Origin of the sequence: Nocardioides sp. J9 (genome assembly GCF_007829375.1) — a bacterium.
Lineage (GTDB): Bacteria > Actinomycetota > Actinomycetes > Propionibacteriales > Nocardioidaceae > Nocardioides.
Genome location: NZ_VLJQ01000070.1, coordinates 1 through 52,229, shown reverse-complemented (window position 1 = coordinate 52,229; position 52,229 = coordinate 1). Strand labels below are relative to the sequence as shown.

The window sequence follows — 52,229 nt, the reverse complement described above, 5'->3', positions numbered from 1 at the left end:
AAGGGGGGCCCGGAACGTGACCCCACTTGCTGGGTGAGCGGGAAGGGCCGCAGAGACCAGGGGAAAGCGACTGTTTACTAAAAACACAGGTCCGTGCGAAGTTGCAAGACGATGTATACGGACTGACTCCTGCCCGGTGCTGGAAGGKTAAGAGGACGGGTTAGACGCAAGTCGAAGCTCAGAATTTAAGCCCCAGTAAACGGCGGTGGTAACTATAACCATCCTAAGGTAGCGAAATTCCTTGTCGGGTAAGTTCCGACCTGCACGAATGGAGTAACGACTTTCCTACTGTCTCAACCATGGACTCGGCGAAATTGCACTACGAGTAAAGATGCTCGTTACGCGCGGCAGGACGGAAAGACCCCGGGACCTTTACTATAGTTTGGCATTGGTGTTTGGTTCGGCTTGTGTAGGATAGGTGGGAGACTGTGAAGCCTCGACGCCAGTTGGGGTGGAGTCATCGTTGAAATACCACTCTGGTCGTACTAGATGTCTAACCTAGGGCCATGATCTGGTTCAGGGACAGTGCCTGATGGGTAGTTTAACTGGGGCGGTTGCCTCCCAAAATGTAACGGAGGCGCTCAAAGGTTCCCTCAGCCTGGTTGGCAATCAGGTTTCGAGTGTAAGTGCACAAGGGAGCTTGACTGTGAGACAGACATGTCGAGCAGGGACGAAAGTCGGAACTAGTGATCCGGCGACTCCGAGTGGAAGGGTCGTCGCTCAACGGATAAAAGGTACCCCGGGGATAACAGGCTGATCTTCCCCAAGAGTCCATATCGACGGGATGGTTTGGCACCTCGATGTCGGCTCGTCGCATCCTGGGGCTGGAGTAGGTCCCAAGGGTTGGGCTGTTCGCCCATTAAAGCGGCACGCGAGCTGGGTTTAGAACGTCGTGAGACAGTTCGGTCCCTATCCGCCGCGCGCGTAGGAAACTTGAGAAAGGCTGTCCCTAGTACGAGAGGACCGGGATGGACGAACCTCTGGTGTGCCAGTTGTACCGCCAGGTGCAGGGCTGGTTGGCTACGTTCGGAAGTGATAACCGCTGAACGCATCTAAGCGGGAAGCACGTTTCAAGATGAGGTTTCCCACCCCTTGTGGGTTAAGGCCCCCAGCAGAACACTGGGTTGATAGGCCGGAGGTGTACAGCAGCAATGCCCAGCCGACCGGTACTAATAGGCCGAAGACTTGCCACAACAAACCCCCAACACACTCCAACAACACGTGCCTGACACGTGGATTCCAAACAGGGGCAACACACCGCACGCGTCCACTAACAAGATCCAACCCCCACCAGGGACGGACCACCCACCACCAGCCCGAGCAATCGGAACCTGGATGGCACCGGTCCGACGGCCCGAACAGGGGTTCATAGAGTTACGGCGGCCATAGCGGCAGGGAAACACCCGGTCCCATCCCGAACCCGGAAGTTAAGCCTGCCAGCGCCGATGGTACTGCAACCGAGAGGATGTGGGAGAGTAGGACGCCGCCGGACAAACATTCGCCGAAGGGCCAGCACATCGTGCTGGCCCTTCGGTGGTTTTGGGGTATTTCTGGCCGGCATCGGCGTCCCGGGCGCACCGATTTTGTCCGCCCACCCTCCACAGGAGCCGTCCCGCGGCTCGTCGTCCACAGCGTCCCCGTCGGCCGGCCGGTGGTGTCGGCGCTGCGTCGGAGCCTGTTCTCACCCGAACGAGTGGAGGAGACAGATGGAGACGAAGGTGGAGGAGGCGACCGACGTGAACTCGGTGCGCCTGGTCGGCAGGATCTCGGCAGTCCCGGAGCAGCGGACGCTGCCGAGCGGGGACGAGCTGTGCGTCTGCCGGATCTCGGTGGCGCGCGACAAGGTGCGGGTGCTGCCGTCGGGCCGGCGGTCGTCCTCGGTGGACCTGGTGGACCTCGCCGCGTGGTCCGCGCGGACCCGCCGCACGATGGCCCGCTGGCGCCCCGGTGACGAGGTGGAGGTGGAGGGAGCGCTGCGCCGCCGGTTCTACCGGGCGGGCGAGCGCACGATGTCGCGGGTCGAGGTGGAGGTCAGCTCGTGCCGTACGGTTCGTCGCGCAGCGACCTGATCAGCACGCCCAGGCTCGGCTTGGGCTGGAAGGACGTCGCCTTCTCCGGCAGCAGGCGGTCCGCCGCTGCGACCTCGAGCACGACGTCCACCGACGGAGCGGGCATCAGCACGGCCACGGCGTCGGGGCGTGCCGACGCCAGCGCCTCGTCGACGCTGTGGTGGTAGGCCAGTGAGCTCGGTCCGTGTGGGAGCGCCGGCACGATCCGCCGGTGCAGGGTCTCGACCGCGGCCTGGTGCGGGTCGGCCCCGAGGTCGACGACCGCCCAGCGCTCGCCGTCGGTGGCCGCCAGCCGGGTCGCGCAGAGCGCGGCCACCGCCTCGCCCTGCGGGTGCTCCTCGTAGCCGAGGCCGACACTCTGCACGGCGTCGCGGAGGTCCTCCAGCGAGGTGCCGACCAGCGTGCGGTGGATCGGTCCGAGGAAGAGGGGCGTCGAGTCCTGGTCGACGAGCATCGCGAGCCCGTAGTCGGTGGCAGCCGGCTGGGCGCCCTCGCCAGCGCGCCGGCGCTGCAGGCGGAGGTAGGCGGCGTAGCGGTGGTGGCCGTCGGCGATGAGGGCCTGGCTGTCGGCGAGCTCCTCGGCCACGACAGCGAGGCTCGCGGCGTCACGGATCGCCCAGATCCGGTGCTGCTGCTCACCGCGGTCGGTGAACTCGCGAAAGGTCCCGCCCCGGGTCACCTCGCTCAGCAGGTCGCGGAGCCGCTCCGTCGCGCGGTGCACGAGCAGGATGGGTGCCGGGTTCAGCTCCATCTCGGCCATCCGGTCGGCCAGGTCGTCGGCCTGGGCCGGGTGGATGCCCTCGTGGGGGAGCACGGCGCGGTCCTCGGGGCGGGTCGCACGGCGGGAGACGTCGAGCGCGCCGACCAGCCCCCGCACCGTGATCCCGGCGGAGGTGTACTCGTGCAGGTAGAGCGCCGGCTCCTCGTCACGCTCGACGAAGCCGCGGGCCTGCCAGCGCACCAGGCGGTTCGAGACGTCCTTGTAGGGCCGGGCGAAGGCGCGCCCCGTGGTCGGGTTGCCGACCCGACCCGGGCTGAGCATGAGCCCGCGGAAGGGCAGGAGGCGCAGCGGACCCGCGACGTACGGGGGAGTCACCAGTGCTGCTGCGTCCACCCGGAGATCCTACGGAGCGGTGCGAGGCAGGGGCTGGCAAGGTGGAGCCGTGTTGCTCACTTCGTCGCAGTCCCTGACCGCCGCCTACGACCTCGCCATGCTCGACCTCGACGGCGTCGTCTACATCGGCAGCGAAGCCGTGCCGGGCGCGGCGGCGGCGATCGCCGTGGCGCGGCAGGCCGGGATGCGGGTCGCCTTCATCACCAACAACGCGTCCCGATCGCCCCGGGTGGTCGCGGACCACCTCGTCGAGCTGGGGGTCGAGGCGGACGCCGGTGACGTCGTCACCAGCGCCCAGGCCGCCTCCCGGCTGGCGCGGGAGCAGTGGGGTGAGGGCGCGCGGGTCGTCGGCCTGGGCGCCGAGGGCCTGCGCAGCTCGCTGGTCGAGGCCGGGCTGGAGCCGGTCGGTGCCTACGACGACGCCGTCGGTGTGGTCACCGGCTACGGCCCCGACGTCGCGTGGAAGGAGGTGATGCGGGTCGCCGTGCGGGTGCGCGACGGCCTCCCGTGGATCGCGAGCAACACCGACCAGACCATCCCCACTGCCTTCGGCACCGCGCCGGGGCACGGCGTCCTGGTCGACATGCTGTCCCGGTTCACGGGGGTGACGCCGGTGGTGGCCGGCAAGCCGGCGCGGCCGCTGCTGGACGAGACGGTGCGCCGGGTCGGCGGCGAGCGTCCGCTGATGGTGGGCGACCGGCTGGACACCGACATCGAGGGCGCCCGCAACGCCGGGCTCGACTCGCTGCTCGTGCTCACCGGGGTGACCGGGCTCGCCGAGCTGGTCGCCGCGCCGCCGGCGCTGCGCCCGAGCTACCTCGCGGGCGACCTGGCCGGCCTCGACCGGGCGCACCCGGCACCGGAGCCCGACGGGCGGGACTGGGGCCTCGGGGGCTGGCGCGCCCGGGTCGTGGACGGCCGGCTCGAGGTCGAGGCGCTCGACGGTGGCAGTGCCGAGCAGGACCCGGACGACGCGTGGCGGGTGGCCGCCGCGGCCGCCTGGCAGCACCTCGACGACACCGGCGCGGTGGTCGACATCACCGCGGCAGGGCTCCCCGCGCCGACGTCGGCGGCGCGGTAGCCTCGCGGCATGACCGAGGTACCCGTTCCGGCGCCCACACCGACCGGCATCGAGGCCGTCGACCGTGTGCTCGACCTGGTCGCGGGGCTGGACGACCGGCCCCTCGAGGAGCACGCAGCGGTCTTCGAGGAGGCCCACGCCGGCCTCCGGCACACCCTCGACAACCCGCCGTCCCCCGGCGTCGCCTCCCCGGCCTAGTGCCCCCGCGCCGACTGCGGCTGGACGCCGAGCTGGTGCGGCGCGGGCTCGCGCCGTCCCGCGAGAAGGCCGCCCAGCTGATCGCCGACCGCCGGGTCAAGGTGTCCGGCGTCGTGGCGACCAAGCCGGCCACCGGTGTCACCACCGACGTCGCCATCGTGGTGCTCGAAGGTGAGCACGGCCCGGACTACGTGTCCCGGGGAGCGCACAAGCTCCTCGGTGCGCTCGCGGCCTTCGGCCCGCAAGGGCTCGTCGTCGAGGGTCGACGCTGCCTCGACGCCGGTGCGTCCACCGGCGGCTTCACCGACGTGCTGCTGCGCGCCGGCGCGGGCGAGGTGGTCGCGGTCGACGTCGGCTACGGCCAGCTGGACTGGTCCCTGCAGCAGCACGAACGGGTGCAGGTCCACGACCGCACGAACGTGCGCACGCTGACCGCCGAGCAGGTCGGGGGCCCCGTGGACCTCGTCGTCGGCGACCTCTCCTTCATCTCGCTCACCCTCGTCCTGGACGCCCTGCTCGGCGTCACCCGCGAGGACGGCGATCTCGCCCTGATGGTCAAGCCGCAGTTCGAGGTCGGCAAGGACCGGCTCGGCAAGGGCGGCGTGGTCCGCGACCCCGAGCTGTGGGTGGAGACGGTGCTGACCGTGGCGCACGCGGCCGCCGAGCGCGGCTGGGGAGCCCGGGCGGTCACGGTGAGCCCCCTGCCCGGACCGTCCGGCAACGTGGAGTTCTTCCTGTGGCTGCGCCACGGCCCCCCGGCTGTGGACGACGAGGCCGTCGCCGCGGTCGTCCGGCGGGGCACGTCGGGACCGGATGAGAAGGTGGGCCCATGACGATCCCCGCGACCACGGACACGCCGCGCCGCGTCCTGGTGCTCGCCCACACCCGGCGGCCCGAGGCCCGCGAGGTCGCCCGGGCGTTCGTCAAGGAGCTCACCGGCCACGGCATCGCCGTGCGGCTGATGCGCTCCGAGGCCGAGGACCTCGAGCTCGACCCGCAGGCGTTCGACCCTGCCGTCGAGCTCACCGACTCCGAGACCGACGCGAGCCGTGGCTGCGAGCTGACCGTCGTCATCGGCGGCGACGGCAGCATCCTGCGCGCCGCCGAGGTCACCCACACCCGGTTGACCCCGGTGCTCGGCGTCAACCTCGGCCACGTCGGCTTCCTCGCCGAGGCCGAGCATGAGGACGTCGCGGCGACCATCGACGCGATCGTGCACCAGCGCTACACCACCGAGGACCGGCTCACCCTGGACGTGCGGGCCTTCGTCGGCGGCGAGCTCGTCTACAGCACCTTCGCCGTCAACGAGGCCAGCGTCGAGAAGGCGTCGCGCGAGCGGATGCTCGAGGTGGTCGTCGAGGTCGACAGCCGCCCGCTGTCGCGCTGGGGGTGCGACGGCGTCGTCTGCGCCACCCCGACCGGGTCCACGGCCTACAACTTCAGCGCCGGCGGTCCCATCGTGTGGCCGCAGGTCGAGGCGCTGTGCATCGTGCCGCTCAGCGCCCACGCACTCTTCGCCCGGCCGATGGTCGTGGCGCCGTCCTCGGTCATCGCGATCGAGGTGCTGCAGGGAGCCGAGAGCTCGGGGGTGCTGTGGTGCGACGGGCGCCGCAGCGTCGACCTGCCGCCCGGCGCCCGGATCGAGGTCAGCCGCGGGCTGCGCCCGGTCCGCCTGGTCCGGCTGCACGAGGCGCCGTTCACCGACCGGCTGGTGGCGAAGTTCGGACTGTCCGTCGAGGGGTGGCGCGGTGCGGCGGAGCTGCGCCGGCAGGCGCGCGCCCAGGGGGAGCTGCCGTGATCGAGGAGCTGCGGATCAGCCAGCTGGGCGTCATCGACGCCTCGGTGCTCGAGCTGGGTCCGGGACTGACCGTCATCACCGGTGAGACCGGTGCCGGCAAGACCATGGTCGTGACCGCGCTCGGCCTGCTGCTGGGCGGGCGGGCCGACAGCGGCGCCGTGCGCGCCGGTGCCCGCCAGGCCCGGGTCGAGGGCCTCATCAGCGCCTCCGCTGCGCCAGGCCTCGCGGCCGCGGTCGAGGAGGCGGGCGGTGAGGTCGAGGACGACGCGATCGTGCTCGCCCGCAACGTCAGCGCCGAGGGGCGCTCACGGGCCTTCGCCGGGGGAGCGGCGGTCCCGGTGTCGACCCTGGCGTCGATCGCCGAGCCGCTCGTCGCCGTGCACGGCCAGTCCGACCAGCACCGGCTGCTCAAGCCCCAGACCCAGCGCCTCGCCCTCGACCGCTTCGGCGCCCTCGAGGAGCTGCACCGGGCGTACCTCGCCGTCCACGACGAGCTGGTCGCCACCGAGCAGGAGCTCGCCGACGTCACGGCGAGTGCACGGGAGCGCGCCCGGGAGGCCGACGTCCTGCGCTTCGGCGTGGACGAGGTCGAGGCGGTGAACCCGCAGCCCGGTGAGGACGCCGAGCTCGCCGCCGAGGAGGCCCGCCTGGGCCACGCCGACACGCTGCGCAGCGCTGCCGAGCAGGCCCGGGAGGCGCTCTCCAGCGAGCACGGGTCGCCCGACGCGCTCGGGGCCGTCGCGGCCGCCCGCGGGCTGCTGGAGGGCGTTCGCGACCACGACCCCGAGGCCGGGGCGCTCGCGGACCGGGTCGCCGAGGTGAGCTACCTCCTCACCGACGTCGCGGCCGACGTGGCGTCGTACGCCTCCGGCGTCGACACCGACCCGGCCCGCCTCGCCGCCGTGTCCGAGCGGCGCGCGGCGCTCATCGCGCTCACCCGGAAGTACGGCGAGACCGTCGACGAGGTGCTCGCCTGGGCCGAGACCGCGTCCAAGCGGCTGCTCGACCTCGACTCGACCGACGAGCGGATCCAGGAGCTGACCGACCGCTCGGCCCGGCTGCGGACGGAGCTCGCCACCGCCGGTGCCGCGCTCAGCAAGGCGCGGGTCGCCGCCGCGGAGCAGCTCTCCGCCGCGGTCACCGAGGAGCTCACCCTGCTCGCGATGCCGCACGCCGCCGTCACCGTCCGGGTCACCCCGCGCGCGGTCGACGCCCCCGCGGACCCCACCCGGCCTCCCGCCGACGTGGTGCAGGTGGGGGACCGGTGGATCCGGTTCGGCCGCAGCGGCCTCGACGACGTCGAGTTCCTGCTCGCCGCCAACACCGGCTCCGAGCCACGCCCGCTGCACAAGGGCGCCTCGGGCGGTGAGCTGTCCCGGGTGATGCTCGCCGTGGAGGTCTGCCTCGCCGGCACCAGCCCCGTCCCGACCTTCGTCTTCGACGAGGTCGACTCGGGGGTCGGCGGCGCGGCGGCGGTCGAGAYCGGCCGCCGGCTGGCGAAGCTGGCCGAGGACGCCCAGGTGCTGGTCGTCACGCACCTGCCGCAGGTCGCGGCCTTCGCGGACCGGCACGTCCTGGTCGAGAAGGCCAGCGACGGCACCGTCACCACGTCCGGCCTGGTCACGCTCGACGACGCGGGCCGCGAGCGGGAGCTGTCGCGGATGCTGGCCGGGCTCTCGGAGTCCGACACCGCCCTCGCGCACGCACGTGAGCTTCTCGACGTGGCGCGCCGGCGTGCAGGCTGAGCAATCACCACGTAGGATGGAATCCCGTGAACATGGCGCCCGGTAAGCAGGCAAAACACCTCTTCGTCACCGGGGGCGTCGCCTCCTCTCTCGGCAAGGGCCTGACGGCCTCGAGCCTCGGCCGGCTGCTGCGCTCGCGCGGCCTCCGGGTCACGATGCAGAAGCTCGACCCGTACCTGAACGTCGACCCGGGCACGATGAACCCGTTCCAGCACGGCGAGGTCTTCGTCACCAACGACGGCGCCGAGACCGACCTCGACATCGGGCACTACGAGCGCTTCCTCGACACCGACCTCAACCAGATCGCCAACGTGACGACCGGGCAGGTCTACTCGTCGGTCATCGCCAAGGAGCGCAAGGGCGAGTACCTCGGTGACACCGTCCAGGTGATCCCGCACATCACCGACGAGATCAAGGACCGGATCCTGGCCATGGGCCGCGGCACCGGTGCCGACGCGGTCGACATCGTGATCACCGAGATCGGCGGCACGGTCGGCGACATCGAGTCGCTGCCCTTCCTCGAGGCCGCCCGCCAGGTGCGCCACGACATCGGCCGCGACAACTGCTTCTTCCTGCACGTCTCGCTGGTGCCCTACATCGGGCCGTCCGGCGAGCTGAAGACCAAGCCCACCCAGCACTCCGTCGCCGCGCTGCGCCAGGTCGGCATCCAGCCCGACGCGATCGTGTGCCGCGCCGACCGCGAGCTGCCCGAGGGCATCAAGCGCAAGATCGCGCTGATGTGCGACGTGGACCAGGAGGCCGTGGTCACCGCGGCCGACGCGCCCTCGATCTACGACATCCCGAAGGTGCTGCACCGCGAGGGCCTCGACGCCTACGTCGTGCGCCGGCTCAACCTGCCCTTCCGCGACGTCGACTGGAGCATCTGGGACGACCTGCTCCGCCGGGTGCACCACCCGAAGGAGGAGGTGACCATCGCGCTGGTCGGCAAGTACATCGACCTGCACGACGCCTACCTCTCCGTCGCCGAGGCGCTGCGCGCCGGCGGCTTCGCCCACGAGGCCAAGGTCAACCTGCGCTGGGTCGCCTCCGACGACTGCGAGACCCCGGCCGGCGCCGCGAAGCAGCTCGCCGACGTCGACGCCGTGTGCGTGCCCGGCGGCTTCGGCATCCGCGGCCTCGAGGGCAAGCTCGGCGCGCTGACCTACACCCGCACCCACGGCATCCCGACGCTCGGCCTGTGCCTGGGCCTGCAGTGCATGGTCATCGAGTACGCCCGCACCGAGCTCGGGCTCGCCCGCGCCGGGTCCACCGAGTTCGACGTGAACACCCCCGAGCCCGTCATCGCCACGATGGAGGAGCAGAAGGACATCGTCGAGGGCGAGGGCGACCTGGGCGGCACGATGCGCCTGGGCCTCTACCCGGCCAAGCTCGCCGACGGCTCGATCGCGGCCGAGGTGTACGGCGCCGACCTCATCGAGGAGCGGCACCGGCACCGCTACGAGGTCAACAACTCCTACCGCGACCGCCTCGAGAAGGCGGGCCTGGTCTTCTCCGGCATCAACCCCGACCTCGACCTCGTCGAGTTCGTGGAGCTCCCGCGCGAGGTGCACCCCTACTACATCGGCACCCAGGCGCACCCCGAGCTGCGCTCGCGGCCGACGCGCCCGCACCCGCTCTTCGCCGGGCTGGTCGGTGCCGCCATCGCGCGGCAGCGGGAGACCCGCCTCGAGATCGACGAGTCGGGCCTGCACCCCGAGTTCGTCGACGAGTGAGGCGCCCGCGGTGAGCGGCGTCGCGGACGTCCCCGAGTCCTGGCCGGTCGAGTCCTCGGCCGACCTCCACCGGGACGGCTGGGTGCTCGCCCTCCGCTCCGACCAGGTACGACGACCGGGGGACCACGACGAGGAGGCGTTCCGCCGCCTCGTGGTCGAGCACCCCGGTGCCGCGGTCGTGCTGGCCGTCGACGACCAGGACCGCGTGCTGTGCCTCAAGCAGTACCGCCACCCGGCGCAGGCGCGCCTGGTCGAGCTGCCCGCCGGCGTGATCGACGAGCCCGGGGAGGACCCGGAGGCGGTCGCGCGCCGCGAGCTGCGTGAGGAGGCCGCGCTCCAGGCCGAGCGCTGGACCCACCTGCTCTCGACGTTCAGCTCGCCCGGCTACTCCGCCGAGCGGATCCACTACTACCTCGCCGAGGTCCTCTCGCCGGCCGACCGGGGTGACTTCGTGCTCCGCCACGAAGAGGCCGACCTCGAGGAGGTCTGGGTGCCCTTCGAGGAGCTCGTCGACGCGGTGCTCGACGGCCGGGTGGCCGACGGCCCGGTCGTGCAGGCCGTGCTCGCCTGCCGTGTGCGCCGGGACCGCGACGCCGGCTGACGCCCCGACCGCGCTGCACGAGCAGGGCGCCGAAAATTCGCCCGCGCCCCTAGCGGGGCGTCCACAGGATCTTCGACAATGCACCATGCGTGTCGGAGTCCCCAGGGAAGTGAAGAACCACGAGTACCGGGTGGCGATCACGCCGATCGGCGTGCACGAGCTGGTGGCCCACGGCCACGAGGTCGTCGTCGAGGCCGGTGCCGGCGTCGGGTCGTCCATCACCGACGACGACTACGTCGAGGCGGGTGCCCGGATCCTCGGCTCGGCCGACGAGGTCTGGGAGTGCGCGGAGATGGTGCTCAAGGTCAAGGAGCCCGTCGCCGAGGAGTACCACCGGATGCGGGAGGGCCAGACCCTCTTCACCTACCTCCACCTGGCCGCCGACAAGGCGCTGACCGAGGAGCTGCTGCAGCGCAAGGTGACCGCGATCGCCTACGAGACCGTCCAGCTGCCCTCCGGAGCGCTGCCGCTGCTCTACCCGATGTCGGAGGTCGCCGGTTGCCTCGCCCCGCAGGTCGGCGCGCACGCGCTGACGAAGGCCCAGGGTGGCCGCGGCGTGCTGATGGGCGGCGTCGGCGGCGTCGCCAACGCCAAGGTCGTCATCATCGGCGCCGGGGTCGCCGGCCAGAACGCCGCCAACATCGCGCTCGGCATGGGCGCTGACGTGACCCTGCTCGACACCGACCTCGACAAGCTGCGGATGTCGTTCTGGCGCTACAACAACCGGGTGCACGGCCTGGCCAGCTCGAGGCTCGCGATCCAGCAGCAGGTCACCGAGGCCGACCTGGTCATCGGCGCGGTGCTGATCCCCGGTGCGGCGGCACCCAAGCTGGTGACCAACGACCTGGTGGCGCAGATGAAGCCCGGGTCCGTGCTCGTCGACATCGCCGTCGACCAGGGCGGCTGCTTCGAGGACACCCGGCCCACGACGCACGCGGACCCGACCTTCCAGGTGCACGGCTCGACGTTCTACTGCGTCGCGAACATGCCCGGCGCGGTGCCGAACACCTCGACGTACGCGCTCACCAACGCCACCCTGCCCTACGTCACGGCGCTCGCCGACCGCGGCTGGCTCGAGGCCTGTCGCGCCGACACCAGCCTGGCCCTCGGCCTCAACACCCACGCGGGCAGCCTCACCAACGCACCGGTGGGCGAGGCGGTCGGCATCGACGCCGTCGCCCTCGACGAGGTGCTCGCCTGACGCCAGCCGAGGCCGCGTCGGGCCCGGGGGATAGCCTGACGGCGTGAGTGGTGCAGGTGCGGTGGACCGCGCGGTCCGGACCTACCTGGACCACCTGACGGTCGAGAAGGGCCTGGCGGCCAACACGCTGAGCTCCTACCGGCGCGACCTGCGCCGCTACCGCGAGCACCTCGCGCAGGCCGGCATCGACGACCTCGACCGGGTCACCGAGGCGACGGTCACCGACTTCCTCGTCCGGCTGCGTGAGGGCGACGCGGACCACCCGCCGCTCAGCGCGTCCTCGGCCGCGCGCACCGTCGTCGCGGTCCGCGGCTTCCACAAGTTCGCCGTCGCCGACGGCCTCGCCCGCCTCGACCCGGCCGCCGCGGTCAAGCCGCCCACCCCGGCCAAGCGGCTGCCCAAGGCGCTGCCGCTCTCCGAGGTCGAGGCGATCCTCGACGCCGCCGGCGCCGCCGGCACCCCGCTGGCGCTGCGCGACCGCGCCCTGCTCGAGGTCCTCTACGGCACCGGCGCCCGCATCTCCGAGGCCGTCGGCCTCGACGTCGACGACGTGTCCGGCCTCGACGACGACCACACCGTGCTGCTGCGCGGCAAGGGCGGCAAGGAGCGGCTGGTCCCGGTCGGCTCGTTCGCCCGCGAGGCGCTGTCGGCGTACCTCGTCCGCGGCCGCCCTGCGCTGGTCGCGAGGGCCACGCCGGCGCTGTTCCTCAACTCCCGCGGCGGGCGGCTCTCGCGCCAGTCCGCGTGGGCGGTCCTCGTCAAGGCCGCCGAGCGGGCCGGGGTCACCCGTGACGTCTCCCCGCACACCCTGCGCCACTCGTTCGCGACCCACCTGCTCGACGGCGGCGCCGACGTCCGCGTCGTGCAGGAGCTGCTCGGCCACGCGTCGGTGACGACGACGCAGGTCTACACCCTCGTCACCGTCGACAACCTGCGCGAGGTCTTCGCGACCGCACACCCCAGGGCCCGCGATGCCTGACGCCCAGGACGAGGCGTACGACCGGATCCTCGCGTACGCCGAGGAGCGCGGCCTGACGCTCTACGACCACCAGGAGGAGGCGATCCTCTCCCTGCTGGCCGGCGACAACGTCGTGCTCGCCACGCCGACCGGGTCCGGCAAGTCGCTGGTCGCGATGGCGGCGGCGATGGCGGCGCTCGCCGACGACCGGGTCACCTTCTACACAGCGCCCATCAAGGCGCTGGTGAGCGAGAAGTTCTTCGACCTCGTCGACGTCTTCGGCGCCGCCGACGTCGGCATGCTGACCGGTGACGTCGCGGTCAACGCCGACGCCCCGATCATCTGCTGCACCGCCGAGGTGCTCGCCAACATCGCGCTGCGCGAGGGTGCGAGCGCCGACGTCGGCATGGTCGTGATGGACGAGTTCCACTTCTACGGCGAGCCCGGGCGCGGCTGGGCGTGGCAGGTGCCGCTGATCGAGCTGCCGCAGGCGCAATTCCTGCTGATGTCGGCCACCCTGGGCGACGTCACCGACCTCGCCGCCGACCTGACCCGCCGCAACGGACGCGACACCACGGTCGTCGACCAGGCCGAGCGGCCGGTGCCGCTCGACTTCACGTGGTCGCTGGACCCGCTGCAGGAGAAGCTCGAGGAGCTCGTCACCACCGGCCAGGGGCCGGTCTACGTCGTGCACTTCACCCAGGCCGCCGCCGTCGAGCACGCCGTGTCGCTGCTCAGCGGCCCGAACCGGCTCGACGTCAAGGCCGGGCKGCCGAAGGAGCGCAAGGAGCAGATCGCCGAGCGGGTCGCGGGTGTCCGCTTCGCTGCCGGCTTCGGCAAGACCCTCAGCAAGCTGCTGCGGCAGGGGATCGGCGTCCACCACGCCGGGATGCTGCCGCGCTACCGCCGCCTGGTGGAGCAGCTCGCCCAGGCCGGGCTGCTCACCGTCATCTGCGGCACCGACACCCTCGGCGTCGGCATCAACGTCCCGATCCGGACCGTGCTCTTCACCGGGCTGGCCAAGTACGACGGCAGCCGGCAGCGCGTGCTGCGCACCCGCGAGTTCCTCCAGATCGCCGGACGGGCCGGCCGGGCGGGCTTCGACACCGCCGGCTACGTCGTCGTCCAGGCGCCCGAGCACGTCATCGAGAACGAGAAGGCCAAGGCCAAGGCCGCCGCGAAGAACGCTGCGATGTCCGAGGAGAAGCGGGCGAAGCGCGGGTCGAAGGCGCAGCTGAAGAAGCCGCCCGCCGGCACCGTCGTGTGGACCGAGCAGACCTTCACCAAGCTCGTCGAGGGCCGTCCCGAGGCGCTGAAGTCGCAGATGAAGGTCGACAACGCGATGCTCGTCAACGTGCTCTCCCGCGAGGAGGACGCGTTCCCGGTGCTGCGCCGGCTGCTGACGGACAACCACGAGGATCGCCGCTCGCAGCTGCGCCTGGCCAAGCGTGCGGTGCGCCTGGCGCGCAGCCTGGTCGCCTCCGAGGTGGTCACCCGGCTCGACGAGCCGGACGCCTTCGGCCGCCGCTACGTGCTCACCGAGGCGTTGCCGGAGGACTTCGCGCTCAACCAGCCGTTGTCCCACTTCGCGCTCGCGGTCCTCGACGTGCTCGACCCCGACAGCCCCGACTTCGTGCTCGACGTGGTCTCGGTCGTCGAGGCCACCCTCGAGGCGCCCCGGCCGGTCCTGCTCGCCCAGCGGCACGCCGCCCGCGGCGAGGCGATCGCGGCGCTCAAGGCCGACGGCGTGGAGTACGACGAGCGGATGGCCCTCGTCGAGGACATCACCTGGCCCGAGCCGCTCGCCGACCTGCTCGAGCCGCTCTTCGAGACCTACCGCGAGCGGCACCCGTGGCTCGCTCCCGACGCACTCGCGCCGAAGTCGGTGGTGCGGGAGATGTGGGAGCAGGGGATGGGGTTCACCGACCTGGTCTCCCGCTACCAGGTCGCCCGGTCGGAGGGCCTCGTGCTGCGCTACCTCACCGACGCCTACCGGGCGCTGCGGCAGACCGTGCCGGCGTCGTACCGCACCGACGAGCTGGAGCTGCTCGTCGAGTGGCTGGGGGAGACGGTGCGCCAGGTCGACTCCTCGCTGCTCGACGAGTGGGAGGCGCTCGCCGACCCCACGCACGCGCCGAGCACCGTCAGCCACCACGAGCCGCCGCCCCCGCCGCGCCCGCTCAGCCAGCAGGGCCGGGTCTTCGACGTCATGGTGCGCAACGCGATGTGGCGCCGGGTCGAGCTCATCGCCCGCGACGACGTGCCCGCCCTCGCGGGCCTCGAGCCCGAGGGCTCGGAGATGACCGAGCAGGCGTGGGACGCCGCGCTCGAGGACTACTACGACGAGCACGAGCGGCTGCTCACCGACGCCGACGCCCGGGGACCCTCGCTCCTCGCCGTCGACAAGGCCCACGCCGCGGGCCGGTGGCGGGTCGCGCAGACCCTCCACGACCCCGAGGGGCACCACGACTGGGTCGTCGAGGCCGTGGTCGACCTGGCCGCGTCCGACGAGGCCGGCGAGGCCGTCGTGCGGACCGAGGCGATGCGCCGCCTCGGGGGCTGAGCCGGGGGAGATCCAGCGCCCGTCGGCGCGCCTCCCGAATGTCGCCGTGTCGACATTGTTGGATGGAGGAGTCCCGGGCTCTGGGGAAGGAGCCCGCAACTTTCCACGACAAGGTGAGGGCGATGGTCGGTACCTACGCAAGCTCCAGTGCACCCGACATGCCGCCGCGCGCGCCCGTCCCGGCGCCGCCGCAGCAGCAGGCGGACGTCGAGGTGCCGCTCGGCACGGAGGACGCCATGACGCTGCAGTTCCCCACTCCCGAGGTCCGCGTCCCCGAGACGCCCTCGACCGAGATCGGCCCGACCGGACGGCCGATGCCGTTCCTGCCGGAGCCGCGGCCGGTGGCCACGCACGGGAACGCCCGCGTGATCTCGATGTGCAACCAGAAGGGTGGCGTCGGCAAGACCACCACCACCATCAACCTGGGCGCCGCGCTGGCCGAGTACGGCCGCAAGGTGCTGCTCGTCGACTTCGACCCGCAGGGCTCGCTGTCCGTCGGCCTGGGCCTCAACCCGCACGACATGGACATGACGGTCTACAACCTGCTGATGGACCCGGAGACCACGCTCGACGAGGTCGTCGTGCCCTCCGGCGTGCCCGGCATGGACCTGCTGCCGTCCAACATCGACCTGTCCGCCGCCGAGGTGCAGCTGGTGCACGAGGTCGCTCGAGAGCAGACGCTGCAGCGCGTGCTCGCCCCGGCGATCGCCGAGTACGACGTCATCCTCATCGACTGCCAGCCCTCGCTCGGCCTGCTGACGGTGAACGCGCTGACCGCCTCGCACGGCGTGATCGTGCCGCTGGAGTGCGAGTACTTCGCGCTGCGCGGCGTCGCGCTGCTCAAGGCGACCATCGACAAGGTCAAGCAGCGCCTCAACCCCGGCCTGGAGGTCGACGGCGTCCTCGGCACCATGTTCGACGGCCGCACCCTGCACGGCCGCGAGGTGCTCGAGCGGCTGGTGCAGGCCTGGGGCGACAAGGTCTTCCACACGGTCATCCGCCGCACCGTGAAGTTCTCCGACTCGACGGTGGCCGGCGAGCCGATCACGTCGTACGCCTCCGGCTCCAGCGGCGCCGAGGCCTACCGCCAGCTCGCGAAGGAGGTGGCGGTCCGTTGTCTCGACGTGTGAGCCTGCCCGCCGCCGACGACCTCTTCCGCCCCACCGCCCCCGAGCCCGCCGTCCGGGCCGTCCCGGACCCGCCGAACGACCCCCCGAAGCAGCAGCCGAAGGGGCCCAGCGGCCGGGTCCGGCACGACGAGAAGATCACGGTCTACATCACCTCCCAGGAGCTGATGGAGCTCGAGCAGGCCCGCCTGACCCTGCGCGGCGAGTACGGCCTCGCCGTCGACCGGGGCCGCCTGGTCCGCGAGGCGCTGCACCTGGTGCTGGCCGAGCTGGAGGCGGAAGGGGAGGACTCGGCCCTCGTCAGGCGCCTGCGTGAGTCGTGAGTGAGGATGCCGGGACCCTCCCCGACGAGGAGGCCGGTGGGTCGAAGGGCTTCGCGGTCCGCCTCGAGAACTTCGAGGGCCCCTTCGACCTGCTGCTGAGCCTGATCTCGAAGCACAAGCTCGACGTCACCGAGATCGCCCTGGCGAAGGTCACCGACGAGTTCATCGCCTACGTCAAGGACCTGCCCCGCACCGGGCAGGCCTCCGACGACCTCGAGGAGACGACGAGCTTCCTGCTCGTCGCCGCGACCCTGCTCGACCTCAAGGCCGCGCGGCTGCTGCCGCAGGGTGACGTGGAGGACGAGGAGGACCTCGCGCTGCTCGAGGCGCGCGACCTGCTCTTCGCCCGGCTGCTGCAGTACAAGGCCTACAAGCAGGTCGCGGCCGAGCTGGACCGGCGGCTGCAGGCCGAGTCGCGCCGCTACCCGCGCGCCGTCGGCCTGGAGGAGCGCTTCGCCGGGCTGCTCCCGGAGGTGCTGATCGGGATCGGGCTCGACCAGTTCGCGGCCCTCGCCGCGCGGGCGATGCAGCCCAAACCGGAGCTCGAGCTGACCCTGCACCACATCCACGCCCCGACCGTCAGCGTGCGCGAGCAGGCGGCGGTCGTGGTGGACCGGCTGCGCCGGAGTGGGACGATGACCTTCCGGGCCCTGTGCGGCGACTCGCCCGACACCCTGACCACGGTCGCCCGCTTCCTGTCCCTGCTGGAGCTGTTCCGGGAGGGGGCGGTGGCGTTCGACCAGGTCACCCCGCTCGGTGAGCTCACCGTGCGGTGGACCGGCGACGAGGCGGTCGACGTGGACGACCTGATCACCGACGAGTTCGACGGGGCGCCGGCCGAGGCGCCCGCTGAGGAGAAGACCGATGAGTGAGCAGACCGCCCCGCCGGGGGAGTCGCCGACCGAGGAGGCACTGCCCGTCCCGGTCGCCGAGCTGCGCCCGTCGCTCGAGGCGGTGCTGATGGTCGCCGACCAGCCGCTCGACGAGATCGCGCTGGCCACGGCTGTCGGCTACCCCGCCCCGGAGGTCCGCGACGCGCTGGCCGCGCTCGCCGCCGAGTACGACGAGCAGGGGCGCGGCTTCGAGCTGCGCAACGTCGCCGGCGGCTGGCGCTACTACACCCGCGACGAGTACGCCTCGGTCGTCGAGGGCTTCGTGCTCGAGGGCCAGCAGGCCCGGCTCACCCAGGCCGCGCTCGAGACCCTCGCCGTCGTCGCCTACCAGCAGCCGGTGTCGCGGGCCCGGGTGTCCGCGGTGCGTGGCGTCAACGTCGACGGCGTGATGCGCACCCTCATCAACCGCGGCCTGGTCGAGGAGGCCGGCCAGGACGGCGAGCACGGCGCGACGCTCTACCGCACGACGTCGTACTTCCTCGAGCGGATCGGCATCGTCTCCCTCGACGAGCTGCCGGACCTCGCGCCCCACCTGCCCGAGCTCGCCGAGGTCGAGGAGGAGCTCGCGCCCCCGGCGCCGCCCGAGCCCACCGCCAGCACCGGGCCCACCGCCAGCACCGAGACCGGGGAGCCCGCCGATGGCGCGTGAGATCGCCGTCGACGACGACGGCCTGATCCGGCTGCAGAAGCTGCTCGCCCAGTCCGGCGTCGCCTCGCGGCGCCGCTGCGAGGAGCTGATGCTCGAGGGCGAGGTCGAGGTGGACGGCGAGGTCGTCACCCGCCTCGGCACCAAGGTCGACCCGCGCACCGCCGTGATCAAGGTGTCCGGCAAGCGGCTGCCGCCGGTGTCCGAGCACGTCTACCTGGTGCTCAACAAGCCCCGCGGCGTGGTCTCGACCATGTCCGACCCGCAGGGCCGGCGCACCCTCACCGACCTCGTGGGCGCCCGACCCGAGCGGCTCTTCCACGTGGGTCGGCTCGACACCGACACCTCCGGCCTGCTGCTGCTGACCAACGACGGCGACTTCGCCCACCGGATGGCGCACCCGTCGTTCGAGGTGGAGAAGACCTACGTCGCCGAGGTCGCCGGCCGGATCGCGAAGGGCACCGTCGCCGACCTGCTCGCCGGGGTGACCCTCGAGGACGGCCCGGTCGAGGTGCGCCGCGCCCGGGTGATCGACACCGCTGCGGAGAAGTCGATCATCGAGCTGGTCATCCACGAGGGCCGCAACCGCATCGTGCGCCGGCTGCTCGACCAGGTCGGCCACCCGGTGCGCCGGCTCAGCCGCACGAGGTTCGGTCCCGTCGAGCTCGGCACCCTCGGCAGCGGCAGGCTCCGCGAGCTCAGCGACGACGAGCTCGGCCAGCTGCTGGAGCTGGTCGGCCTCTAGACCTACCGTGGGTCGGGTGATCCCGGTCCCGCCGGTCCCGCCGGCGCTGCGACGCCACGTCGCGGCGCGGGTCCCCTACGACGTCGTGTTCGGCGCGCCCGGCGTGCACCGCGGGCTGCCCTCGACCACCCTCACCCTCGTGCTGCCGCTCGACGAGCCGCTGCGGGTCGCGTGGGCCGGGCAGCCGGACAGCCTCCACGGCGCGGCCTCGTCCCTGTCCGGGTTGCACGCCCGGCCGGCGCTGGTGCACCACGGCGGCAGCCAGCGCGGTGTCCAGCTGGCCCTCACCGTCGAGGGCGCCCGCGTCCTGCTCGGCCGCCCCGCGGCCGACCTGGCCGGGGCGCTGACCGACCTCGACGAGGCGGCCGTCCCCGCACCGCTGCGGGCCCTGCCGGAGCGGCTGCACGCCGTACCCGACTGGCGCACGCGGGTCGCGCTGGTCGACCGCTGCCTCGCCGACCTCGCTGCCGGCGGGGGAGACGCCGCGCCCCGCGCGGAGGTCGCCCACGCCCTGGCCCGGCTCACCGCGGGCCGGCGGGTGGCGGAGGTGGCCGACGAGGTCGGCTACAGCCGGCGCCGCCTCGGCACGCTGGTGCGCGCCGAGACCGGGCTGGCGCCGAAGGACTTCCAGCGGGTGGCCCGGCTGCAGCACACCCGGGGCCTGCTGGGCCACCGACCGCTGGCTGAGGTCGCCGCCACCTGCGGGTACGCCGACCAGGCGCACCTCGCCCGGGAGTGGCGAGCCCTGACGGGGTGCACGCCGACCACCTGGCTGCGCGAGGAGTTCCCGTTCGTCCAAGACCGCGGGGAGGCCGGCGCGGCAGGCTCGGGGCATGAGCACATCGAGCACCCCTGACACCAGCACTGACACCAGCACCCTCGCCGCTGCGGTCCGGATGTGGCCGGCTGTGCAGTACCGCGACGTCGCCGCGATGCTCGACTGGCTGTGCGCCGTCGGGTTCGTCGAGCACGCGACCCACCGCGACGAGACCGGCGCGGTCGTGCACGCGGAGTGGCTGTGGCCCGGCGGGGGCGGGCTGATGTTCGGATCGGTCCGTGACGACAGCCCGCTGCAGCCGCCGGGCTCGAGCGCGGTCTACGTGGTCACCGACGACCCCGACGCGGTCGTGGACGCCGCCGTCGCGGCGGGGGCCACCGTGGAGCGGCCCGTGGTCGACCAGGACTACGGCGGCCGGGGCGGCAGCGTGCGGGACCCGGAGGGCAACCACTGGTCGTTCGGCTCCTACCAGCCGGGCGCGGGGGCCGGATCGTGATCGCCTAACCTTGCCCGCGTGGATGGGTCGAGCGTGCTGACGGGTCCGGTCGAGATCGTCGGCACCGGCCTCATCGGTACGTCGATCGCGCTGGCCTGCCGCCGCGCGGGACTCGAGGTGCTGCTGACCGACACCGCGCCCGACCACCTGCGCACCGCCACCGGGCTCGGCGCCGGCCGCGCCCGCACGCCGGACGACGTGCCGCAGCTGGTCGTGGTCGCCGTACCGCCCGACGCGCTGGGCCCCGCGATCGCCGCCGCGCTCGACTCCGCCGGCCCCGACACCGTCGTCACCGACGTCGGCAGCGTGAAGGCGCCCCCGCTCGACGCCGTGGCCGCCCACCCGGCGGTGAGCACCGAGTACTCCGGCCCGCTGACCGCCAGCGCCGCGCTCTTCGACGGGCGCCCGTGGGCGGTCACGCCCGGCCCCGGTGCCTCCCCACGGGCGACCCGGGTCGTGGACGCGCTCGTGCGCCTCTGCGGCGCGGTCCCGGTGCAGCTCAACCCGGTCGAGCACGACCGCGCGGTGGCGCGCACGTCCCACGTCCCGCACCTGATGGCCTCGCTCGTCGCCGGCACGCTCGCCGCCGCACCGCCGGAGCACCTCGCGCTCTCCGGCACCGGCGTGCGCGACGTCACCCGGGTGGCGGGCGGCGACCCGCGCCTCTACAGCCAGATCATCGGCGGCAACGCCCGCGAGGTCGCGGCCCTGCTCACCGAGGTCCGCGCCCGGCTGGACCTGGTCCTCGAGGCCGTCGCAGCCGGTGACCGGGTCGGCCTCGAGTCCCTGCTCGGCTACGGCCAGGCCGGCACCCGTGCCATCCCCGGCAAGCACGGTGCGGCACCGGAGCCGATGGAGGCCGTGCGGGTCTCCGTGCCGGACCACCCGGGCGAGCTCGCCCGCCTGTTCGCCGACGCCGGCGCCAGCGGCGTCAACATCGAGGACGTGCGCATCGACCACGACCCGGGCCGTCCGGTCGGCCTCGTCGAGCTCGACGTGGTCGCCGACCACGCCGAGCAGCTGCGGGCGGCGCTCGAGTCGAGGGGCTGGGAGACCCACCGGTAGTCTTCGGCCGTGACCGAGCGCAGCGATGTCCCGATGAACGTGGTGGTGGCCGTCGACGGGACCTCCGGCTCCGGCAAGTCGAGCACCTGCCGCGGCGTCGCCCAGCGGCTCGGCCTGCGCTACCTCGACACCGGCGCGCAGTACCGCGCGATGACGTGGTGGATGCTGCGCAACGGCGTCGACGTCCACGACGCGACCGCCGTCGCCGCGCACGCCCAGGCCCCGGTCATCGAGTCCGGCACCGACCCGGCCGGCCCGACTATCGCCGTCGACGGCACCGACGTGTCGGTCGAGATCCGCAGTGACGAGGTCAACGGCGCGGTCTCGCCGGTCAGTGCCGTGCCGGAGGTCCGCACCCGGCTGGTCGAGCTGCAGCGCGAGATCGTCGGCGCCGGCGGCATCGTGGTCGAGGGCCGCGACATCGGATCGGTGGTCTGCCCCGACGCCGAGGTCAAGGTCTACCTGACCGCCGACCCGGCCGCCCGCGCCGCCCGCCGTGCGCTCGAGAACGGTGGCGCCGACGTCGCGGCCACCGAGGCCTCGCTGCTCGCCCGCGACCAGATCGACTCCGGCCGCGCCGTGGCGCCGCTGACCATGGTCGAGGGAGCCGTGCACGTCGACTCCACCGACCTGACCCTCGAGGAGGTCATCGACACGGTGGTGGGCCTGGTGATGGAGCGCGTGTGAGCGCGCACCTGCTGGCGCCGCGCTCGGACCGGGTCGCGGCACCGTCCCACCGCCTGCTCGAGCGTGGTCGCCCGCCGGCCCGCTGGCTCATCCGGCGGTGGTACGACGTGCGGGTGCACCACCCCGAACGGTTCCCGGCCGAGGGGCCGGTCGTCGTGGCCGGCAACCACGTCGGCTTCGTCGACGGCCCGCTGATGGCGATCTTCGCCCCGCGACCGGTGCACGCGCTGACCAAGCTCGAGATGTTCGACGGCGCCCTCGGCTGGTTCCTGCGCCGCTCCGGGCAGATCCCGCTCGACCGGACCAACGCCGACCCGGCGGCGGTGCGCACCGCGGTGCGGGTGCTCCGGGAGGGCCGCGCGGTCGGCGTGTTCCCCGAGGGCACCCGCGGCCCGGGGGACCTGACGACCATCCGCAGCGGCGCGGCCTACCTGGCGCTGGTGACCGGCGCGCCCGTCGTACCGCTGACGTTCCTCGGCACCCGCGAACCGGGCGGCACGAGCAGCTCGCTGCCGCCGCGCGGCGCCCGCCTCGACGTCGTGGTGGGGCGCCCGATGCCCGTCGATGCGGTGTCGTGGCCCCGGACGAGGGATCATGTACGCCTGACGTCGGCTGCCCTGCGCGCACACATGCGCAGCGGGCTCGCCGACGCGCTCGAGGAGACGGGGCGGAGCCTGCCGGGCCCGCTCCCGCAAGGAGATCGTGATGAGTGAAGCTGCCCCGACCGGGGTGGTCCCGGTCCTGGCCGTCGTCGGCCGGCCGAACGTCGGCAAGTCGACCCTGGTCAACCGCATCCTCGGCCGCCGCGAGGCGGTCGTCGAGGACGTCCCCGGCGTGACCCGTGACCGGGTGTCGTACGACGCGGAGTGGAACGGTCGCGCGTTCACCGTCGTCGACACCGGCGGCTGGGACCCCGACGCCCGCGGCATGGCCGCGATGATCAAGGCGCAGGCCGAGATCGCCGTCGGCCTGGCCGACGCCGTGCTGTTCGTCGTCGACGCCGCCGTCGGCATCACCGACGCCGACGAGGCGGTCGTGCGGGTGCTGCGCAAGTCCGGCAAGCCGGTCGTGCTGGCCGCCAACAAGGTCGACGACGAGCGCGCCGAGGCCGAGGCCTTCGGCCTGTGGAACCTCGGCCTCGGCGAGCCGTTCCCGGTCTCCGCCCTGCACGGGCGCGGCTCCGGCGACCTGCTCGACGCCGTGCTCGCCGTGCTGCCCGAGGCGCCGGAGCTGGCCGAGGAGGAGATCGGCGGTCCCCGACGGATCGCCATCGTCGGACGCCCGAACGTCGGCAAGTCCTCGCTGCTCAACCAGCTCGCCGGCGAGGACCGGGTCGTCGTCGACAACGTCGCCGGCACCACCGTCGACCCGGTCGACGAGCTCGTCGAGCTCGGCGGCGAGACCTGGCGCTTCATCGACACCGCCGGCATCCGCAAGCGGGTCAAGGAGGCCTCGGGCCACGAGTACTACGCCTGGCTGCGCACCTCCACCGCCATCGAGCGGGCCGAGGTGTGCGTGCTGGTGCTCGCCGGCAACGAGTCCATCGCCGAGCAGGACCTGCGGATCCTGCAGGAGGTGCGCGAGGCCGGCAAGGCGCTCGTCATCGCCTTCAACAAGTGGGACCTCGTCGACGCCGAGCGCCGCTACTACCTCGACCGCGAGATCGAGCGCGACCTCGTGCAGGTCCAGTGGGCGCCGCGGATCAACATCACTGCGCGCACCGGCTGGCACATCGACCGGATCGTCCCGGCGCTGCACCGCGCCATCGAGGGGTGGGAGACCCGCGTCTCGACCGGTGCCCTCAACTCCTTCCTCGGGCGTGTCGTCGCCGAGCACCCGCACCCGGTGCGCGGCGGCAAGCAGCCGCGCATCCTGTTCGGCAGCCAGGTCTCGACCGCGCCGCCGGTGTTCAAGCTGTTCACCACCGGCAAGCTCGACCAGGGCTACGAACGGTTCATCGAGCGGCGCCTGCGCGAGGAGTTCGGCTTCGTCGGCACCCCGATCGAGATCAAGGTGCAGCCGCGGGAGAAGCGCGGGCGTCGCTGACGCTCCCCGGGACGTTGGCGGACCCCCGACCTTCGTCGGGGGCGCTCGCGCGAGGTCCAGCCCCGGGTCGGATGTGCCGTGCGGTGGCGGGCGTGACGATGGAGTCATGTCCACCGTCACGCAGACCCTCCTCGGGATCGCGCTCGTGACCATCGGCGCGGTGCTCGCCCTGACCCTCCCCGACCACGAGTGGGGGTGGTTCCGCGGCCAGCCGCTGGGCGTCGTGCTCGTGGTGCTGGGGGTGGTCGACCTCGTCGAGGTGATCGCCCGCCGGAGGTAGCGCCGGGGGCACCGTCCACTTGCGCAGTTCGAACAAATGTTCGAACATGGACCGGTGAGCGTCCGCCCCCTCGAGTCCCTGGACGCCGCGGAGCTGGTCGACCACCTCCGCGGCCGGATCCAGGCGCTCCAGGGAGGCCCGACCCGGCTCGCCGTGCCCACCCACCCGGTGCTCGAAGGCCTGGTCCAGCTGCGCACCGGCGGCGTCTACGCCGTCGACTCGGCCAGCCTCGGCATGGCCCTGGCCGCGGGCGCCTCCCGGGCCGGGGAGTGGGTCGGCTTCGCCGGCTGGGACGACTTCGGCGTCGAGGCCGCCCACCAGTGGGGCATCGACCTGTCCCGCACCGTGCTGGTGCCGGCGCCGGGGGAGCACTGGCTGGAGGTCACCGCCGCCCTCGTCGACGTGCTCAAGGTGGTCGTGCTGCGCCCACCCGGCCAGGTCGACGCCAAGTCGGCGAGCATCCTCGACGCCCGGCTGCGCGCTCGCGCCGGCGTGCTCGTCGTCCAGGGCGACTGGCCGCGTTGCGAGCTGCGGCTGAGCGCCGAGCGGAGCAAGTGGCTGGGCATCGGCGCCGGGCGCGGCCGGCTGCGCGAGCGCCACGTGGAGCTCGTCGTCCGCGGTGGCGGGCGGGTGCCGGCACGCGCCGAGGTGGTGCTCGGGGGCGGCGAGGTCGCCTGATGCGGACCATGGTGGTGTGGTGCCCCGACTGGTCGGTGACGGCGGGGCTGCTCGAGCTCGCCGACGGCCGCGACGAGGACGACCCGCCGCACGACGTGGCCGCTCCGGCCGTCGTCCTGGCGAACAACCGGGTGGTCGTCTGCAACGCCACCGCCCGGGCCGAGGGAGTACGCCGCGGCCAGCGTCGCCGCGACGCCCAGGCCCGCTGCCCCGACGTGGTGCTGCTCCCGGCCAGCCCGGACCGGGACGCCCGCTGGTTCGAGCCGGTGCTCGCCGCGGTGGAGGAGGTGCGTCCCGGTGTCGCGCCGCTGCGTCCCGGGCTGATGGCGCTGCCGGCGCCTGGCCGGTTCTTCGCGCGCGGGGGAGTCGGCGGGGAGGAGGCGGCCGCTGCGGTGCTGGCCGAGCACCTCGTCGACGCCGGGGTGTGGGACTGCCGCTTCGGTGCCGCCGACGACCTGTACGCCGCCGAGCGGGCCGCGCGCCGTGCCGACCCCCAGGGGTGCCTGGTCGTCCCGGCCGGCGGATCGGCGGAGTTCCTGCGCGGGCTGCCGGTGACGGTGCTCGCCGACGACGGCCCCGAGGGGGCCGAGCTGGCCGACCTGCTGCGCCGGCTGGGCCTGGTCCTGCTCGGCGACTTCGCCGCGCTCTCGCCCGCCTCGGTCAGCAACCGGTTCGGCGCCTACGGCGTCGAGGTGTGGCGCCGGGTGCAGGGCGAGGAGGTCACCCGGCTGGCCTCGCGCACCCCGCCGCCGGAGCTGGCCTGCGAGATCTCCTTCGAGCCTCCTCTCGACTCCGCGGAGGCGGTCACCTTCAGCGTGCGCACCACCGCGGAGCGCTTCGTCGCCGGCCTCTCCGAGCGCCAGCTCGTCGCGACCGGGGTGCGCATCGAGGCCGAGTTCGAGGACGGCGTCTCGGCACGCACCTGGTTGCACCCGCGCTGCTTCACCTCGCGCGACCTCGTCGACCGGGTGCACTGGCAGCTGCAGGCAGGGATGGCGAGCTCCGGGCTGCGCAGCCGCAAGTCGACGGGGGAGACGATCACCTCCCCGGTGACCCTGGTCCGGTTCCTGCCCGACACCGTCGAGCCGGCCGGCGCCCACGTCGACGGCCTGTGGGGCGGCGGCGCCGACGACCAGGTCGTGCGCGGGGTGGCCCGGGTCCAGGCCATGGTCGGGTACGACGCCGTGCGGGTCCCCGTCCGGCAGGGCGGTCGCGGCCCGGCCGACCGGCAGGCGCTGGTGCCGTGGGGCGAGCGACCGGTCGGCCTGCGCCCGGTCGACCGGCCGTGGCCGGGCCGGCTGCCCGGGCCGGCGCCGAGCCGGGTCTTCGCCGAGGCTCCGGAGGCCGAGGTCGTCGACGAGGCCGGGGTGGTCGTCGCGGTCACCGACCGGGGCCGGGTGACCGGCGAGCCGTGGCGGGGCCGGGGGGGCCCGGGCCCCCGGGGGGGGGGGGGGGGGGGCGGGGGCGGGGCCGTGGCCGGTCAACGAGTCCTGGTGGCTCGGGCCGGGCAGCGGCGGCCGGGCCGTCCGCTTCCAGGTCGTCGGGGTGGACGGCCGGGCGTGGCTGCTGCGCTGGCGCAGCGCGGGCGGCTGGGAGGTGGAGGGCGCCTATGACTGAGCCCGCGCAGGCCTAGAGCAGTGCCGCGAGCAGGTCGGCCGCGCGGGCGGCGCCGTCGGTCTCGACCGGGCGGTAGTGCACCTGTTCGTGCACCGTCTTGGCGATCGCCTCGGCGAGCAGGTCCGGGTCGCTGGCGTCCTCGTAGGGCACGCACCGCCCGGCGCCGTACTGCTCGAGGCGGTGGCGCACGTGGAAGTTCTGCTCGAAGTGGTGGCGCAGCGGGACGTAGAGGAACGGCCGCCTGCTCGCGGTCAGCTCCATGCAGGTGGTCAGGCCGCCCTGCACGACCGCGAGGTCGCAGGCCGCGAGGTGGCGGTACAGGTCGGGCAGGTAGCCCCGGACCCGCACCCCGCGGCGCCGGGGGAGCGACGACGGGTCGATGCGCGGTCCGCAGACCACGAGGAAGTGCAGCCCCGGCACCAGGCGCCGGGCCAGCGGGACGGCGTCGAGCACCCGTCGCAGCAGCGACGTGCCGACGCCCGACCCGCCGACGGTGACCAGGCAGACCACGTCCTCCTCGCCGTAGCCGAGCGAGGACCGCAGCCGGGCCGACTCCTCCTCGGTCGGCGGCGCGGAGCCGGGGACGTAGCCGCAGAAGTCGAAGTGCGCCTGCGTCCACTCCCGGATCCCCGGCAGGCCGGGGCCGAAGGAGGCGTCGACGACGTCGCCGGGGTTGCCGACGAAGACCGACCGGTCGCGCAGGTGCCGGTAGCGCTCGCGCTGCTCGAGCATCTCGGCGTTGTGGTCGGCGGTCAGCGCGGCTTCCGCCTCGCCACCGTCGGGCATCGGCAGCCAGCCGACGAAGTCGGTCATCCACGCGAACGGGAACCTCTCGAGCTCGGGGTTCTCGTGCAGGAAGTGGTCGACCTCCCACGCCTCGTCGCCCGCGCATGCTCTACCTGTCCTCCCCGATCCCGTGCGCGGGTCCAGGTCGTCGTCACCGGGCGCGGGAAGACCCGGTCGGCGAGCTCGCCGATGAGGTGGTTGACCCGGACCGGTTCCCGTGCGGGCGGGGCGTGCCCGACGCCGTCCATCAGGACCAGCGAGCCGCCGATGGCCGCCGGGTGCACCTTGTCGTCGGTGCCGTGGACCACGAGGACCGGGCACTGCACCCGGGCACACAGCGGTTCCAGCGGGGTGGCCTCGGCGCCGTGCAGGCCGAGCCGACCGGCGACCGTGTCGACCAGGGTCGCCGGGTCGGTCTCCGAGGCCCAGGCGACGAAGTCCTCGCGCTGCTTCGTCGAGTGCGGCTCGTGGTGCATCTGGGGCGAAGAAGTCGACGAAGTCGTCGTACCCGCCGCCCAGCCAGTGGTGCTCGTTGTACTTCGCCCAGCCGCGGTTGCTGTCGAGGCACGCGTCGAAGGCGAACTTGTCGCGGGCCGGGCTGGGCACCGACAGCCCACAGGACGGTGCGATCGCGACCAGGCCGGCCACCCGCTCGGGGTGGCCGGCCGCGAGGTGGACGGCCCACGCGGCCCCGCAGGAGAAGCCCACCACCAGCGCCCGCTCGGTGCCGGTGGCGTCGAGCACGGCCAGGGCGTCGGCGGCGTAGGCCGCGTCGGTGTACGCCGCCACGCCCGTCGGGCTGCCCGAGCGGCCCGACCCGCGCCCGTCGAAGGTCACCACCCGGTGGTGGCGTGCCAGCCAGGGCACCTGCAGCTTCCAGATCCGCGAGTCGACGATGGTCCACGTCGGCAGCAGCAGGATCGTCGACCTGCTCCCGGCGGCACCACCGTCTGGGCCGTCGGGGCCGTCGTGCACGTCCCAGGCGATCTCCACGCCGTGACGCACGACCACGCCGGAGCGGTCCGGTGGGCACGGGCGGTGCCGTGCCACGCCCGCCTGCTGGCCTGTCGGCTGGTTGCTCGCCATGGGTCCGCCTCCCTCGTCGTCCAGTGTGCTCCTGACCGGGCCCGCCGTCAGGGCCTGACCTCGAAGACCTGGTTGAACGGCGTCGTCGCCACCCGCGAGAACCGGGTGAAGCCGCCCGCGGTCGTGACTGCGGCGATCCGTCCCGGTCCGGCCTGGGTGCCCAGGGCCAGCCCGACGTCCTGCGAGAGCGAGGACGGCGTGCACAGCAGGGTCGAGAACCCGTAGTAGGCGCGGCCCACCGGGTTGAGGTTGTCCTCGACGTGGTCACCGGCCATCGGCTCGACCACCATCCAGGTGCCGTCGTCGGCCAGCCGGCTGCGCACGTGCCGGGCGGCGCCCACGGGGTCGCCCATGTCGTGCAGGCAGTCGAACATGGTGACCAGTCCGTAGCCCTCGCCGGTGAAGCCGTCGGCCCGAGCCGCCTCGAAGCTCACCCGGTCCGCGACGCCTGTGGCGGCGGCCCGCTCCCGGGCGACCGCGATCGACTCGGGGTGGTAGTCGGAGCCGACGAAGCGCGAGGCGGGGAAGGCCTGCGCCATCAGGATGGTCGAGGCGCCGTGCCCGCAGCCGACGTCGGCGACGGTCGTGCCCTGCTGGAGCCGGTCGACCACACCGTCGAGCGCGGGCAACCACTCGGCGACGAGGTGCGCGTGGTAGCTCGGCCGGAAGAACCGCTCGCAGCCGACGTGGACGTCGGTGTCGTGCTCGTGCCACCCGACTCCGGCGCCGCTGCGGGCCGCCTCGATGACGTCGGCGGTGTCGTGCACGGTGCCGAGCGCGATCTGGAAGAAGCCCGGCAGGAAGGCGGGGCTGTCCTCGACGGTGAGGGCGACCGCCTGCTCCGGCGGCAGCGTGTAGGTGGTGGTGGCGGGGTCGTAGGCGACGTAACCGCCTGCGGCCTGGGCGTTGAGCCACTCGCGGGCGTAGGGCTCCTCAGCACTCGCGGCGGCGACCGGGACGCCCGCCTGCTGACGGCGGCGGAGACGGCCTGGAGCGCGGGGCTCCCGCGCCGGGCCCTGGCCCTGCTCGACGGCGCCGCCGGGGAGCCCCGGGTGCTGGCGCTGCGGGCGACCATCGCGGTGCGCAGCGGCTCCCTGCAGGACGGGATCGCCCTGCTCGAGGAGGCCGCGGACGCCGTCGACGACGTCGACGACGTCGACGAGCGGGTGCTGCTCCTGGCCGAGGCCATGCACGCCAACTTCTTCCTCGGCGACGGAGCCGTCAGCCGGCGCCTGGTGGACGAGGTGACGGCCGCGCTGGCGCACGCCACCACCCGTCGGGCCCGGGCGCTGGGCACCCTGGCGCTCGGTGTGGCCAGGGTGCTCGCCGGGACCGGCGGGAGGGCGGAGCTGCGCGCCGCCGTACCCCTGCTCGCGGAGGAGCCGGGGCTCGCGGTCGACCCCCGCGGGTCCTCGTGGTTGATGTACGCGCCGCTGTTTATCCGCGACGTCGGCACCGGGCACGAGCTGCGCAAGCGGGTCACCGAGGCCCGGGACCGGGCCGGTGTCGGCGCCATGCCGGGGCTGCTCTTCCAGGTCTCTCGCGACGGCGCGACGAGCGACGGCTGGCGCCGTGCCGCGGCGGACTACACCGAGGCGATCCGGCTGGCGCGCGACACCGGCCAGACCGCGGAGCTCGCCATGTGCCTGGCGGGCCTGGCCTGGCTGGAGGCGCGCACCGGGCGCGCGGAGGAGTGCCGGGCGCACGCCGGGGAGGCGCGCCGCCTCGCCCGCAGCCGGGACATCCGCGCAGCGGAGGTCTGGTGCCTGCTTGCGCTCGGCGACCTGGCCCTCGCGGCGCCGGATCCCGGCGCCGCGCTGGTGTCGCTGCGGGAGGCGGAGGAGCTGCAGTCGCAGCACGAGATGGCCGACCCGGACATCTCGCCCGTGCCGGAGCTGGTGGCGGCGCTGGTGCGCCTCGGGCGGACCGAGGAGGCTGGGCTGCTGGTGCCGCCGCACCTCGCGGCGGCCGACGCCGAGGGGCAGCCGTGGGCGGCCGCCCGGGCCCGGCGCGCGAGCGCGATGGTCGCCGACGACTTCGACGACCTGTTCGCCGAGGCACTGGTGCTGCACCGCGACACCCCGGACCTGTTCGAGGCGGCCCGCACGGAGCTGGCGTACGGCGAACGGCTGCGCCGGACCGGTCGCCGGGTCGACGCCCGCGAGCACCTCCGCGCCGCCCTCGCGGTCTTCGCCGACCTCGGCGCCGAGCCGTGGGCCGACCTCGCCGCGACCGAGCTCGACCTGACCGGGGAGCGGGTCCCCGAGCGCGCGCTGGGCGGGGTCGCGGCGCTGACCCCGCAGGAGCTGCAGGTCGCGCTGCTGCTGTCCGACGGACGCACCACCCGCGAGGCCGCGGCCGCACTCTTCCTCAGCCCGAAGACCGTGGAGTACCACCTGCGCAAGGTCTACACGAAGCTCGGCGTCCGCTCCCGGGCCGAGCTCGCCGCGGCGGTGGCCGACGCCTGAGCGTCGCGAAGGTGCCCAATCTGGATGACGCGGGGCGGCCGCGGAATTCCTAGCCTCGGAGCAGGGAGCCCGAGGGAGGAACAGCCATGCACCTGGCACCGTGGGGTCACCGCGACCCGGAGCGCTCGCGGCTGCTCACCCTCGTCCTCGGCGTCACCTGCCTCCTCGTCGCCCTCGTCGCGGCGCTCGTCGCCGGCCCCCTCCCGGCGGCCGAGTCCGCCCCCTCCCCGGTGCCCCCGGCCACGGTCCGGGCGTGGGGCGGCAACGCCTTCGGCGAGCTCGGCGACGGCACCACCACCGCGCACCGCCTCGCCGCACCCGTGAGCGGGCTGACCGACGCGGTGGACGTGCACACCGGCCGCGAGCACGCCGTTGCCCTGCGCGCCGGCGGCACCGTGGTCACCTGGGGCAGCAACCAGATGGGCCAGCTGGGCGGCGTTACCACCGGCGGCCAGCGCCCGACGCCCGCGACGGTCAGCGGCCTCACCGACGTCGTCCAGGTCTCCACCGGCCACTACCACTCGCTCGCCCTGCGCAGCGACGGGTCGGTGTGGACCTGGGGCTACAACCACGCCGGCCAGCTCGGCGACGGCACGACCACCACGCGCAACCGGCCCGTCCGCATCGGCGGGACCCGGACCTGGGCGTACGTCGCTGCCGGCCGCGACATGAGCTACGCCATCGGCACTGACGGATCCGTGTGGGCATGGGGCCTCAACGGCGACGGACAGCTCGGCGACGGCACCACCACCAACCGGTCCACCCCGGTGCGGGTCGGCAGCCTCACCGACGTCGTGCAGGTCGCCGGCGGCCGTGACCACGGCCTCGCACTGCGGGCGGACGGCTCGGTGTGGGCCTGGGGGTGGAACGCCTACGGCCAGCTCGGCGACGGCACCACCACCGACCGGACCACGCCGGTCCAGGTGGCCACCGGGATGACGATGGTCGCCGGTGGTGCGCACCACTCCTACGCGCTGCGCGCGGACGGGCAGGTGGCCGCGTGGGGGCGCAACTACCGCAACGAGCTGGGCGACGGCACCAAGACCCAGCGCACCCGCCCGGTCCTCGTCCAGGGCGTCACCGGGGCGGTCAGCATCGGCTCCGGGCGGGACCACGGCCTCGCCGCCCTCGCCGACGGCACCGTGCGGGCGTGGGGGCACAACACCTCCGGACAGCTGGGCGACGGCACCGTGACCAGCCGCGCGTCCGCCGTCACCGTGACCGGGCTCGCCGACGCCCGCAAGGTCAGCGGCGGCGCCGAGTTCTCCGTCGCGATCTCCTCGACCGGGACGCCGCCGGCCAACCAGCCGCCGGTGGCCCGCGCCACCGGGTCGTGCGACCAGCTGGCCTGCTCCTTCTCCGGCACCACCGCCACCGACACCGACGGCACCGTCACCGGCTGGTCGTGGACCTTCGGCGACGGGACCACCGGCACCGGCCCGAACCCCACCCACACCTACGCCTCCGCAGGCACCTACACCGTCGGCCTGACCGTCACCGACGACGACGGCGCGACCGCCACGACCACCGTCCAGGTCACCGCCACCTCGAGCCCCGGCGGCACGGCGGTCACCCACCGGGCGTCGAGCGGCACGACCCGCAACTCCACGACGGCCCCGGTCGTCGTACCTGCGGCGACGGAGGTGGGCGACGTGCTCGTCCTGTTCGTCACCATCAACCGGCTCGGCACGGCCACCACCCCGGCCGGCTGGACGCTGCTGGGCACCGCCAGCGACACCGACGTGCGCTCGTGGGTCTACACCCGCACCGCCGTCGCCGGCACTGCAGGCTCGACGGTGAGCGTCACGTTCGACGCCACCAGCAAGGTCGACGCCACCCTGGTCGTGTACGACGGCGGCGCGGCCACCAGCGCGACCGCCCAGGTCGAGACCGGCTCCGGCACCAGCCATGCCGCGCCGGCGACGACGGTCGCGACGAGCGGGTCGCGCGTCGTCCACCAGTGGGCGACCAAGATCAACGCCACGGCGACGTGGACCCTCCCGGGCGGGCTCGCCGCGCGGCGGACCAGCAGCGGCGGCAGCGGGAACGGCCAGGTGTCCGCGGTCGTGGCGGACGGCGGCCCGGTGCCCGCTGGTCCGTGGGCGGCCCGCTCGGCGACCGCGAGCGTGTCCTCGGCCAAGGCGATCGCCTGGACCGTGGTCGTCGCCCCCGACTGAGATCCGGTCTACCCTGCGAGGACACGCAACCGGAGGTGACCTGATGGCGCGCAGCGGCAACCCGGCGGACCTGGTCGCACGGAACCTCGAGGCGCTGCGCGGTGCGCTCGAGCAGAGCGTCACCGTGCAGACCAGCCGGCTGCACGACCTCGTCGACGACCTCGTGGCCCGCGGGTCGCTGTCGCGCGCCGAGGCCGACAACCTCGTGTCCCAGCTGCTCAGCGCCAGCCGGGCCTACTCGCAGACGCTGCTGCAGGTCCTCGACGGCATCACCGCCACCGCGACCGCGCCGGTGCGCGCGACCGCCGGGCGGATCGCCGAGACGGTCTCCCAGACCGTGCGCAGCGCCCCGATCCGGGTGCCGGGGCGTCGGGCGTCGACCGGTCGTGCGCTGCCCGACCTGTCGACGCTGACCGTCGCGCAGGCGAAGGAGCAGCTGGACGGGCTCGACGCGGCCGACCTGCGCCGGCTGCGCGAGCAGGAGGTCGCCGGGAAGAGCCGCAAGGGCGTCCTCGACGAGATCGCCCGCCGTCTCGGGTAGGGCCCGGCAGGGATCAGGTGCAGGGCCAGGAGGTCGTCGTCATCGTCCTGCGCGCCCCGGACCGGAGCACGACGCTCGCGCGCACGACGCCCGCGGTCCGCGGCGCGACCTTGCGCAGCACGAGCGCGGACCGGTCCACCCCCTTCCCGGTGAGCCGGACGCGACGGGTGCCGTCGACGGTGATCGTGATCGCGCGGGCCCGGGCGCGCAGGGCCGCGCTGAAGGCGACCCGGACGCTGTGGGTCGCGCACCGACGGTGGCCCGGGACGAGGAGCGATCGGCCGTTGCCGCGGAGGGTGCGGCGGGTGCCGACAGGCATGAAGGTCGCCGAGCTGAGGACCGTGGCGTCGTGGGCCTTCGCGGCCGTGGTGCCGGTCGAGACCGAGGTACGGGCGCCGCTGTAGAAGGTGGCGTCGTAGGTGCCGGCGGGGAACCTCTTCGGCTTCGTCGTGCCGCCCGTGGTGACGTCGAGGCGGAGCGGGCCGGGCCAGTTGCTGACGCCGACGTGGCCGTGGGCCTGCCCGTTCCCGGCCTGGTCCAGCACGCGGCTCCGCGCCACCACCCACGACGCGACCGGCAGCGTCACCTCGACCTCGGCGGTCCCTGCGACCTCGTCGTCGAAGCCACAGGTGGCCGTGGGGTTGGGCCTGATCGACGACGCGGCGTTGGCGCGCACGTCGACGCGCACGCCACCGCGAGCGTCCCGGGTGATCCGCGCGGTCGTGGACACCGACCGGCTCCACCGGGTGCCGGCGTAGGTACGCACGCCGGATCCCCCGGTCGTCGTGTGCCACGCACCGTCGGCGGGCAGGGCGACGGGGGCCGTGGTCGTGTCGCCCGCGGCCGTCGCGGGGCACGTCGCACTGCTGTGGCGGTAGAGGAAGCCGCCGGCGTCGAACGACCCGGTCACGGTGGGCGTCGCGGCAGACGTCGGCACGGGCTGGATGGCGAGCGCCGCGGCGAGGAGCGCGGCTCCCGCCACCTTGCCGGCAGCGCAGGGACGACGTGCGGACATGGAGCAACCTCCCGGAGGGCGACGCCGGGACCTCCGCCGGCAGGCGGCAGGATCCTAGCGACGGCGGCGTCCGACTAGAGGTACTGCCCGGCCTCCGGCGCGCCAGCACGCCAGCCACCGGCCCTGGCCTGCCCGACGGCGTGCACCACCGGCGGCTCGGGCACCGTCGGTCACTGTCGCCACCTCAGGGTTCGTTCGGGCACAGTTGTCCCGTGTGCGCCGGGAGGTCCGGCGCTGGTCCATGATCATCCAGGGGTCCGACAGTGAAGACCGACCCGAAGAAGGAGTTCGACTGCTACCGGGCCAGGCGCGGGGAGCTCCGCGTCCTGGAGGTGCCGCCGCTGCGCTACCTGATGGTCGACGGGCAGGGCGACCCGAACACCGCACCGGCGTACGCCGACGCCCTGGCCGCGCTCTACCCGGTGGCGTACAAGGTGAAGTTCGCCAGCAAGAAGCAGCTCGACCACGACTACGTCGTCCCGCCGCTGGAGGCGCTGTGGTGGGCCGACGACATGGCCGTGTTCACCTCCGCGCGCGACAAGTCACGCTGGAGCTGGACGGTGATGCTGATGGTTCCCGACCACGTCCCGCAGGAGCTGTACGACGCCGCGCTGGTCGAGGTGGGTCGCAAGGACCCGCCCGTGGCGCTGGACCGGGTCCGGCTCGAGCTGCTGGAGGAGGGCACCTGCGTGCAGACCCTCCACGTGGGGTCCTACGACGACGAGGGCCCGGTGCTCGCGCACATGCACGACGAGTTCATCCCCGGCCAGGGCCTGCGGATGACCGGGCGCCACCACGAGGTCTACCTCAGCGATCCCCGCCGGGTGGAGCCGGCGAGGCTGCGCACCATCCTGCGTCAGCCGGKCGCGCCGGCCTGACGGTTCTCCTCGCCCGCGGCGCCGTCCGGGCCGGGGGTCTGGCTGCTCCCGCTGCGGGTGCCCTCCGGGTCGTCGACCCGCTCGTCGGACTCCGCCAGGATGGCCTCGGCCTGCGCCTCGGGGTCCGCGCTGCCCGCCTCCACCTCCTCGGGGAGGAGCTCGGCGCGCTCGTTGATCCGCTCGTCGTCACGTCCCATGGGGACGCGCTACCCGCTCCCAGGCCCGCCATGCGACCCCAGCGGGGCCAGTGGGTCCCGCAGGTCCAGCGGCAGGGGGACTACCAGGTGCGCACCCACACGCAGTGCTCGGACCTGCGCAGGGTCTCCACGGCCTCGGTCGTCAGCGGCTCGGAGGCGTCGGTGACGACGTACCCGAGGCGATCACGGGTGGAGAGGTGCTGCGCCACGACGTTGTCGCCCGCGTCGGCGAAGGCGGCGTTGAGCTCGGCCAGCACGCCCGCGACGTTGTGGTGCAGGAAGCCGATCCGGTGGCCCGGGGTGAGCCCGCCCGGCTGCACCTCGGGGAGGTTGACCGACAGCGCGGTGCTGCCCTCGAGGGCGAAGCGGGCCAGCTTCTCCGCCACGAACCCGCCGATCTCCTCCTGCGCCTCCTGCGTGGAGCCACCGATGTGCGGGGTGAGGATCACGTTGTCGAGGCCGCGCAGCACGGAGTCGAACGGGTCGCCCTGCTTCTTCGGCTCGGCCGGGAAGACGTCGACCGCGGCGCCGGCGATGTGGCCGGACAGCACGTTCTCCCGCAGCGCGTCGTAGTCGACGACCATGCCGCGCGAGGCGTTGATGAACATCGCCCGTGGCTTCATCTTCGCGAACTCCGCGGCGCCGAAGAAGCCGGCGTTGCCGGGGCGGCCGTCGACGTGGAGGCTGACCACGTCGGACTCGGCGAGCAGCGCGTCCAGGGACCGCAGGCGGCGGGCGGTGCCGTGCGCGGGGCGGTCGGCGGTGTCGTAGAAGACGACGTTCATGCCCATCGCCTCGGCGACGGTCGACAGCTGGGTGCCGATGTTGCCGTAGCCGACGATGCCGAGGGTGCGGCCGCGGACCTCGTGGCTGCCCTTGGCGGACTTGTCCCAGATGCCGTCGTGCATGCGCTGGGTCTTCTCCGGCAGGCGGCGGGCCAGCGCGATGATCTCGGCGATCACCAGCTCGACCACGCTGCGGGTGTTGGAGTACGGCGCGTTGAACACCCCGGTGCCGCGCTCGGCGGCCGCGGTGAGGTCGACCTGGTTGGTGCCGATGCAGAAGCAGCCGACCGCGAGCAGGTCGGGCGCCGAGTCGAGGACCTTCGCCGTGACGTTGGTGTTGGAGCGGATCCCGAGCAGCTGCACACCCGGCAGGGCGGCGACCAGCTCGTCCTCGGACATCGACCCCGCGCGGAGGTCCACGTCGTAGCCGCGGCCCTCCAGGTACTCGACGGCAGCAGGGTGGATGTTCTCGAGCAGCAACGCCTTCACGGTCCAACCGTAGGGGAGCGGCGAGGTCTCGGCGAACCACGGCCCCCAGCGTGATACGCACGCCGTGGGCCAGGCCACGCAGCCGGGTTCCTGTCGAACAGGTGTTCGACTAGGATCGGGTCATGGGATGGAACAACCCACCCGTCCCGTGGCGGGAGATCGAGCGGCGGCTGTCCGGGCGGGCGCCGGCCTTCGAGGCACCCGTCTCGCGGCGCAAGCGACCGCGCGAGGAGCCGGAGCAGATCGCCCGGCCGTCCGACGCGACGCCGTACGCCGAGCTGCACTGCCACAGCCACTTCAGCTTCCTCGACGGGGCGAGCAGCCCCGTCGACCTGGTCCGCGAGGCCGCCCGGCTCGGGCTGTACGCGCTGGCGCTGACCGACCACGACGGGTTCGCCGGGGCGCCGCTGTTCGCGGAGGCGGGGCGCGACTACGACCTGCCGACCGTCTACGGCGCCGAGCTGTCGCTGGGCCTGGCCCGCACCCAGAACGGCGTGCCCGACCCTGAGGGCAGCCACCTGCTGGTGCTGGCCCGCGGGGTCGAGGGCTACCACCGGCTCTCCGGGGCGATCACCGAGGCCGGGCTGCGTGCACCGGAGAAGGGCAGCCCCGTGCACGACCTCGACGAGCTCGCCGAGCGCGGCCGGGGGTACTGGCTGGTGCTCACCGGCTGTCGCAAGGGCACGGTGCGCCAGGCGCTCGCCACCCACGGCCCGCGCGCCGCCGCCGAGGAGCTCGACCGGCTCGTCGACCGCTTCGGCCGCGAGCACGTCGTCGTGGAGCTGATCACCAGCGACCTGCCCGGCGCCGACGAGACCAACGAGCTGCTGGCCCGGATCGCCGACGACCGGCGCCTGCCTGCGGTCGCCACCGGCAACGTGCACCACGCCACCCCGGACGGCCGGCGGCTGGCCGCGGCGATGGCGGCGGTGCGGGCGCGGCGCAGCATCGCCGAGCTCGAGGGCTGGCTCGACCTGTCCGGTGGCGCCCACCTGCGCAGCGGGGCGGAGGTGCTGGAGCGCTTCGGCCACCGTCCCGACGTGGTCGGCCGGTCCGTCGTCCTCGCGCGGGAGCTGGCCTTCGACCTCCGCAAGGCCTCGCCGCGACTGCCCAAGCAGGGCATCCCCGAGGGCCGCACCGCCGGCGAGCACCTGCGCCACCTGGTCGAGCAGGGCTTCGCCCAGCGCTACGCCGGCCGCGACCTCGAGGCGAAGGCGCGGCAGCGGGTTGATGCGGAGATGCAGGTGATCCTGCAGAAGGACTTCGCCGGCTACTTCATCATCGTCCACGACATCGTCGCCTTCGCCCGCAGCAGGGGGATCCTCTGCCAGGGCCGGGGGTCGGCGGCCAGCTCCGCGGTCTGCTACGCGCTCGGCATCACCGCCATCGACTCGGTCTACTTCGACCTGCCCTTCGAGCGGTTCATCTCCCAGCACCGCGAGGAGGAGCCGGACATCGACATCGACTTCGACTCCGACCGCCGCGAGGAGGTCATCCAGTGGGTCTACGACACCTACGGCCGCCGCAACGCCGCCCAGGTGTGCAACGTCGTGAGCTACCGGCCGCGGATGGCGGTGCGCGACGCGGCCAAGGCGCTGGGCTTCTCGCCCGGCCAGCAGGACGCGTGGTCGAAGTCGATCGACGGGTGGGGGAGCGAGGTCGAGAAGGGCCTGGGCATCCCCGACCAGGTCGCCGGGCTCGCCGAGGAGCTGATGGGAGCCCCGCGCCACCTCGGCATCCACTCCGGCGGGATGGTGCTCACCGAGCGCCCGATCGGCGAGGTGTGCCCGATCGAGAAGGCACGGATGCCCGGACGCACGGTGCTGCAGTGGGACAAGGACGGTTGCGAGTCGATGGGGCTGGTGAAGTTCGACCTGCTCGGCCTCGGCATGCTCGGCGCCCTCGACCACATGATGCGGCTGATCGAGGAGCACACCGGACGCCGCTGGACCCTGGAGACCATCCCGAAGGAGGAGCCCGAGGTCTACGACATGCTCTGCCGCGCCGACTCCATCGGCGTCTTCCAGGTCGAGTCCCGCGCCCAGATCGGGACGCTGCCGCGCCTCAAGCCGCGCCGCTTCTACGACCTGGCCATCGAGATCGCGCTGATCCGCCCGGGGCCGATCCAGGGTGGGGCGGTCCACCCCTACATCCGCCGCGCGATGGGCCGCGAGCCGGTCACCTACGACCACCCGCTGCTCGAGCCGATCCTGGGGCGCACCCTCGGCGTCCCGCTCTTCCAGGAGCAGCTGATGGCGATGGCGGTCGCGCTGGGCGACTGCACCGCCGACGACGCCGACCTGCTGCGCCGCGCGATGGGCTCCAAGCGCGGCGTCGAACGGATCGAGAAGGTCAAGGGCCGGCTCTACGAGGGCATGGCCCGCAAGGGGATCACCGGCGACCGCGCGGACGCGATCTACGTCAAGATCCTCTCCTTCGCCGGCTTCGGCTTCGCCGAGTCGCACGCGCTGAGCTTCGCCCTGCTGGTCTACGCCTCGTCGTGGTTCAAGCTGCGCTACCCGGCCGCCTTCCTCGCCGGCCTGCTGCGCAACCAGCCGATGGGCTTCTACTCCCCGCAGTCCCTCGTCGCCGACGCCCGACGGCACCAGGTGAGCGTGCTGCCGCCCGACATCGCCTGCTCCGGCGCCCAGGCCGGGCTCGAGCCGTGCCCGCCGCACGGCGCCGACCGCCACCGCTACGACGACGGGCTGGCCGTGCGCCTGGGCCTCGACTCGGTCAAGGGGATCGGCAAGGAGCTCGCCGAGCGGATCGTGGCCGAGCGCGCCACGGCGCCGTACGCCGACCTGCCGGACCTCTCCCGCCGGGCCGGGCTGACCACGGCCCAGCTGGAGGCGCTGGCGACCGCCGGCGCCTTCGACTCCCTCGGCCTTGACCGCCGGCAGGCGATCTGGATGGCCGGCTACGCCGAGCACGACGGGCAGCTGCCCGGCAGCACCCCGGCCCCCGCGCCACCGTCGCTGCCCGGGATGAGCGCGATGGAGGTGACCCTCGCCGACCTGTGGTCCACCCGCATCTCCACCGACGTCCATCCGGTCGAGCACTTCCGCGAGCAGCTCACCGCGGCCGGGATCCGGTCGGTGGGGGAGCTGTCCACCACCGAGGCCGGCCGCCGCGTCCACGTCGCCGGGCTGGTCACCCACCGCCAGCGCCCCGGCACCGCCAGCGGCATCACCTTCCTCAACCTCGAGGACGAGACCGGCATGCTCAACGTCGTCTGCTCCCCGGGCGTGATGAAGGCCCACCGCCAGGCCGCCCGCAACAAGGTCGCCGTCGTGATCCGCGGCGTCGTCGAGCGCCAGGACGGCGTCACCAACCTCGTCGCCGACCGCGTTGAGACCCTCGACACCGTCCTGCCCGGCACCGGCGACGCCCTCCAGGCCCGCCAGTCCTCCCGTGACTTCCGGTGACGCGCCGGGAGGCCGATTCGGGCCCGGCCCCCCGGCTGCGGTAGTGTTCCGTTCGCTCCGGCGGCGATCCTGCTGGAGCTTCGGGCTGTGGCGCAGCTTGGTAGCGCACTTGACTGGGGGTCAAGGGGTCGCAGGTTCAAATCCTGTCAGCCCGACCGAAGGACCGGCTCTGGCCTGCGGAGACGCAGGGGCCAGGGCCGTTCCGCATTTCAGGGCGATTCGCCGGGCTTCCCGGCGACCCGGCGGCACCAGCCGTCCCGGGGTCGTGTCAGCCCGGACGGCGCGGGACGTGGTGGTCCCGCGCCGTCACCAGCTCACCGCCTCACTGGCTCGCCTGGCTGGCGATGAAGTTGACGAGCGGCGGGGAGGACGCGAAGGAGTAGTTCGCCGTCCACCCTCCCGCGTCGCCGCCCTCGGTGATCGACGTCGGGTTGTCCCCGCCGATCGGCGTCAGGATGAGCAGGGGAGCGAAGGTGAAGAGCGACCCGTCGAAGCTGATCGTGCATCCGTTGGGGCCGTTCGTCGTGACGCTCACCCCGGCAATCGGAACCTGCAGCTCACAGCTGGGAAGGATGACTCCGGTCACCTGGTGGACGGGACCTGCCGGTCCCTGCGGGCCGGTCGGGCCTTGCTCGCCCCGAGGGCCTTGAGCACCCTGGTCACCTCGGGGTCCCTGCTCGCCCTGCGGACCCTGGGGACCCTGTTCGCCCCGGGGGCCCTGCTCGCCGGGCTCGCCCTTCTCGCCCTGAGGTCCGGCCGGTCCCTGCGGTCCGGTCGCACCCCAGGTCACCTGCACCTCCTGAGTGGTGCATCCGCCGCCATCGCTCTCGATGATGCGGACCTTTCCGTTCGTCTTGTGGACACACGCAGTGAACTCGTCGGCGTTGCCAGTGGTGACATCGGCTGAAGCGAGGCCGACGCTGCCGAGGACGACGACGCCTGCGAGGACGGCGGCCCTGCGGAGCCGGCTGGGTTGGAGCTGCATCACTTGGATCCCATCGAGAAGGCGCGACCAGCGCGCGGATTGTTGATGTCTCCCTCCTCCGGCGAGCGTAGGTACGTCGTCGCCGGGGGTAGGGCGAACCGAGAAAGACCGGGGTGGGCCGCCGACAAACCCGGGGTCCGGTCGCTCGAACCACGGGTACCCGCCCTCAGCTGCCCTTTCGCAGCGGCGCGAGCCGGTCGCGGAGGTCACCCAGCGTGCCGTGGCCGTCGACGCAGACCGGGTCCGCCTGCGTGGATGACCCGCACCCGGTCGCCCGCGCCTCCGCGACGTCGGAGACGAGGTCGCTGACGCTGGCGTCGGAGAGCACCCACCCCAGCGGCGCCGACAGCGTGGGCTGGGTGGCCTGGTGCACGACGAACACCTGCGGCTGGGGCGCCTGCGCGGAGAGCAGCTGCTCGCACGGCGTCGGGTCCGTGCCGGGCACGCTCGGTGCGGAGCACAGGAAGCCCTCGGCGGCGTCGGCTGCCTGCTGGAGCAGGGCCTGGGTCGACGAGCGGCGGGTGGTGGCGGCACCGATCGCCCACAGCGGGACCAGGCTCTCGGAGACCGTCCGGCCGCGCTGGCGGATGCCGAAGCTCGTGGCCGGCCCGTTGTCGAGGTAGACCACCATCGGCACCACCAGCGCACCGGTCCCGTCGGCGAGCACCTGGTCGTTGTGCGCCCGGACCAGTGCGCCCCACTGCGGGGCGAGGTCGTTGATGGTGCCCAGGCCGGTGTTGTCGGCGATCCCGCCGTCGACCAGCGGCGTCTGCGTGAAGCCGCGGCACGGGCCGACCACGGCGGACGGCGTGACGTAGGGGAAGCGGCCGGAGACCAGCGCCGCGGTGAGGGCGCTGACGTTGCCGAGGCAGCGCTGGTCGTCGTCAGTGCCGTCGGTGCCGCCACTGCCGTCGCTCCCCGTGCTCTCCTCGGGGGAACCGAAGGCACCGAGGACGTCGTAGCTGTTCGGGCCGGGCCCACCCGCACCACAACCAGGGGCGTTGCTCCGCTCGGTCATCTCCGGCGCGGCGCTGAGCTCGGCGGGGGAGAGGTCGACCTGGCTCCACAGCGCACGGCAGCCGTCGTAGGAGTCGGTGGAGGTCAGGACGAGGTGCCCGGTGACCGAGGCAGGCGCCGTGTCGGCCTCCTCGACGAACCGGTGCGCGGCGGCACCGTCGTCGATGCCGGCGTCCTCCCAGGCCCGCCGCCAGACCTCCTGCATGACGGCAGCCCGGTCGCTCCCGTCGGGGTGGGTGTCGGCGGGTGGCGTGCCGAGCCGGAGGCCGGTGGCGGTCGCGACGAGGTCACCGGTGACGAGGGTGACGGCACCGGCCCCGAGGGAGTCGGGGCCGCGGACCGCCTCGTCGTCGTACCGCCCGATGGTGAGGCCGAGCGAGCCACCACTCGCGCCGGTGGAGAAGAGGGTCAGGTCCTGCCCGCAGCTGCCGCCGGCGTCCGCGACCTCCTCCAGCCCGAGCGCCGTCCAGTACGTCGCCCGGATGCCGCCACCCTCGGCGGCGAGCATCAGCATCGGCCGGACGTCGGAGGACTGTTCCTTGCCGTCGACGACCACGCCCACTGCATCGGGGACGACGCAGCCCGTGGTGCCGTCGACCCAGGTCCGGAACGCCTCGGCGAGTGTCGGTCGCGCGGGGACCACCTGGTGGGGCAGGCCGTCCTGGCCGATGCCGTGGACGAAGGTGGACGAGCCGAGCTGGGCGTTGAGGAACAGCCCGACCACGACGAACGGCACGATCGGCGTCGCCGTCAGCCAGGGCCGCGGGACGACCAGCAGCGCCTCCGGCGGACGGGTCTCCTGGGAGTAGGCGACCACGACGCCGAGCAGCACCATGAGCGCACCGAGGGCGAGCGTCACGGCGGCGACGACGCCGACGGTGGTGGCCCAGCCGATCGGGTCGAACGCCATCCAGCCGAGCACGGCGCCGGACGCGACGAGGAGCAGGACCCGGAGGCCGTGGCTGGTCCGCCCGGTGACGCACGTGGTCCCGTCCACCTCGCAGAGCGGTGCCGTGGGGGTGGCCCACGCCGCGAGCCCGGTGGTCCGGTCGGGGTGCACGGCCGCATCGAGCCTCGACAGCAGCCGGTTGGCGGCCCACCACGGTGCGACGGCGGCGCCGACCGCCGCCATCAGGGCGACCCACCAGCCCCACGGCACGTCGACGTCGTCCTTCGTGACGCCGACGGCGAGCACCCCGGTCCAGGCGCGCATCATGCCCAGGCCCATGGCCGCCACCGCCGCGATGGCGAGGACGTCGCCGACGGCCATCACCTTCGCCGGGTCGACCGGCGGGCCGGGCCGCGCAGCAGGGCTCTGGCCACCGCCGTCCTTGCCGGCCACCTGGAAGCGCCAGCGAGCGAGGCAGGACAGGACCGGCACGGCTACGGTGATGAGGCAGAAGATCGCGAACCGGCGTCCGTCGACCGGCCAGTCGTTCGCCAGCGCCAGCACGAGCAGCAGCACGGCGAGGGCCGGCGCGAGCAGCCAGTGCCACAGCGGGGCGTGACGGGGCTGGCCCTCCGGGTGGTACCACGGCCAGGCGTGCCCGTCCGTCCGTGCATCGTGGCTGCGCCTGAACGCGCAGTCCGCACGGAGCCGGCCGAGGAAGAAGATCGCGGCCACGACGACGAGCGCCGCCACGGCTGCGAAGGCCATGTGCCCGGCCTCGGCGCCGTGCTCCAGCCAGCGGCGCTCGATGTCCGGCACCTGGTCGCCGACCTTCGGCACGGGGAGGCAGGCGAGTGCCGCGACCGGGAGGAAGGCGAGCAGCGAGTACCGCTGGATCCACAGTGCCCGGCGCCACGGCGCGACCACCTCGCCGCGGTCCCGCACAACCACCGACAGGGCGAGCAGGGCGACGACCACCGCGACCGCAGCCCACTTGACGCCCGTGGCCACCCACAGCGCGGGATTCGGGTCGTAGCCGCCGAACGGCCCTGCGCCCACCCGGCCGTTGCCGGACACCCACATCAGCACGTTCTCGACGACGTCCGCGACGCACAGCCCCCAGACCACGTTGCGCAGCACGGGACACCACGTGCGTGGCACGAAGGCGGAGCGGACCACCAGGACCAGCAGCCGGGCGTAGACCGCGATGAACACGACGTCGACCACGAGGAAGCAGCGCAGCAGCCGGTTCCACGCCACCAGGTCGTCGGTGGCCATCGGCAGCCCCCACGACTGCCGCACCACGTCGGTCGGGAGCCCGGAGAGCCGGCGGAAGTCGATCGCTGCCTCGGTGCCCGCCACGAAGCCGCGGGACAGCCCGTTCACCTCGTTGAGTGCCAGCAGAGCGGCCACGAGGAGTGTCAGGACGACCCCGACGCCGTACTTGCGGCGCTCGGGACGCAGGTGGACGGTGCGGGTCGCCTCCGGCGGCGTCACCCGCTCGCCGACGAAGAGCCGCCAGAGCCTGGTCGCCGGACCAGGCCGGGGCGGTGCTGGGTCCAGGTGATCCTCCATCGCACCGGCTCCCTTCCGGTCCCCCTCCTGGCATGGTGGACCTCGGCGGGGACCGATGCTGGAGAACGCCGGTCTTTACCTTCGATTCGGTAGGGGCAGCGGGATCATCCGGCCCCACCGCCGGATACGCCTCCACCACCCGGGTACTCGCTCACAATGCGAGCAGTCACCTGGCAGGGAGTCCGAGACATCCGCGTCGAAGAGGTGCCGGACCCGAAGATCATCGATCCCACGGACGCGATCATCCGCGTCACCACGACGGGGCTCTGCGGCTCCGACCTCCACCTGTACGAACCGCTGGCGCCGTTCATGACGCCCGGCGACATCGTCGGCCACGAGCCGATGGGCATCGTCGAGGAGGTGGGGCCGGGGGTGCAGCAGCTGAAGGTCGGCGACCGGGTCGTCGTACCGTTCAACATCAGCTGCGGCGACTGCTTCATGTGCGGGCAGGGACTGCACAGCCAGTGCGAGACCACCCAGAACCGCGACCAGGGCACCGGTGCGAGCCTGCTCGGGTTCAGCAAGCTCTACGGCGGGCAGCCGGGCGGGCAGGCGGAGTACCTCCGCGTCCAGTTCGCCGACTTCCTCCCGATCAAGGTCCCCGAGGGTCCGTCAGACGACCGGTTCGTCTACCTCTCCGACGTGCTGCCGACCGCCTACCAGTCGGTGAGGTACGCCGACGTGGCCGGTGACGACGTGCTGCTGGTCATGGGCGCGGGCCCGATCGGCGACATGGCCGCGCGGATCGCGATGAACGAGGGACGCCGCATCATCGTCGCCGACTGGGTGCCCGAGCGGCTGTCCCGCGTCGCCTCCCGAGGCGCCGAGACGATCAACATCGACGCCGTCGACGACGTCGGCGACGAGGTTCGCGACCGCACCGGCGGGCGCGGCGCCGACGCGGTCATCGACGCAGTCGGCATGGAGGCCCACGGCAACCCCGTCGCGGAGAAGGTCATCAAGGCCGTCGGCCTGCTCCCGGACAGGATCGCCGAGCCGATGATGAAGAAGGTCGGCATCGACCGGCTTGCCGCGCTGAACACCTCCTTCGACGCCGTACGACGCGGCGGCACCGTCTCGATCATCGGCGTGTACGGCGGGGCGACCAGCCCGATGCCCCTGATGCAGATGTTCGACAAGCAGGTGCAGGTCCGGATGGGCCAGGCCAACGTGCGGCACTGGTCGGACGAGATCCTCCCGCTTGTGCTGGACGACGCCGACCCGCTCGGCACCGAGGACTTCGCCACCCACCGCCTCCCGCTCGACCGGGCCCCGGAGGCGTACGCGAAGTTCCGTGCCAAGGAGGACGGCATGGTCAAGGTGGTCTTCACCCCCTGACCGCGACCTGACCGCCACCCGTGCCGCGCAGAGGGACCCGCAGGACGGGACCTTCGACCCTCGCGGAACGCTCGCGCTCGACGCACCATCGGGACGTGGACACCGAGAACCTCTCCAGCGCCGCGCCGGTCCGGGTGCGGGACATCATGAGCCCGCAGCCGGTCACGGTGCGCGCGGACGCTCCGCTGGCGACCGTGGCCCGCCTGCTCGCCAGGCACGCCATCACCGCCGTCCCGGTCGTCGACGACCACGGCCGTGTGGTCGGCGTGCTCAGCGAGGCCGACGTCCTGCGGCACGACCGGATGGGTGATCCGGCGATGGCGGTGATGGGCACGGTCGTCGCCCTGGTGCACCCGGAGACCGAGCTGGCGGAGCTGCGCCGGATCCTCGGCACCACGTTGGTCAAGAGCGTGCCCGTCGTCGACGCGGCCGACCACGTCGTCGGGATGGTCAGCCGCAGCGACGTCGTGCGTGACCTCGTGGGCCACGAGGCCGGCGACGGCCCGGCGGTCGAGCAGTGAGCGGCGCACCCCGCCTGCACGATCTGACGCCCGACGAGTGCGAGCGGCTGCTGCGCGCTGCGGTGCTCGGTCGGGTCGGGCTGGTCGCGGAGGGGCGCGTCGAGGTGCTGCCCGTCAACTACACGACGCACGGCGACGCCGCCTGGGTGCGCACGTCGCCCGGTTCGCTCCTGGACCGGTACGCCGACGGGACCGAGCTCGTCCTCGAGGTCGACCACGTCGACCACGAGCGCGGGCACGGCTGGTCCGTGGTCGCCCGAGGCCACGGCGAGCGGGTGACCGAGGACGAGCGGACCGACGAGGAGCGGCGCCGCCCCGGCCCGCCGCGCTGGGTGCGCCGCGAGGACGAGGTCTGGGTCCAGCTGCGCTGGGAGGAGCTGACCGGTCGTCGTACCGGCACGGCCTGGGACCTGACCGCGGGGCTGCCGGTACGACGGGTCTGGGGCTGACCCTCCTGGTCAGCTGATCAGCTGCCGAGTCCGGTGCTCACCGGCACCACCGCGACGACACCCTGCGCCCGCTCGACGACGGCGGTGGCGACGTGCGGTCGGGCGTCGTCGACTGGCCGACGGCCCACGACGACGAGGTCCCACTCCGCGGTGCGCCACCCGACCACGTCCTCGACGAAGCCGTGGGCGACGCGCTGGTCGACCTCGACGTCGGGCCAGGTCGAGGCGAGTCCTGCCAGCGTCCGCGGTCGTCCGCGACGAGGGTGGTGCTGCGCCGGCCGGCTGCAGCCGCGGCGGGCTCCCAGACGCAGTGCAGTGCGGTCAGCGGCTGCTGGTGCAGCGACGCCTGGGCGAAGGCGAAGTCGAGCACGGGGGCGGACGCGGCGCCGGCCTCGACGGCGACGAGCACCCCGCGCCCCCCGTGGCCGGAGACCCGCGGACGGCACACGACGACGGGGCAGTGGGCGCGCCCGGCCACGCCGCGGCTCACCGAGCCGAGCAGGGCGCTGCGGACCGGCCCGCGCCCGTGCGAGCCGACGACCACGAGGTGGGCGTTGCGGGACAGGTCGACCAGCACCTCGACGGCGTCACCCTCGGCGGGGACCGGGGTCACGGCCACGTCGGGGGCGACCTCGCGAGCCGTCGCAAGGGCGTCGTCGAGCAGGCGCTGCTCGTGGCGTGTGCCGACCGCGGCGACGACCATCGGACGCCGCTCGAGGCGGGCCTGGGCGGCGGCCCAGCGCAGGGCGCGATCGGCGTGCGTGGAGCCGTCGACGCCGACGGCGATGCTGTGGTGCGGGATCGCGGTGGTCATGGCCCCACGATCCGCCCGCCGGGACCCGCGGGACACGGCCCGACGCCCCGGCCCTGCGGGACCTTCGTCCCTCAGCGGATCGCGACCAGCACGCCGACCTTGTCGATGCGGTGCTCGGGGTTGTCGAACCGGTCGGCCCAGTAGTTGCCTGCCGCGTGGTCCTCCGGGGTGGCGCAGGTGGACAGCGTGATCATGGCGCGCGTGGGGGTGGCCCCGGGCCGGCCGGGCACGGCGGCACGCTGCGCGCGCAACGAGCGCGGGGAGCGGAACGACGTCTGGCGGGTCCCGGTGATCCGGTAGACGTACGTCGCCCTGGCGGTTCGCACCACCACCCGGTCCCCCCGGCGCAGCTCCGTCAGGCGCAGGAAGGCCTGCGTCGACGACAGCCGGTGGGCGGTCACCTGGTAGTTCCCGATGCCGCCGGGGCCGGTGCCACCGCGGGGCCCGTGCGGGCTCGCGCCGCGGCCGCGGTCCTGGATCCGCGTGCCCGGCCCGTCGTCGGTCCGGCCGCGGTAGGGCACGACGACGAGGCCGCGCAGCCCGATGCGGGGGATCGTCAGCTCCGCGCGCCGCGGTCGGCCGTCGGACGCGAGCGGCTCGGTGGTCGGGCTGGACGTCGGGGAGCCCGGCACCGCCTCGCTCGGCGAGGTGCTGCCGGTCGGTGAGGTGCTCCCGGTCGGCGATGTCCCTCCGGAGGGGGCGTCGTCGCCGGCAGGCGAGCAGCCCAGCAGCAGCGTGAGGCCCGCGCCGGCGGCGTACGCGCGGAGGGAAGCCGTGCGCATGTCGCGCCCCTCGTCAGACGAGGCCCAGCTCGCGGGCCCGCACGCCCGCCTGGAAGCGGGACTCCGCGCCCAGGGCGCTCATCAGCTCGGCGACGCGGCGCCGGTAGGTGCGCACGCCGAGGCCGAGGCTGCGCGCCGCGGCCTCGTCCTTCACGCCGCGGCCGAGCAGGTCGAGGACCTGCGGGGCGATGTCGCGGATCTCGGCGACCTGCGCGTCGAAGTCACTCAGGTCGGTCGCGTTGCGCCACACGGCGTCGAAGAGGGCAGCGACCCCCGCGACCACGTCGGCCTGGGTGATGACGCTGTAGGTGCGGCGTCCTCCTCGCGGGTCGCCGCCCAGGATCGCGATCCGTCGGTCGATGACCATCGTGTCGTTGATGTCGTCGGTGGTGATCCGGACGCTGGCGCCGTGCGACTCGCAGAAGCGCGCCAGGTCGCGGGCGGCGGCCGGGTCGAGGGCCGCGTTCGGCAGGTAGATCTTGCGCAGCCGTACGCCGTCGGGCGGTTCCGGCGCCATCACCCCGCTCGCCTCGCCCGCCAGCCGGGCGGCACGCCACGTGTGCAGCGTGGTCGCGGCGAACGCGACGTCGGTGGCCGCAGCGACGAGGTGGCCGGTGCGGGCGACGAGCTCGTCCTCGCCCTGGACGACGACGACGCCTTCTGCAGACCGGGTGCTCACCCCTCGATCATCCCCCGGACGGCAAGGGCGGGGGAGGGATGGCAACAACCTGCCACCTGCGTGGGTGCGCCGCGATCCACGACGACGCTGGTCGGCATGACGACAGGAACCACGACCACCACCACGACCACCCCCACTGCCGACGCCGCCGGGACCTGGCGGCTCGGCGACCGCACCGTCAACCGCGTCGGCTTCGGCGCGATGCGGCTCATCGGTAGCCCGTTCGCCACCGCACCCCGGGACCGGGAGACCGCCATCACCGTCCTGCGCCGGGCAGTCGAGCTCGGCGTCAACCACATCGACACCGCCGCCTTCTACTTCACCCCCTTCCAGTCGGCGAACGAGCTGATCTCCACGGCCCTGCAGCCGTACGCCGACGACCTCGTGGTCGTGACGAAGGTGGGAGCGAGCCGCCACCGCTCCGGGGAGTTCGAGCCGTACGCGCGGCCGGACCAGCTGCGCGCCCAGGTGGAGGAGAACCTGCGCCAGCTCGGCCGGGACCACCTCGACGTGGTCAACCTGCGCTGGGGTTCCGGCCCCGAGCTGGAGGAGGGATCGGTGGCCGAGCATGTCGGGGCGCTCGTCGAGCTGCGCGACGCCGGACTGCTGCGCCACGTCGGTGTCTCCAACGTGACCGCCGACCAGCTCGCGGAGGCGCTCGAGGTCGCCCCGGTCGTGTGCGTGCAGAACCGCTACGGCCTCACCGACCGGGCCAGCGAGCCGGTGCTGCGGATGTGCGCCGAGCGTGGCATCGCCTTCGTCCCCTTCTTCTCGGTGGCCGCCAGCATCGAAGGAGCCAACCCGTTCGGCCCCGCCGACCTCCGGGGCCAGGACGTCGTCGAGACGGTCGCTGAGGCGCACGGCGCGACGGCCGCACAGGTGCGCCTCGCCTGGACGCTGCACCAGGGCGAGCACGTGCTGACCATCCAGGGCACCGGGGACCCCACCCACCTGGTCGAGAACGTCGCCGCCGGCGGGTTGCGCCTCACCGACGCAGAGCTCGCTGCGCTCGCCACCGTCTAGGAGCATCGGTACCGTCGAACGGTGCGGCTCCTGCGCTACTCCATCAACGTCACGCTCGACGGCTCCTGCCACCACGAGGCCGGGCTCCCGCCGGACGAGGAGTCCATGCGCTTCTGGACCGAGGACATGCAGGCCGCGGACGCCGTCCTGTTCGGTCGGGTGACCTATCAGATGATGGAGGAGGCCTGGCGCAAGCCGACCGTCGGACCCTGGCCCGACTGGATGGACGAGTGGGAGGTCCCGTTCGCCGAGGCGATCGACGCCGTGCACAAGCACGTCGTGTCGAGCACCCTCGACGCGGTCACCTGGAACGCCGAGCTCGTGCGCGGCGACCTCGGCGCGGCCGTCCAGCAGCTCAAGAACGAGCCCGGCGACGGCCCCCTCGCCGTCGGTGGGGTCACGCTGCCCCTGGCGCTGGCCGACCTCGGGCTGATCGACGAGTACGTCTTCGTCGTCCACCCCGTCCTGGCGGGCCACGGCCCCACGCTGCTCGCCGGCCTGCGCGAGCGGATCCAGCTCGAGCTCGTGGACCGCAGGGACTTCCGCTCCGGCGCGTGCGCGCTGTCCTTCCGGCCTGCGACACCGACGGCCTGAGGGCGAACAACGATCGGCTAGGTTCGGCGCGGGAGCCGGCCGGGCCGGCGTACGAGCGAGGGGGCACGGGTGTTCGGAGAGGTCGTCGGCACGGAGCAGCTGTCGCCGCACATGGTCAGGATCGTCCTCGGGGGTCCGGGTCTGGCCGACTACGTGCCAGGTGTTGCGGCCGACCAGTACGTCAACTGCTTCTTCCTCCCCGACGACGCGCCGTACGGCGTGCCCTTCGAGGACGAGGCCGTGCGCGACCTGCCCCGGGAGCAGCGCCCGTTCCCACGCCGGATCACGGTCCGTGCCTGGGACCCCGCGCGCCGCGAGCTGACCATCGACATCGCGGTCCACGGCGACGTCGGGTACGCCGGCCGCTGGGCCTCGCAGGCCGGGGCCGGTGACCGCCTCCAGCTCCGCGGACCTGCGGGGAGCTACGCACCGCACCCCGAGGCCGACAGCTACCTGTTCGTCGGCGACGAGAGCGCCCTGCCGGCCATTGCCGCGTGCGCCGAGGCCGTGCCCGCCGGCCGCCCCGTGGTGGCCGTCGTGGAGGTCGACGGCGCTGCTGACGAGCTGCCGCTGACGTCGCCCGGCCAGCTCGAGGTGCACTGGGTGCACCGGGCGGGCCGCGAGGACGGCGTGGACGACCTGCTCGCCGACGCCGTCGCCGCACTGCCGCGCCCTTCCGGCGTGGTCAGCGCCTTCGTGCACGGCGAGGCCGTCGAGGTGCGAGCCGTGCGCCGGGTGCTGCTCCGCGAGGGGATCGTGGAGGAGGAGCACCTGTCCTGCTCGCCGTACTGGCGCCACGGCATGGACGACGAGGCCTGGCGTGCGGTGAAGGCGGCGTTCGTGCGCGAGACGGCAGCGGAGACCGCCGGCTCCTGGCATCGCCCTGGCCGGTCCCGTCGAGGTCCCTCAGGCTGACCAGTCGAGGAGCAGCCGGGTTGCGTGGACCTCCATGGGCGTGGGGGTCTGGTCGCCCTGGGTGGGGGTGACTCGTCTGGTTCCGGTCGGGTCGACCAGGTAGTAGGCCCCGTGGGGATCGCGCCAGATGGTGATCCCGGGGAAGGGTTGTCGGGCTTGCCAGCCGGCGTGGGTCTTGATGCGGTGGTGGGTGCGGGTGAGTGGGGCGAGGTTGTCGCTGCTGGTGGGCCCGCCYTCGCTGTGGGGKTSYTGRTGATCGATGTCGACGTTGCGCGAGGTGTTGACGGCGTAGGGGAAGACGTCGGCGGGGTGGATGAGGTGGACCATCTCGCGCAGTCGCTGGGGGATCTCGTAGG

48 protein-coding genes, 1 tRNA gene and 2 rRNA genes are annotated in these 52,229 nt (G+C 73.4%); 39 read left to right on the top strand and 12 right to left on the bottom strand.

Features of this window, described 5'->3' with window-relative positions:
• From L615_RS10975 to L615_RS10965, 3 genes are all read left to right on the top strand, one after another.
• Positions 1-1,193 (top strand): 23S ribosomal RNA (locus L615_RS10975); the annotation flags it as partial.
• 182 nt (positions 1,194-1,375) lie between these two features.
• Positions 1,376-1,492: ribosomal RNA gene (rrf, locus tag L615_RS10970) — 5S ribosomal RNA — on the top strand.
• 214 nt (positions 1,493-1,706) lie between these two features.
• The gene (locus tag L615_RS10965; protein ID WP_028655019.1) at positions 1,707-2,069 is read left to right on the top strand and encodes a single-stranded DNA-binding protein; all 363 of its coding nucleotides are present in this window, start codon (positions 1,707-1,709) and stop codon (positions 2,067-2,069) included.
• Here L615_RS10965 and L615_RS10960 read toward each other — a convergent pair.
• Entirely contained in the window at positions 2,032-3,183 is a 1,152-nt protein-coding gene (locus L615_RS10960; protein WP_051485577.1) for a DUF1015 family protein, read from the bottom strand. The two genes, L615_RS10965 and L615_RS10960, sit on opposite strands and share 38 nt — an antisense overlap.
• Positions 3,184-3,232: 49 nt before the next feature.
• On the opposite strand from L615_RS10960, the gene L615_RS10955 reads away from it, so the two are divergent.
• From L615_RS10955 to L615_RS10845, 24 genes are all read left to right on the top strand, one after another.
• Positions 3,233-4,264 carry an HAD-IIA family hydrolase gene (locus tag L615_RS10955; protein ID WP_036517172.1) on the top strand — a complete coding sequence of 344 codons (1,032 nt, stop codon included), beginning with the start codon at positions 3,233-3,235 and terminating at the stop codon, positions 4,262-4,264.
• A gap of 9 nt (positions 4,265-4,273) precedes the next feature.
• Complete coding sequence (locus L615_RS10950; RefSeq protein ID WP_145725089.1) at positions 4,274-4,462, top strand: hypothetical protein; 189 nt, start codon at positions 4,274-4,276, stop codon at positions 4,460-4,462.
• On the top strand, positions 4,462-5,295 hold the full coding sequence (locus tag L615_RS10945; protein ID WP_028655016.1) for a TlyA family RNA methyltransferase: 834 nt from the start codon (positions 4,462-4,464) through the stop codon (positions 5,293-5,295). Before L615_RS10950 ends, L615_RS10945 begins: the two co-directional genes overlap by 1 nt.
• Positions 5,292-6,260: an NAD kinase gene (locus tag L615_RS10940; protein WP_028655015.1), complete on the top strand. Its 969-nt coding sequence runs from the start codon at positions 5,292-5,294 to the stop codon at positions 6,258-6,260. Before L615_RS10945 ends, L615_RS10940 begins: the two co-directional genes overlap by 4 nt.
• Positions 6,257-8,005, top strand: coding sequence for a DNA repair protein RecN (gene recN, locus L615_RS10935; RefSeq protein ID WP_145725088.1), 1,749 nt, complete (start codon positions 6,257-6,259; stop codon positions 8,003-8,005). The genes L615_RS10940 and recN overlap by 4 nt, the downstream gene beginning before the upstream one ends.
• A 32-nt stretch (positions 8,006-8,037) precedes the next feature.
• Complete coding sequence (locus L615_RS10930; RefSeq protein WP_028655013.1) at positions 8,038-9,738, top strand: CTP synthase; 1,701 nt, start codon at positions 8,038-8,040, stop codon at positions 9,736-9,738.
• Between the two features lie 10 nt (positions 9,739-9,748).
• Positions 9,749-10,339, top strand: a complete 591-nt coding sequence (locus L615_RS10925; protein ID WP_145725087.1) for an NUDIX domain-containing protein — start codon at positions 9,749-9,751, stop codon at positions 10,337-10,339.
• A gap of 85 nt (positions 10,340-10,424) precedes the next feature.
• Positions 10,425-11,540, top strand: coding sequence for an alanine dehydrogenase (ald, locus tag L615_RS10920; protein WP_145725086.1), 1,116 nt, complete (start codon positions 10,425-10,427; stop codon positions 11,538-11,540).
• 43 nt (positions 11,541-11,583) lie between these two features.
• Complete coding sequence (gene xerD, locus L615_RS10915) at positions 11,584-12,519, top strand: site-specific tyrosine recombinase XerD (protein WP_028655010.1); 936 nt, start codon at positions 11,584-11,586, stop codon at positions 12,517-12,519.
• On the top strand, positions 12,512-15,061 hold the full coding sequence (locus L615_RS10910; protein ID WP_145725085.1) for an RNA helicase: 2,550 nt from the start codon (positions 12,512-12,514) through the stop codon (positions 15,059-15,061). Before xerD ends, L615_RS10910 begins: the two co-directional genes overlap by 8 nt.
• A 236-nt stretch (positions 15,062-15,297) precedes the next feature.
• Positions 15,298-16,191, top strand: a complete 894-nt coding sequence (locus L615_RS10905; RefSeq protein ID WP_051485583.1) for a ParA family protein — start codon at positions 15,298-15,300, stop codon at positions 16,189-16,191.
• Positions 16,176-16,511 carry a hypothetical protein gene (locus L615_RS10900; protein WP_028655007.1) on the top strand — a complete coding sequence of 112 codons (336 nt, stop codon included), beginning with the start codon at positions 16,176-16,178 and terminating at the stop codon, positions 16,509-16,511. Before L615_RS10905 ends, L615_RS10900 begins: the two co-directional genes overlap by 16 nt.
• Positions 16,508-17,383 carry a ScpA family protein gene (locus L615_RS10895; protein ID WP_028655006.1) on the top strand — a complete coding sequence of 292 codons (876 nt, stop codon included), beginning with the start codon at positions 16,508-16,510 and terminating at the stop codon, positions 17,381-17,383. Before L615_RS10900 ends, L615_RS10895 begins: the two co-directional genes overlap by 4 nt.
• Positions 17,376-18,053, top strand: a complete 678-nt coding sequence (gene scpB, locus L615_RS10890) for an SMC-Scp complex subunit ScpB (protein ID WP_145725084.1) — start codon at positions 17,376-17,378, stop codon at positions 18,051-18,053. The genes L615_RS10895 and scpB overlap by 8 nt, the downstream gene beginning before the upstream one ends.
• Positions 18,043-18,795 (top strand): pseudouridine synthase, encoded by a 753-nt coding sequence (locus L615_RS10885; protein ID WP_028655005.1) that lies wholly within the window; start codon positions 18,043-18,045, stop codon positions 18,793-18,795. The genes scpB and L615_RS10885 overlap by 11 nt, the downstream gene beginning before the upstream one ends.
• Before the next feature lie 16 nt (positions 18,796-18,811).
• Positions 18,812-19,651, top strand: a complete 840-nt coding sequence (locus L615_RS10880; protein ID WP_232221707.1) for an AraC family transcriptional regulator — start codon at positions 18,812-18,814, stop codon at positions 19,649-19,651.
• Positions 19,629-20,069 carry a VOC family protein gene (locus L615_RS10875; RefSeq protein ID WP_222430524.1) on the top strand — a complete coding sequence of 147 codons (441 nt, stop codon included), beginning with the start codon at positions 19,629-19,631 and terminating at the stop codon, positions 20,067-20,069. The genes L615_RS10880 and L615_RS10875 overlap by 23 nt, the downstream gene beginning before the upstream one ends.
• Before the next feature lie 18 nt (positions 20,070-20,087).
• Entirely contained in the window at positions 20,088-21,134 is a 1,047-nt protein-coding gene (locus L615_RS10870; RefSeq protein ID WP_261376638.1) for a prephenate dehydrogenase, read from the top strand.
• 9 nt (positions 21,135-21,143) lie between these two features.
• Positions 21,144-21,821 (top strand): (d)CMP kinase, encoded by a 678-nt coding sequence (cmk, locus tag L615_RS10865; RefSeq protein WP_315897785.1) that lies wholly within the window; start codon positions 21,144-21,146, stop codon positions 21,819-21,821.
• The gene (locus L615_RS10860) at positions 21,818-22,534 is read left to right on the top strand and encodes a 1-acyl-sn-glycerol-3-phosphate acyltransferase (RefSeq protein ID WP_261376637.1); all 717 of its coding nucleotides are present in this window, start codon (positions 21,818-21,820) and stop codon (positions 22,532-22,534) included. The genes cmk and L615_RS10860 overlap by 4 nt, the downstream gene beginning before the upstream one ends.
• Positions 22,527-23,867: a ribosome biogenesis GTPase Der gene (gene der / locus L615_RS10855; RefSeq protein ID WP_028655000.1), complete on the top strand. Its 1,341-nt coding sequence runs from the start codon at positions 22,527-22,529 to the stop codon at positions 23,865-23,867. Before L615_RS10860 ends, der begins: the two co-directional genes overlap by 8 nt.
• A 106-nt stretch (positions 23,868-23,973) precedes the next feature.
• The gene (locus L615_RS23275; RefSeq protein ID WP_157514819.1) at positions 23,974-24,147 is read left to right on the top strand and encodes a hypothetical protein; all 174 of its coding nucleotides are present in this window, start codon (positions 23,974-23,976) and stop codon (positions 24,145-24,147) included.
• A gap of 54 nt (positions 24,148-24,201) precedes the next feature.
• Entirely contained in the window at positions 24,202-24,825 is a 624-nt protein-coding gene (locus L615_RS10850) for a hypothetical protein (protein WP_145725083.1), read from the top strand.
• Positions 24,825-26,438: a DNA polymerase Y family protein gene (locus L615_RS10845; protein ID WP_261376636.1), complete on the top strand. Its 1,614-nt coding sequence runs from the start codon at positions 24,825-24,827 to the stop codon at positions 26,436-26,438. Before L615_RS10850 ends, L615_RS10845 begins: the two co-directional genes overlap by 1 nt.
• A gap of 16 nt (positions 26,439-26,454) precedes the next feature.
• On the opposite strand, the gene L615_RS10840 is transcribed toward L615_RS10845, so the two are convergent.
• Together L615_RS10840 and L615_RS10835 are read right to left on the bottom strand one after the other, a co-directional pair.
• Positions 26,455-28,314 (bottom strand): alpha/beta hydrolase, encoded by a 1,860-nt coding sequence (locus L615_RS10840; RefSeq protein WP_261376635.1) that lies wholly within the window; start codon positions 28,312-28,314, stop codon positions 26,455-26,457.
• 47 nt (positions 28,315-28,361) lie between these two features.
• Positions 28,362-29,507: a class I SAM-dependent methyltransferase gene (locus L615_RS10835; RefSeq protein WP_261376634.1), complete on the bottom strand. Its 1,146-nt coding sequence runs from the start codon at positions 29,505-29,507 to the stop codon at positions 28,362-28,364.
• Here L615_RS10835 and L615_RS10830 point away from each other — a divergent pair.
• The 3 genes from L615_RS10830 to L615_RS10820 all read left to right on the top strand — a co-directional run bounded on the left by L615_RS10830 (position 29,394) and on the right by L615_RS10820 (position 33,500).
• Positions 29,394-30,782 carry a LuxR C-terminal-related transcriptional regulator gene (locus tag L615_RS10830; RefSeq protein ID WP_145725082.1) on the top strand — a complete coding sequence of 463 codons (1,389 nt, stop codon included), beginning with the start codon at positions 29,394-29,396 and terminating at the stop codon, positions 30,780-30,782. The genes L615_RS10835 and L615_RS10830 overlap by 114 nt on opposite strands.
• A gap of 86 nt (positions 30,783-30,868) precedes the next feature.
• Positions 30,869-32,959 carry a PKD domain-containing protein gene (locus tag L615_RS24590; RefSeq protein ID WP_145725081.1) on the top strand — a complete coding sequence of 697 codons (2,091 nt, stop codon included), beginning with the start codon at positions 30,869-30,871 and terminating at the stop codon, positions 32,957-32,959.
• A 43-nt stretch (positions 32,960-33,002) separates the two neighbouring features.
• Positions 33,003-33,500 carry a hypothetical protein gene (locus L615_RS10820; protein ID WP_028654997.1) on the top strand — a complete coding sequence of 166 codons (498 nt, stop codon included), beginning with the start codon at positions 33,003-33,005 and terminating at the stop codon, positions 33,498-33,500.
• 13 nt (positions 33,501-33,513) lie between these two features.
• Here L615_RS10820 and L615_RS10815 read toward each other — a convergent pair whose 3' ends face one another.
• Positions 33,514-34,515, bottom strand: coding sequence for a hypothetical protein (locus tag L615_RS10815; RefSeq protein ID WP_028654996.1), 1,002 nt, complete (start codon positions 34,513-34,515; stop codon positions 33,514-33,516).
• 263 nt (positions 34,516-34,778) lie between these two features.
• Here L615_RS10815 and L615_RS10810 point away from each other — a divergent pair, with 263 nt between their 5' ends.
• Positions 34,779-35,393: a GyrI-like domain-containing protein gene (locus tag L615_RS10810; RefSeq protein WP_145725080.1), complete on the top strand. Its 615-nt coding sequence runs from the start codon at positions 34,779-34,781 to the stop codon at positions 35,391-35,393.
• On the opposite strand, the gene L615_RS10805 is transcribed toward L615_RS10810, so the two are convergent.
• Positions 35,372-35,590, bottom strand: a complete 219-nt coding sequence (locus L615_RS10805) for a hypothetical protein (protein WP_145725079.1) — start codon at positions 35,588-35,590, stop codon at positions 35,372-35,374. The two genes, L615_RS10810 and L615_RS10805, sit on opposite strands and share 22 nt — an antisense overlap.
• Positions 35,591-35,670: 80 nt before the next feature.
• Positions 35,671-36,864: a phosphoglycerate dehydrogenase gene (serA, locus tag L615_RS10800; protein WP_145725078.1), complete on the bottom strand. Its 1,194-nt coding sequence runs from the start codon at positions 36,862-36,864 to the stop codon at positions 35,671-35,673.
• A gap of 122 nt (positions 36,865-36,986) precedes the next feature.
• On the opposite strand from serA, the gene L615_RS10795 reads away from it, so the two are divergent.
• Both L615_RS10795 and L615_RS10790 read left to right on the top strand, forming a co-directional pair.
• The gene (locus tag L615_RS10795; RefSeq protein ID WP_145725077.1) at positions 36,987-40,292 is read left to right on the top strand and encodes an error-prone DNA polymerase; all 3,306 of its coding nucleotides are present in this window, start codon (positions 36,987-36,989) and stop codon (positions 40,290-40,292) included.
• An 81-nt stretch (positions 40,293-40,373) separates the two neighbouring features.
• Positions 40,374-40,447, top strand: a tRNA-Pro gene (locus L615_RS10790).
• Positions 40,448-40,614: 167 nt separating this feature from the next.
• Here the strand turns inward: L615_RS10790 and L615_RS23800 are convergent.
• Together L615_RS23800 and L615_RS10780 are read right to left on the bottom strand one after the other, a co-directional pair.
• Positions 40,615-40,827: a hypothetical protein gene (locus L615_RS23800; protein WP_028654992.1), complete on the bottom strand. Its 213-nt coding sequence runs from the start codon at positions 40,825-40,827 to the stop codon at positions 40,615-40,617.
• 616 nt (positions 40,828-41,443) lie between these two features.
• The gene (locus L615_RS10780) at positions 41,444-44,758 is read right to left on the bottom strand and encodes a hypothetical protein (protein WP_145725075.1); all 3,315 of its coding nucleotides are present in this window, start codon (positions 44,756-44,758) and stop codon (positions 41,444-41,446) included.
• A gap of 156 nt (positions 44,759-44,914) precedes the next feature.
• Here L615_RS10780 and L615_RS10775 point away from each other — a divergent pair, with 156 nt between their 5' ends.
• The 3 genes from L615_RS10775 to L615_RS10765 all read left to right on the top strand — a co-directional run bounded on the left by L615_RS10775 (position 44,915) and on the right by L615_RS10765 (position 47,066).
• The gene (locus L615_RS10775; protein ID WP_145725074.1) at positions 44,915-46,096 is read left to right on the top strand and encodes a zinc-dependent alcohol dehydrogenase; all 1,182 of its coding nucleotides are present in this window, start codon (positions 44,915-44,917) and stop codon (positions 46,094-46,096) included.
• Between the two features lie 95 nt (positions 46,097-46,191).
• A complete protein-coding gene (locus tag L615_RS10770) occupies positions 46,192-46,617 on the top strand; it encodes an HPP family protein (RefSeq protein ID WP_145725073.1) in 426 nt (141 codons plus the stop codon).
• The gene (locus tag L615_RS10765) at positions 46,614-47,066 is read left to right on the top strand and encodes a pyridoxamine 5'-phosphate oxidase family protein (protein ID WP_051485571.1); all 453 of its coding nucleotides are present in this window, start codon (positions 46,614-46,616) and stop codon (positions 47,064-47,066) included. The genes L615_RS10770 and L615_RS10765 overlap by 4 nt, the downstream gene beginning before the upstream one ends.
• Positions 47,067-47,103: 37 nt before the next feature.
• Here L615_RS10765 and L615_RS10760 read toward each other — a convergent pair whose 3' ends face one another.
• The 3 genes from L615_RS10760 to L615_RS10750 all read right to left on the bottom strand — a co-directional run bounded on the left by L615_RS10760 (position 47,104) and on the right by L615_RS10750 (position 49,341).
• Complete coding sequence (locus L615_RS10760; RefSeq protein ID WP_145725072.1) at positions 47,104-47,880, bottom strand: universal stress protein; 777 nt, start codon at positions 47,878-47,880, stop codon at positions 47,104-47,106.
• Positions 47,881-47,951: 71 nt separating this feature from the next.
• Entirely contained in the window at positions 47,952-48,662 is a 711-nt protein-coding gene (locus tag L615_RS10755) for a class E sortase (protein WP_145725071.1), read from the bottom strand.
• A gap of 13 nt (positions 48,663-48,675) precedes the next feature.
• Positions 48,676-49,341 carry a DNA-binding response regulator gene (locus tag L615_RS10750; protein ID WP_145725070.1) on the bottom strand — a complete coding sequence of 222 codons (666 nt, stop codon included), beginning with the start codon at positions 49,339-49,341 and terminating at the stop codon, positions 48,676-48,678.
• 96 nt (positions 49,342-49,437) lie between these two features.
• On the opposite strand from L615_RS10750, the gene L615_RS10745 reads away from it, so the two are divergent.
• The 3 genes from L615_RS10745 to L615_RS10735 all read left to right on the top strand — a co-directional run bounded on the left by L615_RS10745 (position 49,438) and on the right by L615_RS10735 (position 51,873).
• Positions 49,438-50,364: an aldo/keto reductase gene (locus tag L615_RS10745; protein ID WP_145725069.1), complete on the top strand. Its 927-nt coding sequence runs from the start codon at positions 49,438-49,440 to the stop codon at positions 50,362-50,364.
• Positions 50,365-50,385: 21 nt separating this feature from the next.
• Entirely contained in the window at positions 50,386-50,958 is a 573-nt protein-coding gene (locus L615_RS10740) for a dihydrofolate reductase family protein (protein WP_145725068.1), read from the top strand.
• 69 nt (positions 50,959-51,027) lie between these two features.
• A complete protein-coding gene (locus L615_RS10735) occupies positions 51,028-51,873 on the top strand; it encodes a siderophore-interacting protein (RefSeq protein WP_145725067.1) in 846 nt (281 codons plus the stop codon).
• Here the strand turns inward: L615_RS10735 and L615_RS23270 are convergent.
• On the bottom strand, positions 51,865-52,229 hold a 365-nt coding region (locus tag L615_RS23270; RefSeq protein WP_186449825.1), incomplete at its 5' end, for an HNH endonuclease signature motif containing protein. The two genes, L615_RS10735 and L615_RS23270, sit on opposite strands and share 9 nt — an antisense overlap.

Excerpts from the sequence above, each read along its gene's own strand:
- L615_RS23275 (WP_157514819.1), top strand. The coding sequence starts at position 23,974 with ATGTCCACCGTCACGCAGACCCTCCTCGGGATCGCGCTCGTGACCATC.
- L615_RS10755 (WP_145725071.1), bottom strand. The coding sequence starts at position 48,662 with ATGCGCACGGCTTCCCTCCGCGCGTACGCCGCCGGCGCGGGCCTCACG.
- L615_RS10940 (WP_028655015.1), top strand. The coding sequence starts at position 5,292 with ATGACGATCCCCGCGACCACGGACACGCCGCGCCGCGTCCTGGTGCTC.
- der (WP_028655000.1), top strand. The coding sequence starts at position 22,527 with ATGAGTGAAGCTGCCCCGACCGGGGTGGTCCCGGTCCTGGCCGTCGTC.
- scpB (WP_145725084.1), top strand. The coding sequence starts at position 17,376 with ATGAGTGAGCAGACCGCCCCGCCGGGGGAGTCGCCGACCGAGGAGGCA.
- L615_RS10845 (WP_261376636.1), top strand. The coding sequence starts at position 24,825 with ATGCGGACCATGGTGGTGTGGTGCCCCGACTGGTCGGTGACGGCGGGG.
- ald (WP_145725086.1), top strand. The coding sequence starts at position 10,425 with ATGCGTGTCGGAGTCCCCAGGGAAGTGAAGAACCACGAGTACCGGGTG.
- L615_RS10930 (WP_028655013.1), top strand. The coding sequence starts at position 8,038 with ATGGCGCCCGGTAAGCAGGCAAAACACCTCTTCGTCACCGGGGGCGTC.
- L615_RS10905 (WP_051485583.1), top strand. The coding sequence starts at position 15,298 with ATGACGCTGCAGTTCCCCACTCCCGAGGTCCGCGTCCCCGAGACGCCC.
- L615_RS10965 (WP_028655019.1), top strand. The coding sequence starts at position 1,707 with ATGGAGACGAAGGTGGAGGAGGCGACCGACGTGAACTCGGTGCGCCTG.
- L615_RS10840 (WP_261376635.1), bottom strand. The coding sequence starts at position 28,314 with ATGGCGAGCAACCAGCCGACAGGCCAGCAGGCGGGCGTGGCACGGCAC.
- L615_RS10795 (WP_145725077.1), top strand. The coding sequence starts at position 36,987 with ATGGGATGGAACAACCCACCCGTCCCGTGGCGGGAGATCGAGCGGCGG.
- L615_RS10775 (WP_145725074.1), top strand. The coding sequence starts at position 44,915 with ATGCGAGCAGTCACCTGGCAGGGAGTCCGAGACATCCGCGTCGAAGAG.
- L615_RS10885 (WP_028655005.1), top strand. The coding sequence starts at position 18,043 with ATGGCGCGTGAGATCGCCGTCGACGACGACGGCCTGATCCGGCTGCAG.
- L615_RS10875 (WP_222430524.1), top strand. The coding sequence starts at position 19,629 with ATGAGCACATCGAGCACCCCTGACACCAGCACTGACACCAGCACCCTC.
- L615_RS10745 (WP_145725069.1), top strand. The coding sequence starts at position 49,438 with ATGACGACAGGAACCACGACCACCACCACGACCACCCCCACTGCCGAC.
- L615_RS10760 (WP_145725072.1), bottom strand. The coding sequence starts at position 47,880 with ATGACCACCGCGATCCCGCACCACAGCATCGCCGTCGGCGTCGACGGC.
- L615_RS10820 (WP_028654997.1), top strand. The coding sequence starts at position 33,003 with ATGGCGCGCAGCGGCAACCCGGCGGACCTGGTCGCACGGAACCTCGAG.
- L615_RS10780 (WP_145725075.1), bottom strand. The coding sequence starts at position 44,758 with ATGGAGGATCACCTGGACCCAGCACCGCCCCGGCCTGGTCCGGCGACC.
- L615_RS24590 (WP_145725081.1), top strand. The coding sequence starts at position 30,869 with ATGCACCTGGCACCGTGGGGTCACCGCGACCCGGAGCGCTCGCGGCTG.
- L615_RS10815 (WP_028654996.1), bottom strand. The coding sequence starts at position 34,515 with ATGTCCGCACGTCGTCCCTGCGCTGCCGGCAAGGTGGCGGGAGCCGCG.
- L615_RS10950 (WP_145725089.1), top strand. The coding sequence starts at position 4,274 with ATGACCGAGGTACCCGTTCCGGCGCCCACACCGACCGGCATCGAGGCC.